The sequence below is a fragment of the Acidovorax sp. Root217 genome (assembly GCF_001428645.1).
Lineage (GTDB): Bacteria > Pseudomonadota > Gammaproteobacteria > Burkholderiales > Burkholderiaceae_C > Acidovorax.
This window is the reverse complement of the sequence record NZ_LMIH01000029.1, coordinates 48,906-99,999: the sequence shown is the minus strand read 5'-3', so window position 1 is coordinate 99,999 and position 51,094 is coordinate 48,906. Positions and strand designations below refer to the sequence as shown.

Annotated in this window: 41 protein-coding genes and 1 pseudogene; 16 read left to right on the top strand and 26 right to left on the bottom strand. The window is 67.6% G+C overall.

Annotation, left to right across the window (positions count from 1 at the left end; translation table 11 throughout):
- The first annotated feature begins 575 nt into the window (after nucleotides 1-575).
- On the top strand, nucleotides 576-1,166 hold the full coding sequence (locus ASE31_RS25100; protein WP_057204780.1) for a hypothetical protein: 591 nt from the start codon (nucleotides 576-578) through the stop codon (nucleotides 1,164-1,166).
- A gap of 342 nt (nucleotides 1,167-1,508) precedes the next feature.
- Here the strand turns inward: ASE31_RS25100 and ASE31_RS25095 are convergent, their stop codons facing one another.
- Nucleotides 1,509-3,878: a DNA polymerase II gene (locus ASE31_RS25095; protein WP_082604364.1), complete on the bottom strand. Its 2,370-nt coding sequence runs from the start codon at nucleotides 3,876-3,878 to the stop codon at nucleotides 1,509-1,511.
- A gap of 178 nt (nucleotides 3,879-4,056) precedes the next feature.
- On the opposite strand from ASE31_RS25095, the gene ASE31_RS25090 reads away from it, so the two are divergent.
- The gene (locus tag ASE31_RS25090; protein ID WP_057204778.1) at nucleotides 4,057-4,839 is read left to right on the top strand and encodes an FAD-dependent oxidoreductase; all 783 of its coding nucleotides are present in this window, start codon (nucleotides 4,057-4,059) and stop codon (nucleotides 4,837-4,839) included.
- A gap of 100 nt (nucleotides 4,840-4,939) precedes the next feature.
- On the opposite strand, the gene ASE31_RS25085 is transcribed toward ASE31_RS25090, so the two are convergent.
- On the bottom strand, nucleotides 4,940-6,019 hold the full coding sequence (locus ASE31_RS25085) for a hypothetical protein (protein WP_157412655.1): 1,080 nt from the start codon (nucleotides 6,017-6,019) through the stop codon (nucleotides 4,940-4,942).
- Between the two features lie 125 nt (nucleotides 6,020-6,144).
- On the opposite strand from ASE31_RS25085, the gene ASE31_RS25080 reads away from it, so the two are divergent.
- Together ASE31_RS25080 and ASE31_RS25075 are read left to right on the top strand one after the other, a co-directional pair.
- Nucleotides 6,145-6,816: a hypothetical protein gene (locus ASE31_RS25080; protein ID WP_057204774.1), complete on the top strand. Its 672-nt coding sequence runs from the start codon at nucleotides 6,145-6,147 to the stop codon at nucleotides 6,814-6,816.
- Nucleotides 6,817-6,838: 22 nt separating this feature from the next.
- Nucleotides 6,839-7,597 (top strand): CPBP family intramembrane glutamic endopeptidase, encoded by a 759-nt coding sequence (locus tag ASE31_RS25075; RefSeq protein WP_057204772.1) that lies wholly within the window; start codon nucleotides 6,839-6,841, stop codon nucleotides 7,595-7,597.
- A gap of 63 nt (nucleotides 7,598-7,660) precedes the next feature.
- Here the strand turns inward: ASE31_RS25075 and ASE31_RS25070 are convergent, their stop codons facing one another.
- From ASE31_RS25070 to ASE31_RS32820, 5 genes and pseudogenes are all read right to left on the bottom strand, one after another.
- Nucleotides 7,661-8,644: a tripartite tricarboxylate transporter substrate binding protein gene (locus tag ASE31_RS25070; RefSeq protein WP_057204770.1), complete on the bottom strand. Its 984-nt coding sequence runs from the start codon at nucleotides 8,642-8,644 to the stop codon at nucleotides 7,661-7,663.
- A 164-nt stretch (nucleotides 8,645-8,808) separates the two neighbouring features.
- Complete coding sequence (locus ASE31_RS25065; RefSeq protein WP_162261438.1) at nucleotides 8,809-12,255, bottom strand: PAS domain S-box protein; 3,447 nt, start codon at nucleotides 12,253-12,255, stop codon at nucleotides 8,809-8,811.
- Nucleotides 12,256-12,523: 268 nt separating this feature from the next.
- Nucleotides 12,524-13,327, bottom strand: a pseudogene (locus ASE31_RS32825) (CHASE domain-containing protein); the annotation flags it as partial.
- 4 nt (nucleotides 13,328-13,331) lie between these two features.
- Nucleotides 13,332-13,940, bottom strand: coding sequence for a GGDEF domain-containing protein (locus tag ASE31_RS25060; RefSeq protein ID WP_235514763.1), 609 nt, complete (start codon nucleotides 13,938-13,940; stop codon nucleotides 13,332-13,334).
- Nucleotides 13,937-14,257, bottom strand: a complete 321-nt coding sequence (locus tag ASE31_RS32820; RefSeq protein WP_235514762.1) for a response regulator — start codon at nucleotides 14,255-14,257, stop codon at nucleotides 13,937-13,939. The genes ASE31_RS25060 and ASE31_RS32820 overlap by 4 nt, the downstream gene beginning before the upstream one ends.
- Nucleotides 14,258-14,567: 310 nt before the next feature.
- On the opposite strand from ASE31_RS32820, the gene ASE31_RS25055 reads away from it, so the two are divergent.
- Nucleotides 14,568-16,937, top strand: a complete 2,370-nt coding sequence (locus tag ASE31_RS25055) for a bifunctional diguanylate cyclase/phosphodiesterase (RefSeq protein ID WP_057204766.1) — start codon at nucleotides 14,568-14,570, stop codon at nucleotides 16,935-16,937.
- An 82-nt stretch (nucleotides 16,938-17,019) separates the two neighbouring features.
- Here the strand turns inward: ASE31_RS25055 and ASE31_RS25050 are convergent, their stop codons facing one another.
- The 5 genes from ASE31_RS25050 to mfd form a co-directional block, all read right to left on the bottom strand.
- Nucleotides 17,020-17,526 (bottom strand): RidA family protein, encoded by a 507-nt coding sequence (locus ASE31_RS25050; protein WP_057204764.1) that lies wholly within the window; start codon nucleotides 17,524-17,526, stop codon nucleotides 17,020-17,022.
- On the bottom strand, nucleotides 17,523-18,437 hold the full coding sequence (locus tag ASE31_RS25045) for a PhzF family phenazine biosynthesis protein (protein ID WP_235514761.1): 915 nt from the start codon (nucleotides 18,435-18,437) through the stop codon (nucleotides 17,523-17,525). Before ASE31_RS25045 ends, ASE31_RS25050 begins: the two co-directional genes overlap by 4 nt.
- Nucleotides 18,430-19,419 carry a tripartite tricarboxylate transporter substrate binding protein gene (locus ASE31_RS25040; RefSeq protein WP_057204762.1) on the bottom strand — a complete coding sequence of 330 codons (990 nt, stop codon included), beginning with the start codon at nucleotides 19,417-19,419 and terminating at the stop codon, nucleotides 18,430-18,432. The genes ASE31_RS25045 and ASE31_RS25040 overlap by 8 nt, the downstream gene beginning before the upstream one ends.
- 107 nt (nucleotides 19,420-19,526) lie before the next feature.
- Nucleotides 19,527-20,306 (bottom strand): AraC family transcriptional regulator, encoded by a 780-nt coding sequence (locus tag ASE31_RS25035; RefSeq protein WP_057204760.1) that lies wholly within the window; start codon nucleotides 20,304-20,306, stop codon nucleotides 19,527-19,529.
- Between the two features lie 197 nt (nucleotides 20,307-20,503).
- Nucleotides 20,504-23,971, bottom strand: a complete 3,468-nt coding sequence (gene mfd, locus ASE31_RS25030) for a transcription-repair coupling factor (RefSeq protein ID WP_057204758.1) — start codon at nucleotides 23,969-23,971, stop codon at nucleotides 20,504-20,506.
- A 245-nt stretch (nucleotides 23,972-24,216) separates the two neighbouring features.
- On the opposite strand from mfd, the gene ASE31_RS25025 reads away from it, so the two are divergent.
- The 3 genes from ASE31_RS25025 (at nucleotide 24,217) to ispF (ending at nucleotide 27,758) form a co-directional block, all read left to right on the top strand.
- Nucleotides 24,217-26,145, top strand: coding sequence for a DUF4253 domain-containing protein (locus tag ASE31_RS25025; protein WP_157412652.1), 1,929 nt, complete (start codon nucleotides 24,217-24,219; stop codon nucleotides 26,143-26,145).
- 46 nt (nucleotides 26,146-26,191) lie between these two features.
- Nucleotides 26,192-27,106: a 2-C-methyl-D-erythritol 4-phosphate cytidylyltransferase gene (locus ASE31_RS25020; RefSeq protein ID WP_057204755.1), complete on the top strand. Its 915-nt coding sequence runs from the start codon at nucleotides 26,192-26,194 to the stop codon at nucleotides 27,104-27,106.
- A 172-nt stretch (nucleotides 27,107-27,278) separates the two neighbouring features.
- Complete coding sequence (ispF, locus tag ASE31_RS25015; protein ID WP_057204753.1) at nucleotides 27,279-27,758, top strand: 2-C-methyl-D-erythritol 2,4-cyclodiphosphate synthase; 480 nt, start codon at nucleotides 27,279-27,281, stop codon at nucleotides 27,756-27,758.
- On the opposite strand, the gene ASE31_RS25010 is transcribed toward ispF, so the two are convergent.
- The gene (locus ASE31_RS25010) at nucleotides 27,755-28,411 is read right to left on the bottom strand and encodes a pyridoxamine 5'-phosphate oxidase family protein (RefSeq protein ID WP_057204751.1); all 657 of its coding nucleotides are present in this window, start codon (nucleotides 28,409-28,411) and stop codon (nucleotides 27,755-27,757) included. The genes ispF and ASE31_RS25010 overlap by 4 nt on opposite strands.
- Before the next feature lie 115 nt (nucleotides 28,412-28,526).
- Here ASE31_RS25010 and ASE31_RS25005 point away from each other — a divergent pair, with 115 nt between their 5' ends.
- Nucleotides 28,527-29,990 (top strand): PLP-dependent aminotransferase family protein, encoded by a 1,464-nt coding sequence (locus ASE31_RS25005; protein WP_057204749.1) that lies wholly within the window; start codon nucleotides 28,527-28,529, stop codon nucleotides 29,988-29,990.
- Between the two features lie 22 nt (nucleotides 29,991-30,012).
- Here ASE31_RS25005 and ASE31_RS25000 read toward each other — a convergent pair whose 3' ends face one another.
- Complete coding sequence (locus ASE31_RS25000) at nucleotides 30,013-31,203, bottom strand: MFS transporter (protein WP_369819497.1); 1,191 nt, start codon at nucleotides 31,201-31,203, stop codon at nucleotides 30,013-30,015.
- A gap of 353 nt (nucleotides 31,204-31,556) precedes the next feature.
- Entirely contained in the window at nucleotides 31,557-31,970 is a 414-nt protein-coding gene (locus ASE31_RS24995; protein ID WP_057204745.1) for a helix-turn-helix domain-containing protein, read from the bottom strand.
- A 94-nt stretch (nucleotides 31,971-32,064) separates the two neighbouring features.
- Here ASE31_RS24995 and ASE31_RS24990 point away from each other — a divergent pair, with 94 nt between their 5' ends.
- Nucleotides 32,065-33,018, top strand: coding sequence for an aromatic alcohol reductase (locus tag ASE31_RS24990; protein WP_057204743.1), 954 nt, complete (start codon nucleotides 32,065-32,067; stop codon nucleotides 33,016-33,018).
- Nucleotides 33,019-33,182: 164 nt separating this feature from the next.
- Here ASE31_RS24990 and ASE31_RS24985 read toward each other — a convergent pair whose 3' ends face one another.
- The gene (locus tag ASE31_RS24985; RefSeq protein ID WP_255357706.1) at nucleotides 33,183-33,659 is read right to left on the bottom strand and encodes a tripartite tricarboxylate transporter substrate-binding protein; all 477 of its coding nucleotides are present in this window, start codon (nucleotides 33,657-33,659) and stop codon (nucleotides 33,183-33,185) included.
- Nucleotides 33,641-34,546, bottom strand: coding sequence for a LysR family transcriptional regulator (locus tag ASE31_RS24980; RefSeq protein ID WP_057204741.1), 906 nt, complete (start codon nucleotides 34,544-34,546; stop codon nucleotides 33,641-33,643). Before ASE31_RS24980 ends, ASE31_RS24985 begins: the two co-directional genes overlap by 19 nt.
- 73 nt (nucleotides 34,547-34,619) lie before the next feature.
- Between ASE31_RS24980 and ASE31_RS24975 the strand changes: the two genes are divergently transcribed.
- Entirely contained in the window at nucleotides 34,620-35,609 is a 990-nt protein-coding gene (locus ASE31_RS24975) for a sodium-dependent bicarbonate transport family permease (protein WP_057204739.1), read from the top strand.
- A 50-nt stretch (nucleotides 35,610-35,659) separates the two neighbouring features.
- Here ASE31_RS24975 and rraA read toward each other — a convergent pair whose 3' ends face one another.
- The 7 genes from rraA to ASE31_RS24940 form a co-directional block, all read right to left on the bottom strand.
- Nucleotides 35,660-36,160 carry a ribonuclease E activity regulator RraA gene (rraA, locus tag ASE31_RS24970; RefSeq protein ID WP_057204801.1) on the bottom strand — a complete coding sequence of 167 codons (501 nt, stop codon included), beginning with the start codon at nucleotides 36,158-36,160 and terminating at the stop codon, nucleotides 35,660-35,662.
- 5 nt (nucleotides 36,161-36,165) lie between these two features.
- Entirely contained in the window at nucleotides 36,166-37,155 is a 990-nt protein-coding gene (locus ASE31_RS24965; protein ID WP_057204737.1) for a tripartite tricarboxylate transporter substrate binding protein, read from the bottom strand.
- Nucleotides 37,156-37,179: 24 nt separating this feature from the next.
- Nucleotides 37,180-39,168, bottom strand: a complete 1,989-nt coding sequence (locus tag ASE31_RS24960) for an aconitase family protein (protein WP_057204735.1) — start codon at nucleotides 39,166-39,168, stop codon at nucleotides 37,180-37,182.
- Nucleotides 39,169-39,247: 79 nt separating this feature from the next.
- A complete protein-coding gene (locus ASE31_RS24955; RefSeq protein ID WP_057204799.1) occupies nucleotides 39,248-40,135 on the bottom strand; it encodes a LysR family transcriptional regulator in 888 nt (295 codons plus the stop codon).
- Between the two features lie 141 nt (nucleotides 40,136-40,276).
- Nucleotides 40,277-40,918 carry a VOC family protein gene (locus tag ASE31_RS24950; protein ID WP_057204733.1) on the bottom strand — a complete coding sequence of 214 codons (642 nt, stop codon included), beginning with the start codon at nucleotides 40,916-40,918 and terminating at the stop codon, nucleotides 40,277-40,279.
- A 20-nt stretch (nucleotides 40,919-40,938) separates the two neighbouring features.
- Nucleotides 40,939-41,502: a hypothetical protein gene (locus ASE31_RS24945; protein ID WP_057204731.1), complete on the bottom strand. Its 564-nt coding sequence runs from the start codon at nucleotides 41,500-41,502 to the stop codon at nucleotides 40,939-40,941.
- 31 nt (nucleotides 41,503-41,533) lie between these two features.
- A complete protein-coding gene (locus ASE31_RS24940) occupies nucleotides 41,534-42,313 on the bottom strand; it encodes an ImmA/IrrE family metallo-endopeptidase (RefSeq protein WP_057204729.1) in 780 nt (259 codons plus the stop codon).
- Between the two features lie 253 nt (nucleotides 42,314-42,566).
- Between ASE31_RS24940 and ASE31_RS24935 the strand changes: the two genes are divergently transcribed.
- The 3 genes from ASE31_RS24935 (at nucleotide 42,567) to ASE31_RS24925 (ending at nucleotide 46,335) form a co-directional block, all read left to right on the top strand.
- A complete protein-coding gene (locus ASE31_RS24935; protein ID WP_369819496.1) occupies nucleotides 42,567-43,772 on the top strand; it encodes a calcium:proton antiporter in 1,206 nt (401 codons plus the stop codon).
- A gap of 76 nt (nucleotides 43,773-43,848) precedes the next feature.
- Entirely contained in the window at nucleotides 43,849-44,622 is a 774-nt protein-coding gene (locus ASE31_RS24930) for a nitroreductase (protein WP_082604362.1), read from the top strand.
- A 24-nt stretch (nucleotides 44,623-44,646) separates the two neighbouring features.
- A complete protein-coding gene (locus tag ASE31_RS24925) occupies nucleotides 44,647-46,335 on the top strand; it encodes an acyl-CoA synthetase (protein WP_057204727.1) in 1,689 nt (562 codons plus the stop codon).
- 4 nt (nucleotides 46,336-46,339) lie between these two features.
- On the opposite strand, the gene ASE31_RS24920 is transcribed toward ASE31_RS24925, so the two are convergent.
- Nucleotides 46,340-47,026, bottom strand: coding sequence for a Crp/Fnr family transcriptional regulator (locus tag ASE31_RS24920; RefSeq protein WP_235514758.1), 687 nt, complete (start codon nucleotides 47,024-47,026; stop codon nucleotides 46,340-46,342).
- Nucleotides 47,027-47,190: 164 nt separating this feature from the next.
- Nucleotides 47,191-48,582: a chloride channel protein gene (locus ASE31_RS24915; protein ID WP_057204725.1), complete on the bottom strand. Its 1,392-nt coding sequence runs from the start codon at nucleotides 48,580-48,582 to the stop codon at nucleotides 47,191-47,193.
- Between the two features lie 264 nt (nucleotides 48,583-48,846).
- Between ASE31_RS24915 and ASE31_RS24910 the strand changes: the two genes are divergently transcribed.
- Together ASE31_RS24910 and kdgD are read left to right on the top strand one after the other, a co-directional pair.
- Entirely contained in the window at nucleotides 48,847-49,842 is a 996-nt protein-coding gene (locus ASE31_RS24910; RefSeq protein ID WP_057204723.1) for a hypothetical protein, read from the top strand.
- A gap of 343 nt (nucleotides 49,843-50,185) precedes the next feature.
- The coding region (gene kdgD, locus ASE31_RS31250; protein WP_082604366.1) for a 5-dehydro-4-deoxyglucarate dehydratase at nucleotides 50,186-51,094 on the top strand (909 nt) is incomplete at its 3' end.

The window sequence follows — 51,094 nt, the reverse complement described above, 5'->3', positions numbered from 1 at the left end:
TGCTGCGGGATGGGGCCGGCCCGTATGCTCGTCGGGTGTTTCCACACAGCCTCGGCCCAAAGCGGCCTTTGCGCAGCTGACCGGAGTGACCGCTTTGCAGCGATTGCTGACATCCAAACCGTGCCATCTGAGGCGTACTATCGGGCAAGAGCTGCCGCTGGCGGTTTGAGAAAGCACTCGCCGAATGTTTGCATTCACTGGCGGCAGCAGGCCCTGAGTTCGCATGACGAGTCAAGCGCCTTAGGCTTCGCTCCATTTGCCATACGGTTTACAGCGTCGCGTATCGCGTTTGGGCGACAGCGCGGCTCATCTATCCGCGAGCTTCAGGGTATCTGGTCACAACTATGCCGAGCACTCTGCGATTAGTCCTCTGAACCAAAAGCTGGGCGGGATGCGAGTCATTGCGTCGATGCCAAATCAGGTCGATACGATTTCAGGCAATGCGATCGAAGGCTGAAAAAACGCCAACCGGCGACCAGCCGGCGCCGGGCATGATCGTCCGCCGTTGTTAGGCTAGCCGCCTTGCGGCCACCGCTTCAGGACGAGCGCGTCTTGCCGATAACCAGAAGGTTACGATGAAAAGCCTCCTCGCTCTGCTGCTGGTCAGCGCCTGCTTCCAGGCGCAGTCCGCCAACCTGCCTCCCTGCGACAAGGCGGTGCGTTTCAGTGCGGCTTGGTTCGCCGACCCGGAAGTGGACAACGCCAAATCGGCAGCCGAACTGACGAAGATCGGCGCGGGCGCCAGCCGCAGCGGTACGCAACTCGGCCACGTCGTTGTCGAGACCAAGCTGGCGGTGATGCCGCAGACCGGTTGCCAGGGCGTCGTCGTGCGGCTGGATTACATCAAACCGGTGCTGCGCGTGGCCAGCGAGATCCCGCCGGGCAGCTGTGCCTATGCGCATGTGATGAAACACGAGCAGACGCATGTGCGCATTCACCGCGACATCGCGCGGCAGTTCCGCGAGCTGGACTATCCCTGGGCCTCGGGCGGCCACAGCGCGGGCATCCTGGTCTACGCGAAACAGGAACTCGACCGCCTGATGCAAGCCCAGGTGATGTTCGACAACCCCGAGGAATACGCCAGCAATTTCAGCGCGTGCGGTGGTGAGATCGCGCGGCTGGTGAAGCCCGCGGCGTCTACCAAGTCGGGGCAGACACCGGGTTGAGGCAACCGCCTTCCGCGAAGGCTGATTGGTCGCGCCTTGGGCTGGACCAGACTGATGCCGACGGTCAGGCTTGCTGCCGCCGAGACCGGAGTGAGCCACCGCGCCGACCTTCGACTGCGCCACTTGTTCGCGCCCATGCCCTGTATTACCCAAGAAGGCGACTCAGCGAAGCTGACCAAACAGATGCTCGTCGTCCGCGACCTGGGAATGTCCACGAGGGCCGATCTGCGTGTCCAGTTCACGCCGAAGAATCGAATTCGCACAGACTGTCCTGCAGTGACCGAAATGCGCAACTGGGGGAGGCGTTCGCAACTGGCGCCAGCGGCTGGCGGTTGAACACGTCTAGAAAAGGTCCTGCTGTGCCGATGTCAAGGTGGCAAAGCTCTCGCCCAGCGGCTGCAAAATGGCGTCTGCAATCGGCTGCAGTTGCTTGGTGAGGTAGTGCCCGTAGTCGATGGGCGAATGGCGCGCTTCCAGCGGTTCCGGCCCGTTGCGGGTCATGACGTAGCGGATCCAGCCGCCGCTCTGGTACTGCTGGGGGCGATTCATGCGGGTGTTGTACTCGTCGGCCATGCGCGCCGCGCGCACCTGCGGGGGCACGTTGGCCACGTAAGCATCCAGGCGGTGGCGCAGGCGCTTGCGGTAGACGAGCAGGTCGTCCTTGTCGCCGGCCAGCGTGGCCTGCGCGTAGTCGGCCACGAACTCGCGGTAGGGCGCGCCCTGGAACACGCGCGAGAGCAGCCCTTCCTGGAACTGCCGGGCCAGGGGCGTCCAGTCGCTGCGGGCCATCTCCAGGCCGCGGTAGACCATCTCCTCCTTGCCCTGGGTGTCCACGCTCAGGCCGGCGTAGCGCTTCTTGCTGCCCACGTCCGACCCGCGGATGGTGGGCATGAAGAACTTCTTGTAGTGCGTGTCGAATTCGATTTCGAGGTGGTTGTCGAGGTTCTGTTCGTCGCGCAGCCTGCTTGTCCACCAGGCGTTGATGTCCTTGACCAGCTCCGCTGCCACGGCGTGCGCCTCGGCGTTGGTGTGGGTGCGCCCGAGCCAGATGAAGATCGAGTCGGTATCGCCGTAGATCGCCTGGTACCCGCGCTTCTCGACGAACTCGCGGGTGAGCTTGACCATCTCATGGCCGCGCAGGGTGATCGCTGAAATCACCTGCGGGTTGAAGAAGCGGCATTCCGACGCCCCCAGCACCCCGGCAAAGGAGTTCATCACCAGCTTGAGCGCCTGGGACAGGGGCTCGTTTTTCGCGCGCTTGGCCTCGTCGCGCGCGCGCCAGAGGGTGGTGACGATCTCGGGCAGGCAGTGCCTGTCGCGCGAGAAGCGCGTGCCCAGCGGGCCCTGGATGAGCGGTGCCGCATCGCTGGCGTGCATGCCTTCCACGTACCCCACCGGGTCGACCAGGAAGGTGCGGATGATCGAGGGGTACAGGCTCTTGTAGTCGAGCACCACCACAGAGTCGTAGAAGCCGGGCTTCGAGTCCATCACGTAGCCGCCGGGCGACGATTGGCCCTCTATCTCGCCCACATTGGGCGCCACATAGCCCAGGCGGTGCATGCGCGGCAGGTAGTGGTGGCTGAACGCGGCGATGGAGCCGCCGAAGTGGTCCATCTGCAGGCCGGTGGTGTGGGCGCGCTCCATCGCAAACTGCAGCAGCCGCGTTTTCTCGAAGATGCGCAGCACCAACTCGCAATCGCGGATGTTGTAGGTGGCCAGCGCGGGCTTGTCGTGCTGGTAGCGCCGCTCGATCTCGGCCATCTTGTCGTACTCGTCGCCGATCTCCTTGCCTTCGCCAAGCAGTTGCTGCGAGACGTTCTCGAGGCTGAACGAAGAAAAGCTCCACACCGCGGCGCGCAGCGCCTCGATGCCGTCGATGACCACGCGGCCGGGCATGGGCGCGAAGAGGTAGCCCTGCTTGCCCGGGTGCGTGCGCCAGGCGATGGGCCGGCGCTCGCGGCCCATCAGCAGCGGCGTGGCGCATTCATCGGCGGTCTTTTGCAGCACGCGCAGGTCGAACTGGATCACGTTCCAGCCGATGAGCACGTCCGGGTCGTTGCGGGCCACCCAGTCGTTGAGGTGGTCGATCATGGCCTTGCGGGTGGGGCAGTAGACAAGCGCAAAGGCTGCGGGCTCCGCAGACTCGGAAGGATGCTCATTGGGCGGCTCGCCCAGCATGTACACCACGCGCTCGGCCATGCCGTCGAGCGCAATGGAGTACAGCGCCTGGTGCTGGCTGGTCTCGATGTCCAGCGACACGACCTTCAGCGCCGGCCGGTAGTCGGGCGCAGGCGCCAGCCTGCAGTCCACGCGGGCGCCGTTCTCGGTGCGCCCGCCCTCCACCAGCACGCCGGCGGTGATGAAGCGCTCCATCAGGTAGCGCTCGTGCGGGCGCACATCGGCTTCGAGAAGGGAGATGCCCAGCTGCTGCAGCGACCTTGCCAGGCGCCCCAGCTGGCGAAAGTGCTTGGCATAGACCCCGATCACGGGCTCGTGCTGAAAGCTCTTGAGGTCGAGCGCCCGCAGCTCGACATCCGGCAGGGCCATGAGCTGGGCGTCCACTGTGCCCTTGTGCCGCGCCTCGACAAAGGCCACCGAGGTTTGGCCGGTCAGCAGCACCTTCAGCGGCCCGGTGTCCGTCGCCAGCCAGTATTCGATTTCGGTGCCCGCAGGTGTGTCCCGCCAGTTGCGCGTGAGGATGAAACCCTTCATTTGGATGGATGGCGCACGGGGAGGCAGACAGGGGGGCAGAGGGGCGGGCAGACTTGGGTGCTGATTCTCGCCGAAGGAGGGGTGAGACGCACCGGCTGCGTCAGCTTGTTCTGGCCGTGGCCGCAGCGTTGCGCTTATCCTGCTGGCTTTGCGAGATCCATTTGCGGGGGAAAACACCATGCGGCTGCTTCAGCGGGGAATCACGGCGCTCATTCTTGGCCTGGCCGCCGTCGCGCCATCGGTTGCCGGTGAGGCCAAGGAAAGCCACAGCGCGCGCCCCGGTCTTTTCTTCGCATGGCTGTCGCCCGATGATGGATCGGTGGTGGTGCAGTTCGACGATCCCGCCTATGTCCGGGCGCTGGCGCGCCACTGCAATGCGGGCGGTGGTGTCTTTTCCACCCAGACCGGCGTGAAGTACCAGTGCAAGATGGAGGTGCCCAAGAACGCTTCGGGGCAGGAGCAATGGGATTCGGCAGAAGCCTCGGTGCAGGGCGAATCGCCCAAGTCGGATACGCGGCAGTTCGGGCTTTTTTCCATGGCGCCTTTGCGCGCCACCAGGTGGGCTACGCGCCGTATCTCTGCACCGGAAGTGGAGGCCATTGCGGCGCTGCTGCGCTCAGATACCAAGCGGTTTGGCGCGGTGCAGCGGCAATTGAAGCTCGCCACGGCATCGGTGGTGAGCCAGCCTGGCAGCCCAACCCTGGCCATCGTCGTTCCCGGGCGGGTGGTGGAGGATCGCGCCGCGTTCTACCATGCGCGCAGGCACCATGTGTTCACCAAGAACGGCAGCGGCGTTTCGTATCTTGGCGAGGTACCCGGCAAACCCGTCAGCTTTGCCGATATCGACCAAGCCACCGACCTGCCAGGGCTGGTGGTCAGCGAGGGCTGCGACGGCTGGTGCATCACCCTCTGGAGCCTGGCCGGCGGGCTGCGGCAGGTGGGGCGGTTCGGGGGGCATTGAAGCCCTCCTACGGATTTGCCTTCAACCGTCTAACTTCGTTGGTCCGCCTTGCCGTGCTACAGCACTGCCTTGTCGCCTTTGGTCCGTAGCCCTTGGCTTCTCAGCTGCTGTAGCGGATGCCGGTATAGAGTTCGGGAGAGACCACTTTCGCATCGTTCGACCAAGGGTCTTCGACCACTGCTTCGCCGTTCCTGACGACTGCCAGCAGTGCCTGGAACGATGGCGAGAATTCGCGTTGTTCGAGCATCGCCTTGATTCGCGCCACGAAGCGCGTGCGGGGGCTGTCTTCGCCTTCTGCTTGCTGGTCGAAATGAAAGATGCGGTACACCGCGATCAGCAGCAGTTCCCGCCATGCCGCTTTGCTAGAAACTTCCTCCCGTGCGCAGAAGTGGTACCAGACCTCCAGCGGCCGCTCGTACTGGAACAGCATGTCGCGGGCGCCGGGCGCCAGGGCTTTTGGCGACGCCAGCCATTTGCTCATGGTCCACAATTGGTCCAGATCGAGAGGTAGGGGCAGCAGAGGAAACTCCTCAAAATCCACCGGGTAGCGGGGCGCTTTGAAGGAATAGGTGTTGCGTGTCACGGGCAAGCGCACGTGGCGCTGGGTGACGTCCTCGGGCCACATCAGATTGAACAGGCGCTCGTTGCTGTCGTCCGTGTGCGCAACGATCACCTTGCAGTCCGCGTAAGGTTCCCGCGCCTGGGCAAGGTGCACCATCGATTGCGGTATCTCCCTTTCCAGTTCGGATTGCTGGAACATGTGGGTGCCGCCCGTAGCGGGCAGAACGAGGCCTATGCGCAAGCACAGTTCGGTGAAACCCATCAACCGGTCGGCTGGCAACGCATGGGGGTTGTCCATGAACATGTCGCGCAAGGGGCGCAGCACCGCATCGTCCTTGCTGGGGTGCAGGTACAGAAAGAGCATCAGGTCCAGATGCCGTGTCGTGGAACTCCGGTTCCAGTCGTGCAGCTTCTCCCATTCAGGCAGCGTGCCCTTGAGAAAGTACCTCTTGATGATGGCCCTGGCCTTCTTGTTCTTGTCCAGCAGGTACAGCAGCGGCTCTATCTCCAGCCATTGGAGAGTGCGTTCTGCCATCCATGCCTTGTCGGTGGTTTTCCAGTGGCTCGCATCAAAGCCGTCAAAATATCCCAAGTCGTTCTCCCTTGTTTTTTTGATCATGCAACATGGCTGGTGTGCTGCGGATCATAGGCAGGGTTCGCGCTGGATCGCTGGACAAACTGTCCAGTCGGATGCCCCCATGTGTTGATCCACGGCGCGCGCGTGGCGCGCTTTCGGAGGAGTTTATGGATCTGATGAAGTTGATGCGCAGCCTGGAGGAGTTTGTCTTCGAGGCGATCGCGCTGCTGTTCTTCTACCCCCGAACGCTGCTGCGGATTGTCTTCAAGCCCCTGCAGGCCATGGAGTACGCCGAGCAGGAAGAGGCCTCGGACAAGCCCCTGGCCTACGATGACGCGGTGAGCCCGCCCTTGCTGCTGTTGATCACACTGCTGCTTACCAACGGGGTGGCGATGGCTTTGCACGTTGCACAGGCGTCGGACGCTCCGCCTCTGGCCAAGGAACTCCTGGACTCGCCGCAGAACCTGCTTCTTTTTCGCAGCCTGCTTTTCAGCCTTGTCCCGCTGACGGCCGCGGTGCTGCTGTTGCGAAGGCGAAGGCAGGCAGCATCCCGCACGACGTTGCGGCCGCCCTTCTTCGCACAGTGTTACCTGACATCGCCGTTCGCGCTGGTCGTTTCGCTGGGCCTCATCGCGACGCAAATGCCTGGGCGGGGCTTTGGCATGGCGGGAGGGGTTGCGTGCGCGATGGCATTCGTATGGATGGTAGGCATTCAGGCCGCGTGGTTCAGGGCCAAGTTGGGCGTTGGACGCCTGGCCGCGCTGGGAATGGGTCTTGGGCTGTTGGTGTGGGCATGCGCCTGGGTGCTCGTCGCTGCAGTGTTGGTTGCGATTTTTTGACCGCCTGGCTGCAGGAGAGCGCATGCGCATTCAACCCCGTTGGTGGATCGGTCTGGGCGTGTACTTTGCCTATATGGGCTGGGTTTTCGCTGCATGGACTTACCTGGGCATCGACTATGCAGCGCTGGGTTCGCAGGCGAACCTGCTGCGGGGCGTCATCGTGCCACTGGGCATTGCGGCCATCGTGCTGTGCGCCTTCAATGGGCTGGCAGGGTGGTGGCCTCAGGCGACCCGCGAACCACCGCTGCGCCAGCCGGTATTCCTGGCCGCAGTGCTGGTGCCCATGCTCGGGTTCATCGGCATGAACCTGTACAGCACGGCCTGGGCGGCAATCGGCATGGAACACGTGCTGGTGCTGGCCGCCGCCATGCTGCTGGTGGGCTTCTGCGAAGAAATGGTCCACCGCGGCATTCTGCTGGTGGGCCTGCGCCACTCGCTGCGGTCCGAGGCGTGGGTGTGGTTCTGGTCGAGCGCGCTGTTTGGCCTGCTGCACGCCACCAACGCCTTCTTCGGCCTGGGCGCGGCGGCCCTGGTGCAGGTCGTTCTGGCCTTTTGCGCGGGCACGGGGCTGTACCTCGTGCGCCGGCTCACCGGCAGCCTGTGGGTGGCGATGGCTTTGCACGCCCTGTGGGATTTTTCGAGCATTGCCCAGGGTCTGGGGAAGGGCCCCCAGAGCCTTGGCGCGCTCGTCTTTCTGGGTGGCACCTATGTGGCTTCGATCGCCGTGGTGGTGCTTGTGCTTCGCCGTGGAGCGGGAGCTGAAGCCAGCGTGAAACCCTGATTCGGGATACCGGCAGGGGCCACCCTCAGGAAGCAGCAATGCCAGCCCTGGGCGGGGATGGCGCTACTGCGGCACCAGCCCCGCAGCCTTCACCAACTCTGCATGGACCTTGATCTCTTGCGTGATCGCGTCCTTGAGCTGCTGGCTGGTGCCGGGTGCCACTTCCATCCCGCTGGCGGCCAGCTTGGCCTTGATGTCGGCATCGGCCAGCGCGGCGTGCGCGGCGCGCTGCAGCCGGTCGATGATGGGCTGGGGCGTCTTGGCGGGGGCGAGCAGGCCGACCCAGGCCGAGAGGTTCATCTCGGGCGCGCCAGCTTCCGCCATGGTGGGGGTCTGCGGCAGGGTGGCCGTGCGCTGCGCAGCCATCAGGCCGAGGGCATGCAGCTTGCCGGACTGGATGTGCGGCAGGGCCTCGGGCAGCACGGCAAACAGCATGTCCACCGTGCCGGCCAGGGCGTCGTTAATGGCCGGGGCCCCGCCCTTGTAGGGCACGTGCAGCAGGTCGGTCTTGGTGCGGGTGGTGAACATCAGCCCCGCCAGGTGCTGCGGGCTGCCATCGCCTGAGGAGGCGTAGGTCAGCTTGCCCGGCGCGGCCTTGGCGGCGGCCAGCACGGCGGCCACGGTAGGAAACTTCTGCTTGTCCTTGACCACCAGCACCATGGGCTGGTTCACGAACTTGGTGATGGGCACGAAGTCGGCCTCGGGGTCGTAGGGCAGGGTCTTGAAGATGCTCTTGTTGGTGGTGAGGAACGAGGCGGGCGAGACCATCAGCGTGTAGCCATCGGGCGCGGCGCGCGATACCAGCGGCGTGCCGATCTGCCCCGACGCACCGGCCTTGTTGTCGACCACGAAGGGCTGGCCGAGCTCGGCCGCCATCTTCTGCGTGACCACGCGGGCAATCATGTCGGCGCTGCCGCCGGCGGGCAGGGCCACGATGACCTTGATGGGGCGGTCGGGGTAGACGGCGCCTTGGGCGAAGGCGGTGGTGGCGGCGGCTGGCGCGAGCAGGGCGCAGGCGAGGGTGGACATCAGGCTTCGGCGTTGCATGGTGCTGGGTTCCTCAGAAAATAGGGCGAATGAAATGGGCGTGTGCGATGCGCATCTTCATGCAAGTCCTGTACCAGCGCACCTTGTCTGGCTGGGGCGCGGCGCCCCGCCACTCGGGCTTGCAGGCCGCTCGGCGCCGTCCCGTCGATCGGGGGGCCGCCAGATCAGCCTGCCTGCGCTGGTGTTGCGGATGCCGGTACCAGGCGATCAAGTACGGCCCTGGCGCTGGCGAAATCGAGGTTCGCCATGTGGCGTTGCAGGGCGGCCAGGTGGTCGCCCCCCAATTGCGCGCTGAGCGCGAGTTCGAGCCTGTGGGCGCAATCGAGCGCATCGAGGTCGTGGGTGTCCAATAGGTGCTGGAGCTGCATGATTTGCTCCCAGGCGCCTGGTGCCAGCGGCACGGCATTTGCGCCGGGGGCTGCAGGGCCGGGCGCCGTGCAGCCATCGCGGTCCGAGTGCCACTGCCCCGCGATTTCCTGCATCTGCGCCGCCAGCAGAGTGATGCCTTCCGTGTGGCCGTTGCGTGCCGAGGCCTCCGCCTGCGAGGCCAGGGCGTGCATCTGTTCGGCCCCCACGGTGCCGGCCATGCCCTTGATGTCGTGCAGCAGTGCGGCCAGTTCCGGCGCGGCAGGTGGCCGTGCCTCTGTGCCGTGCGCCGGTGTCGCTGTATCCAGCAGCCTGCCCACCGCGCCCAGCGTTTCCGAAATCCGGCGCAGCATCTGCCACAGCAAGGGGGCTGAGCCCTGGAGCCGCGAGAACGACTGCTGGGCGGATACGCCCTCGACGCTCGGCCAGCCGACGGGCGCCTCGGCAGCCGGGGGTGGCGTGTGCGGGCCGGCCAGACCTTCATGGCCCGGCAGGTGGCGGCGAATGGTCCTGACCAGCATCGGCGGATCGAATGGCTTGCCGATGATCGCGTTCATCCCCGCGACCAGGGCCTCTTCTCGCTCTGCGGAGGAGACCCCCGCCGTCAGGCCGATGACGGGCAGCTGCGCCAGGCCCAGGGTGGTGCGTATCTGGCGGGTGGCATCCAGGCCGTCGAGCACCGGCATGTGCACATCCATCAGCACCGCGTGAAAGCGCTGCGGTTGCAGCGCCAGCAGGTCGAGCGCGGCCTGGCCATGCCGGGCCACGCTGACCTGCGCGCCCTCGCTGGTCAGGATGCGGGCCGCTACCTCCTGGTTCAGCTCGTTGTCGTCCACTACCAGCAGCGAGACCCCGCGCAGCCCCTGCCCCTCGGCAAGCGGTGCGTCGGGTTCGGTAGCTGGCTGGCTGCCTGTCGACCGATAAAGGGGCAGTGCCACCAGGAACTGGCTGCCCTGGCCGATTTCGCTGCGCAGCTCGATGTGTCCGTCCATCAGGTCCACCAACTGCTTGACGATGGACAGGCCCAGCCCGGTGCCCCCAAAGCGGCGGGTGGTGGACGTGTCCGCCTGCACGAAGGGCGCGAACAGCCGCTGCCGGGATTCCTCTGAGATCCCGATGCCGGTATCGCTGACCAGGAAGCGGACCTCCGTGCTGTCGCCAGCCCGTTCCTGAAAGCGCACTGTGAGCCGCACTTCCCCCCGGTCGGTGAACTTCACCGCATTGCTCAACAGGTTGATCAGCACCTGGCGCAGCCGCGTACTGTCACCTTCCAGCGCGAAGGCTGGCGGCGCCTGGACGTCCATCACATAGGCGATGCCCTTGGCCTGCGCCTGCAGCTCCACCAGCGCAGACACCTCGCGCACCATCTGGTCGATATCCAGGGGGAGCCTTTCCAGGGTCACCTCGCCGGCCTCGATCTTGGACAGGTCGAGCACGTCGTTGATGACGGCCAGCAAGGCCTTGCCCGCCACCTGCAGCTGCCGCAGCATGCCTTGCTGTTCGCCGTCGAGCGCGGTGCGCGCCAGCAGGTAGGACAGCCCGATCACCGCGTTCATCGGTGTGCGGATCTCGTGGCTCATGTTGGCCAGAAAGCGGCTTTTGGCGTCGCTGGCTTCTCGAGCTTGCTGCATCGCAATGCGCAGCGATTTTTCCTGTTCAAGGCGCGTGCTCACGTCATGGGCAATACCCAGGTAGCCGATGAACGAGCCGGCGGCATCGGCCATGCGCGTCACCGCCAGCGACACGGGCAACCGGGCCCCGTCGGCACGTGCCAGGCGCCATTGGCGCAAGGGGTCCTGGCTGGCGGTATGGATCAGGGCCATGCGCACCTCGGGGGGCAGGCCATCCATCGAGGTCTGTTCCTGCATCTGCGTCGGTACTGGCCGGCCGTCCAGCGCCTGGTCCCCGGCCTCGACGAAGTCCGAGGCATTCCTGCGCCCGATGACCTGCGCCGCCGGCACGCCCAGCAGCAGTTCGGCACCGCGGTTGAACACGGTCACCACACCCTCCTCGTCCGTGGCCACGATGGCGACCTGCGTGGACGCCTCCAGCACCGTGCGCAGCAGGGTCAGCGTGCTTTGCAGCTGCATTTCGGTGCGCTTGCGGTCCGTGATGTCGGTGCGGATGGACACGTATTTTTCCACCCGCCCCTGGGCATCGAGGAACGGCGCCACGACGCTGTCCACCCAGTACAGCGCGCCGCTTTTGGAGCGGTTGCACACCTCGGCCCGCCAACTGCTCCCGGTGCTGATGGTGCGCCACATGTCCACCCAGAACTGCGCGCCGTGCGTGCCCGAGTTGACGATGCGGTGGTTCTGCCCGATCAGTTCGTCCCGTTCGAACCCGGAGATGCGGCAAAACGCATCGTTGACATCGATGATGCGGCCGATGCGGTCGGCCACCGAGACGATGGTGTGCTTGTTCAGCGTTTCCAGCAGCGCTGCGTTGTCCCGCTGGGCTGCCGCCAGTTGCAGGCGGCTTTCGTTGAGCTCCGTCACGTCGTGCACGAAGGCGTAGAAGCCCTTGACCTGCCCATCGGCAATATCCGGCAGGTAGTGCACCAGGGAGTGGCGCTGCGGCGTGTCCCCCCTGCCATGGCCGGTCTGCTCGAACATGCGTGCCTCGCCCCGCAGCGCTGCCTGCACATGGGGGGCGGACACTTCGTACATGCCGTCGCCGATCAGGTCGCGCAGGTGCATGCCCGGCACTAAGGCGGGGTCCATGTGGAACCAATCGCCGTAGGCCCGATTGGCCACCCGGTTGCGCTGGTCCGTGCCCCAGTAGCCGATCTGCGAGGGCATGGCATCCAGCACGGTCTGCAGGGCGTGCCGTGCGGACTCCAGGTCGCTGGTGCGCTGGCGTACCTGGTCTTCCAGCGTGGTGTTCAGTTCAATGACCCGCAGCGCGGCGGCCCGCACTTCGCGCACGTCGCGCAGGGTCTTGGCCAGGCCGACGATGCGGCCATGGCTGTCCTCGATGGGGCTGGCAGAAACCGAGACATCGATCAGCGTGCCGTCGCGGTGGCGCCGCGATGTCTCGTACGCCTTGACCCGCTGGCCCTTGGCCACCATGGCCAGCATGGACTCGTCCTCTCCCTCGCGCCCCGCCGGCACCAGCAGCTCCTGCGCGGTGTGGCCCAGCACCGCGTCGGCCTCGTACCCGAACAGGCGCCTGGCCCCGTCGTTCCAGTCGGTGATGACCCCTTGCAGGGTCTGCACGATGATGGCGTCGTCCGAGCCCTGCACGATCGCCGCCCGCCGGGCCTGCTCCAAGCAGCTGGCTGCGTGAGCGGTGCACCAGGTGCAGCACGGCGATGGCCAGCGCCGCCGCCGCCAGGCCCAGCAGCACCGCCATGATCGCCTCGCGCCAAGCCGGCGCAAGGCCGAGCGATGCGATGAAGGCAGGGGTGGGCTGCAGGTCCACTTCCCACTCGCGGCCAAACAGGGGCAGGGTGGTGCGCCCGCCAGGTGCCGGCCCTGCCAGCGTGTCGGAAGGGCTGCCGTAGAGCCAGTGGTCCTGCGGTGCCTGCCGGTCGCGGATGCGCAGCACGAAGTGCCCCGACTCCACATCCAGGCCGCGCAGCACCTCGTCCATCTGCAGCGGGGCATACACCCAGCCGCGCAGCGCCTGTTCCCGGTTGGCGGGGGTATCGGTGGCACCGCCAAAGCGGTAGACCGGCAGCATCAGCAGCAGGCCGCTGGAGGGGGTGCCTGCATCCTGGATCAAGGTGATCGGTCCGCTCAGGGTGGCCTGCCCGGTGCGCATGGCCGTCAATGCCGTGGCCCGGCGCGAAGGCTCCGATGCGATGTCCAGGCCCACGACCCGGTTGTTGCGGTCCAGGGGCTCGATGTACTGGATGATGTAGCGTTCGCCGCCATGCGGCTCGAACTGGCGCACCCTGAAGTCGATCCAGTCTTCCGCGAGCACCTTGCGCACGAAGGCCGCTTCCTCGTGCGCCGCAACCCTGTGGATGTAGCCAAAGCCCCGGGCACCCGGGAACTCCAGCGCGAAGTCACGGGTCAGGCTGTAGCGGGCGAAGGCGTTGTGGTCCAGATCGTCTCCCGCCGCTGCCACCGCCCCCCGGGTGCCGCGCAAGCCGTATTCGTACTGGCGCAAGCGCACGGCGATCTCCTCCAGCACCCGGCTCTTGAGCCGGTCGAAGCGCTGCTCCGTGGTCGCCTGGTTTTGCCGCAACTGGCGGTCATAGGCCACCACGGCTGCGACCAGGGTCAGGCACACCACCAGGAGTGCCAGCAGCACCGACTGTTGCGCCACGCTGGTGGCGTTCTGGCCGGTGCGCTGCGGGCCCGATGCCATGCGGTCAGCCCTGGGGGCCCAAGGCGCGCCAGCAGTCCCGCCCAGCGTTCTTGGCCGCGTAAAGGGCCTTGTCGGCGCGGCTGACCAGCCCCCACAGATCCCCGTCAGCGATGGGCACTGGCTGAGCCTGCGCCGCGTGCGTGGCCACCCCAACGCTCACCGTCACATGGTCTGCGTGCAGCGATCCGGAGTGCGGCAGGCCCAGCACGCGCACGGCCTGCAGCGTGCGCTCGGCCACCTCCTGGGCGCCTGCCGCATCGGTGTTCGGCAGCAGGATGGCGAACTCTTCGCCGCCCAGGCGCCCCACGCGGTCTGCGGGGCGCTGGGCCACGGACACCAGGGCCAGCGCCAGGGCCTTCAGGCAGCTGTCGCCGGCGGGGTGGCCATAGTGGTCGTTGTAGCGCTTGAAATGGTCGACGTCGACCATCAGCAGGGACAGGGGCGCAGCCGTGCGCGCGCAACGCTGCCATTCGCGCTGCAGCAGGTCATCGAAATGGCGGCGGTTGCTGACCCCGGTCAATCCGTCGGTCGTGGCCAGGTTGCGCAGTTCGTCCGTCAGGGTCTTGATGCGCAACTGGGTGCGCACGCGCGCGAGCAGCAATGCCGCGTTCACGGGCTTGGTGATGAAATCGACCGCCCCGGCCTCCAGGCCCCTGACCTCGGCTTGCGTCTCGCCGTGGCCGGTGACGAAAAAATCACGGGGACATCGGCGAGCCGTGCGTCCGCCTTCATCGCGGCGCACACCTCGTAGCCGCTCATGCCGGGCATCTCGGCATCCAGCAGCACCAAGTCCGGCGCGCTGCCTGCCATCTGATCGAGCGCTTCGCGGCCCCGCATGGCAAACCGCAGTTGGGCTGCTCCCTTGAGCATGCCTGCCATGACCTGGATCATGGCGGGGTTGTCATCAACAATCAGGATGCTGGGATTCATGCACTGCTTATTCTGGATTTCGTTGGCGGTGGCGGCAAGTGCAATTTGCGCAATGCCTGCCCCTGCACTGTGGGGGGGCGGCGCGCAGGCAAAAAAGACCGCGCATGGTAGTGAAAGGCTCTGACGTGGCCCTGACGTGGCGCTGGCTCCGTTCAGGGGCCTTTGCGTGATCGACCCAGAGAGTGTGCGGGCGGCTACCGCTCGGTTGCTTGACCTGCGTCAAGCCTTGCCGCGTAAATTTCTCGCCATGTAACAAATCGCTTACCAATCCAGCCATTGCGCCGCAGAATGGGGCTCAGGAGGGGGCTGCATGATCAACAGGTTGCTGAACCGGGTTTCACCGTTTCGCAGTGTCCGGGCGCGCTTCTCTGCCGTCATGGGCGGCTCGGGCATCGTGCTGGGTCTGGCTCTGACGATGTTCATGGAGTGGCATCTGGAAGAAGGCCTGCGCGGCTCGGCGCGCGATACCTTGAATGCCGTGGCCGACGAGATCGCCCACGAGCTCAACGAGGACATCAACAACCGCCAGCGCGAGGTGGAGCTGATGGCGGACATGATCGCCGGCCGCAACGCCATCGATCTGCAGTCGATCCGCAAGTCCATGGACGAGCTTCAGGGCCGGGAGTCGACCTACGCCTGGATCGGATTGGCCGATGCGCGGGGGCAGGTGATTGCTGCATCCGGTGGGCAGCTGCAAGGCGTGGATGTGTCATTGCGGCCCTGGTTTGCGGCCGGGTTGCGCGGCGGCTTCGTTGGCGATCCGCACGATGCCGTGCTCTTGGCTCGGTACCTCGCGCCGCGGCCGGACGGCGAGCCGCTGCGCTTTCTCGATGTGGCGGCACCGCTGCTGGACAAGCGGGGCATCGCCCAGGGCGTGCTTGCCGGTCACCTGCACTGGGACTGGGTGCGCCAAGTTGTCTCGGACACCGTCGCCAAGCGCCGCAAGAAGAACACGGTCGAAGTGCTGATCGCCAACCGCAAGGGGGAATGGCTCCTGAGCTTCAATCGCCACACAAAGCTGCCAGGCGCTTCCCTGCAAGCGGTGCAGTCCGACGCAGCCTACCTGGTGGCGACGCAGAAGGTGGTCGCTGCCGTACCTGCCGATGGGCTGGGCTGGACGGTGGTGGTGCGCGAAAGCATCGACAGTGCCCATGCGCCCATCTACCATATGCGAAAGCTCATGCTGGCAGCCACCACTGTGCTGGCCGCGCTTTTTGCGCTGCTGTCCTGGCTGGTGGCGGGGCGCGTGGTGCGGCCCATCGTGGAACTGGCCGACGCGGCCAGAAGCCACGCGCGCGATGCGGCCCAAAGCCCTGAGCAGCCGCGCAAGAGGGCTGTGGACGAGACGCTGGTGCTGGGCGCGGCCATGGACCAACTGGCCCATCATGACCGGCTCACGGGCCTGTTCAACCGCAGCGAGCTGCTGGCAAGATTGCAGCAAGCCATTGAGCAGGCACGCCCACGCCGTTCCTTCGGCGCGTTGCTGCTGGCCAACCTTGACAATTTCACCGTACTCAACAACACCCGTGGGCACGAGGCGGGTGACCAGTTGCTTGTTGCCGTGGCAGCCCGCCTGCGGCAGCTGGAGGATGAGGGCGCCGTTCTGGCGCGCATCGGAGGGGACGAGTTCCTGGTACTTCTGCAGGACCTGGGCCGCAGTCCGGGTCTAGCACAGGAGCGCGCCGCCGCCATGGCGGCCACCGTGCTGGAGCTGTTGGCCACGCCATTCGCGCTGGAGGACGGTGCCTGCACGGGGCACTCCTCCATCGGAGTGGCCGTGGTTGGCGACGATGCCACCACCGCGAATGAGGTGCTGCAGGGTGCCGAGCTGGCCATGCTGGAGGCCAAGAAACGCGGCAAGGGCCAGGTGGCGATGTTTGACCAGAGCATGCGCGATGCCCTGCACGAGCGGGTGCAGTTTGAGCAGGATCTCAAGAATGCAATCCCGGGCCAGCTCGTTGCCTTCTACCAGCCGCAGGTTCACCTGTCCTCGAATCTGCAGGGCGCCGAGCTGCTGGTGCGTTGGAAGCATCCGGTGCATGGCATGGTTTCACCGGCCCGCTTCATACCACTGGCTGAGGAGACGGGCCTCATCCTGCCCTTGGGCCGATGGGTGCTGGAGACGGCCTGCCGCACGTTGTGCGAATGGGCTGCGCACCCTGTGCGCAGCCACCTCGTGCTGGCCGTGAATGTGAGCGCCCGCGAGTTCAGCGACCCCGGTTACCTGCAGGGAGTGCGCAGCGTGCTGAATGCCACCGGGGCCAATCCGCAGCGCCTGAAGCTGGAGCTGACCGAGAGCGTGCTGGCCAAGGATGTGGACGAAATGGTGGACAAGATGCAGGCGCTCAAAGCCCTGGGCATCAGCTTCTCTCTGGACGACTTTGGCACCGGATTTTCGTCGCTGGGCTACCTCAAGCGCATGCCGCTGGACCAGCTCAAGATCGACCAGTCTTTCGTGTGCGAGCTCGCCACGAATGCCAACGATGCCTCCATCGTGCGTGCCGTCGTTGCGCTGGGCCAGGGGCTAGGCCTGCAGGTGATCGCCGAAGGCGTGGAAACACTGGAGCAGCGCAACCTGCTGGCGCGCTACGGCTGCACCTGTTACCAGGGCTACCTGTATGGTCGACCCGCCCCGATCCAGGAGTTCGAGGCCACCATCGAGCGTGCCTGGGAGCGTTGATCGAAGGCACCCCCCTTGCTGAGCAGCCGGCTTGACGCCTGTGCTGCAGCAGATCGACAGTGCATTGGACGGGAAGGCCCTTTCAGCCTTGTGGCGGTGGTGTAAACAGTGCATCGATCTCCAACTCCACCCACACCCCGTCGGGCAGGCTGGCCGCGCCCAGTGCGCTGCGCGCAGGCAGCGCATGCTGCGGGAAGGCCATGGCCAGCACGTCCGATGCGGCGTCGAGCACCCGAGGGTGTGCGCCAAAGCCGGGTGCCGAGCGCACGAAGCCGCGCAGGCGCACCACGTGCTGCACGCGGGCCAGCTCGCCGCCGCAGGCGGTGCGCAATGCGGCCAGGGCGTTGAGCATCGCCACGGTGGCTGCATGGCGCGCGGGCTGCAGGTCGGCATCCGATTCGCAAATGCCGGCCAGGGCCTGGCCGGCGATGCGGCTGGTCTGGCCGCTCACCGCCACCCAGCACTGGCCCGCCACCTCGTGCACATGGCAGGGCGCGTAGCTGCCGCGCGGCTGGGGGGCGGGTGGCAGCACCAGGCCGGCGGCGGCCAGGCGTTCTTCGGGCGTGGTGTGCATGGTGTCGTCGTTCATGCCGCGCCCTCCATCACCTCGCCGCTGAGCCAGCAGCCGGCGACTGCACCCTGCGAATCAAACCGCGGCCGCACCGCGATGGCCGAGGGGCTGCCCATGGCGTCGCCCTGGCGCACGGTGCACACCACGGGCGAAGCCGCGCTGCCCACCGCGATGGTGCCGGCTGCTGCCAGGTGCCCCCAGAGCGCTGCCGCCGCAATGCCGGTGGCTGCATCTTCCGGGTAGCCGGATTTGCGCGGGAACTGGCGGGCGAACACGGTGGGTTCTGCCGCCTGCCCGTTGGTGGCCAGCGCATAGGGGTACAGGCCAGTGGAGGCGATGGCGTCGCAGGTGGATTCCATAGCCGCGAAGTCCGGCGTGAGACCATCGAGCGTGGCCGCATCGGGCAGGGGCACCAGGGTCTTTACGCGGCTGGTGGCCGCGTTGGTCATGGGCGCGGTGCAGGCAGGCAGGCGCAGGGTGCGTGCCACGAGCGCTGCGGCGCTGCTCTCCAGCGCCTGTTCGCGCACGGCGGGCTGCGAGATCCACACGCGCTGGCGTGCCGCGTCCCACTCCACGTCCACCAGGCCGCTCATCGTCTGCACGCGGGCCGTGGGCGTGGTCCACACGCCCCAGCGGCGCAGCGCCCACAGGCTGCCCACGGTGGCGTGGCCGCACATCTCCATCTCGTGGTGCGGCACGAAAAAGCGCAGGCGCCAATCGGCACCGGGTACGTCCGCCGGCAGTACGAAGGCCGACTCGTGCCCGTGGGTGCGCGCGATGTCCTGCATCTGCTCGGCATCCATGCCGCGCGCATCGGCCACCAGCGGCACGGGGTTGCCGCCGGCCGGGCCGTTGACGAAGACGCGGATCAGAACGACCTGGCCGGGTGCCGGCAGCGAGGCGGGAAAGGGGCGGTCTTGCTCAATCAACGCGGGCTCCTACTGCCTTGGCGATGCGGCCCCAGTAGGCCGTGTCGCGCACCACCGCGGCCTGCAGTGCATCGGGCGTGCCGGGGGCGGCGTTCACGCCCAGCGCGGCCAGCTCGGCGGCCACGGCGCGGTCGGACAACACGCTGTTGAGTGCCTGGTTGAAGCGTTCCACCACCGCCTTGGGTGTCTGCGCGGGGAAGACGATGCCGTACCACAGCGACTGGTCGAACCCGGCCATGCCCTGCTGCTGGAAGGTGGGCACGCCAGCCAGCAGCGCATTGGGCGCCGTGGTGGCCACGGCGTGGATGCGGCCCGCGCGGATGTAGGGCACCAGCCCGGCCGGGTTGTCGAACATCAGCTGCACCTGGCCCGAGATCAGGTCGGTGTAGGCCGGCGCGGCGCCGCGGTAGGGGATGTGCACCAGCGGCACCTTGGCCACGCCCTTGAACTGCTCGCCCAGCAGGTGCGAGACCGTGCCTGCGCCCACCGATGCGAAGCTGAAGCCCTCGGGTTTGGCCTTGAGCGCGGCCAGCAAGGCCTTGGTGTCGGGCTTGCCCAGAGCGCCTGTGGTGGCCAGCACGTAGGGCGATGTGCCGATGAAGCCGGCATACGCGAAGTCCTTGGCCGGGTCGAACGGCAGCTTGGGGTACACGCTCACGCTGACCGCATGGGTGCTGGTGGTGGCCACGCCCGCGGTGTAGCCGTCTGGCGTGGAGCGGGCCACCAGGGCCGAACCCAGGGTGCCGCCGGCGCCTGCGCGGTTGTCGATGACGAGGGGCTGGCCCAGCTCCTTTTGCAGCCGGGGCTGCAGCGCGCGCACCACCAGGTCGGTGCCGCCGCCGGCCGGGAAGGGCACGACCAGGGTGATGGGCTTGGTGGGCCATGCAGTCGTCTGCGCGAGCAAGGGTGCGCAGATGCCGGCAAGGGCCAGGGCCAGCAGGGCGTGTCTGCGGGGATGGGAAACGGGGGGCAAGGCGGGCATAGGGAACTCCATTACGAAGGAGATCCCATGCTAGGAACCGCGCCCCGATCCGGAAAACCAGAATGCGACAGGCCGTGATCCCAATTGCGACAGGTGCTGCAGCAGGGTCAGTGTGCCACCGACTTCAGCAGCCGCGTCAAGTGCCCGCTGGTCGCAAACCCCAGTTGCACGCTCACCTGCGCCAGCGGCAGGCCGGTGGCCAGCAGCCGGCGCGCGTGGGCGGCCAGCATCTGCCTGCGCAGGGCCACGGGGCTCTGGCCGAATTCGTCTTGGCAGGCGCGCTGCAGCTGGCGGGTGGAGGTGCCCAGCTCGCAGGCGATGGCGTCGATGCCCTGCAGGGGCTCGTTCCAGTCCAGCGCCTGGGCAAAGCGCGCCAGCATCTGCCGTGCGGGTGAGCGCGGCCGGGCCACGTCGAGCGGGCGCGCCCGGGCGATCTGGCGCACCACGGCCAGCACCAGGGGCTCGGCCGCGCGCGGGTCCAGCGCCGGGGCCAGCAGGGCGTCGAGCATGGACAGGGCCGCCGCGTCGAGCCGGATGGCGCCCCGCCCGGTGCCGCAGGCGCGCGCGATCTCGGGCGCCAGGTACAGCTCGCCATGCTCCTGCTGCTGCGTGGCGGACTGGGTGCGGTGGGCGGTGGCCACGGGCAGCAGGATGGCCTGGCTGCGTGCCAGGCGCATCTGCGCGAAACCGGCATGGCCAGGGGCGCCTTCACTCTGCCAAGCGCTTTGCAGCGCCCCCTTGCGCGGCCATAGCAGCATGGCGCAATCGTGCACATGCCAGTCGAACTCGTAGTGCGCCTGGCGGCTGTGGCGCAGCGCAAAGCCCTGGGCCGCCAGCTGGGGGAGCTTGGGCGACAGGGTGGGTTGCAGTGCGGGGGCGGTGGTCATGTCACTGAAAGTGCATGCACGCACCATGCCAGATGCCAGGGAAGATGTCGAGCGCAGCCCCATGCGTATCCGGGCCTTCCGACAGGAGCGGCGCACACAGCTCAGCGAAGCGGTTCTGGCTAGGCGCTGCGTCGCAGGCAGTACGGTCAGTACGACAAGACGCAGCAACAACGCCAGAAGAGCTGTGTTCGTCGCTCTCAGGCAGCGACAGGTTGCGGCTGCCCCAGCGATCGCAGTATGTCCCGCACCATCTGCGCGCGGTCCTTGGGGTCCTTGAGCTCGCGCTCGATGCGCAGCTTCTCGTTGCCCGCCAGCTTGATGTGCTTGTTCTTCTGGATCAGCTCGATGATGCGCATCGGGTCGATGGGCGGCTGGGGCTTGAAGGTGATGTGGATGACGCCCGGGGCGGCATCGACCTTCACCACGCCGTAGGGCTGGCTCAGCACGCGCAGGCGGTGCACATCGATGAGGGTCTGGGCCTGCGGCGGCAGCTTGCCGAAGCGGTCCACGATCTCTTCGAGCAGGCCGTCGATCTGGTCGGGGTTCTTGGCGGTGGCCAGCTTCTTATAGAACGACAGGCGCAGGTGCACGTCGCCGCAGTAGTCGTCGGGCAGCAGGGCGGGGGCGTGCAGGTTGATGTCGGTCGTGACCGACAGGGGGCTGAGCAGGTCCGGCTCCTTGCCGGCCTTGAGCGCCTTGACGGCCTCGTTGAGCATCTCGTTGTACAGCTGAAAGCCCACCTCCAGCATGTTGCCGCTCTGGTTCTCGCCCAGCACCTCGCCGGCGCCGCGGATCTCCAGGTCGTGCATGGCCAGGTAGAAGCCGCTGCCCAGCTCTTCCATCTGCTGAATGGCATCCAGGCGCTGGGCGGCGTTCTTGGTCAGGCCCTCGGTGTCGGGCACCATGAGGTAGGCATACGCTTGGTGGTGGCTGCGGCCCACGCGGCCGCGCAGCTGGTGCAGCTGCGCCAGGCCGAACTTGTCGGCGCGGCTCATGATGATGGTGTTGGCCGTGGGCACGTCGATGCCGGTCTCGATGATGGTCGAGCACAAGAGGATGTTGTAGCGCTGGGCCACGAAGTCGCGCATCACGCGCTCGAGCTCGCGCTCGGGCATCTGGCCGTGGGCCACGGCGATGCGGGCCTCGGGCAAGATTTCTTCGAGCTTCTGGCGGCGGTTCTCGATGGTCTCCACCTCGTTGTGCAGAAAGTACACCTGCCCGCCGCGCTTCAATTCGCGCAGCACCGCCTCGCGTATCACGCCCGTGCCCTCGTTGCGCACAAAGGTCTTGATCGCCAGGCGCCGCTGCGGTGCTGTGGCGATGACCGACAGGTCGCGCAGGCCTTCGAGCGCCATGCCCAGCGTGCGCGGGATGGGCGTGGCCGTGAGGGTGAGCACGTCCACCTCGGCGCGCAGGGCCTTCATCTGCTCCTTGTGGCGCACGCCAAAGCGGTGCTCCTCGTCGATGATGAGCAGGCCCAGGTTGTGGAACTTGGTCGATTCGCTGAGCAGCTTGTGCGTGCCGACCACGATGTCCACCGTGCCGTCGCCAATGCCCTTGATGGCGGCGGTGATCTCCTTGCCCGAGCGAAAGCGCGAGACCTCGGCCACCTTCACCGGCCACTTGCCGAAGCGGTCCATCAGCGTCTGGTAGTGCTGCTCGGCCAGCAGCGTGGTGGGCGCGAGAAAGGCCACCTGCTTGCCGCCCGTGACGGCCACGAAGGCGGCGCGCAGGGCCACCTCGGTCTTGCCGAAGCCCACGTCGCCGCAGACCAGGCGGTCCATGGGGCGCGGGCTGATCATGTCCTGGATCACCGCGTGGATGGCGGCGTTCTGGTCGGCGGTTTCTTCAAAGCCGAAGTCGTTGGCAAAGGTCTCGTAATCCTGCGGGCTGTAGCGGAAGGCATGGCCCTCGCGCGCAGCACGGCGGGCGTAGATGTTGAGCAGCTCGGCCGCGCTGTCGCGCACCTGCTCGGCGGCCTTGCGCTTGGCCTTTTCCCACTGGCCGCTGCCCAGCTTGTGCAGCGGCGCCTCGTCGGCGCTCACGCCGGTGTAGCGGCTGATCAGCTGCAGCTGGCTCACGGGCACGTAGAGCACGGCCTTGTCGGCGTACTCCAGGTGCAAGAACTCCTGCATGGCGGGCGTGCCGTCGGCGTTCTTGTTGCCCACGTCCATGTTGACCAGGCCGCGGTAGCGGCCGATGCCGTGGGCGCTGTGCACCACAGGGTCGCCCACGTTGAGTTCGGCCAGGTCCTTGATCAGCGCCTCGACATCGCTCACCTGCTCCTGCTTCTTGCGCCGGCGCGTGGTGGGGCCGGCGGCAAACAGCTCCGTCTCGGTCACGAAGTCGATGCCGTCCTCGATCCAGCTGAAGCCCACGGTGAGGCCAGCGGTGGCAATGCCCACCTTTTCGTCGGGCGTGCCCTGGAACTCGGCCAGCGAGTCAAAGGCCGGCGGGCTGACCCCGCTGGCGCGCAAAAAGTCGAGCAGGCTCTCGCGCCGGCCCGCGCTCTCGGCCAGCAGCAGCACGCGGTGCTGCGTGTTGCGGATGTGGGCGTGCAGGCGGGCCAGCGGGTCCTCGGCCCCGCGCACCACCGACAGGTCGCCGAGCTTCTGGAAGTGCGGGTTGTCGGCAATGTCCTCCACCCCGGGGCGGATGGACAGCTGCGCATGCAGGTTGGCGCGGGTGTAGAACTGGTCTACCGAGAGGAACAGCGATTCGGGCGGCAGCGCCGGGCGCTCCGGGTCGCCCTGCACCAGGCGAAAGCGGTCTTTCGTGTCTTGCCAGAAGCGCTGGAAGGCCGGCTCCAGGTCGCCATGCAGCACCACGGTCGCCTCGCTGCCCAGGTAGTCGAACACGGTGGCCGTGTCGTCGAAGAACAGCGGCAGGTAGTACTCGATGCCGGCGGTGGCCACGCCGTTGCCCATGTCCTTGTAGATGCGGCTCTTGGTCGGGTCGCCCTCGATCATCTCGCGCCAGCGGCTGCGGAACTTGGCGCGCGCATCGTCGTCCATCGGGAACTCGCGGCCGGGCAGCAGGCGCACCTCGGGCACGGGGTACAGGCTGCGCTGGCTGTCGGGATCGAAGGTGCGGATGCTGTCGATCTCGTTGTCGAACAGGTCCACCCGGTAAGGCACCAGCGAGCCCATGGGGAACAGGTCGATCAGCCCGCCGCGCACCGCGTATTCACCCGGGCTCACCACCTGGGATACGTGGCTGTAGCCGGCCAGCGTGAGCTGGGCCTTGAACTTGGCCTCGTCGAGCTTTTGCTTGACCTGGAAGTGGAAGGTATACCCCGCCAGGAAGGACGGCGGCGCCAGCCGGTACAGTGCCGTGGTGGCTGGGACCAGCACCACGTCGGCCTCACCCTGGCTGATGCGCCACAGCGTGGCCAGCCGCTCGCTGATCAAATCCTGGTGCGGCGAAAAGGTGTCGTAGGGCAGCGTCTCCCAGTCCGGGAACAGCGCGCAGCGCAGCGTGGGCGCGAAGAACGCCATCTCTTCGATGAGGCGCTGCGCATCGGTGGCGTCGGCCGTGACGATGGCGGTGGTGCGGCCTGCGGCCTTGTCACGTTCGGCCAGGCGGGCCAGCAGCAGGGAATCGGCGCTGCCCACGGGGCGGGGCAGGGTGAAACGTTTACCGGGGGAGAGTTTGGGCAGTTCCATGCGGACGGTAGGGGTCGTCTGGGCCACCGCATCCCCAGGGGCGCGAGACGCGCACGGGCTGGATGGGGGGCAACAGACCATTTTAGGTGGTGGAACGCATCTTTGCTGGGGCGTACAGGCTGTGACAAGTGCCCAGGCGCCGCGTGGCCCGCGCTGACCGTCGTCCATTTCCGTCCATTCGTCGGTCCATGCCCACGCCCGCAGCCCTGTGTCCCTACACTCGCGCGCCAAAAGGAGAAATCGCCTTGATCCCGCTGACCCCCCGACATTTGAACGACCAGCGGCTTGACAGCGCCCTGGACGAACTGCTCGCCAACGCCCGGCTGGCCGCCGTGGCCGGCCACGCGAGCGAGGCCCTGGCCGCACTGGGCCTGCTACTGCAGCGAGAGGGGGCATGGCGCCTGCCGGCGCACGGTGCGCTGGTCGCGCAGTTGAAGCGGCTGTTGCCCGCCGTGGCGCTGCTGGCCGGGCAGGGCTGCCCTGCCGTGGGGGAGCAGGAGGCGATGGATTGCGACCCACTGGCCGACTGGGCCGGGCAGCAGTCCGGGCAGCTGCTGCAGTCCCTGGCCCTGCCGGGCCGCCTGCAGCTGGCACCTGCGGGCCAGGATTGGTCGGCCGACTTCCTCGCCACCCTGGTGCAGCGCCAGGGCGCGGCCGGCGACCCGCGGCCGCACCTGGCCTTTGGTGCCTTCTGCATGGATGCGGAGCTGGTGCTCAAGGTCCGCATTGCGCAGCATTTCGGCGCGTCGAACGCCTTGCTCGCCGATGTGCCCACGGCCGATGACTTGACCGCGCTGGGCCTGCCCGAAGACGAGGTGGCCGCCATGCTGGCGCAGCTGCAGTCGGCCGGCCATATCGACGTCGCGCCTACGGCCGAGGCCACGGACACCCTGGCGATTGCGCGTGCCATGGCCGGCTACCTGCGCGCCACGGGCTTTGCCGGCGGCTACCTGGTACACAGCATCTGGCAGGCCAGCTGGCTGCTGCTGGCGGGGCAGGGCCGCGACGGCGATGCCACCGAGGTCGCCGCCGCCTGGCTGGCCCACGATGCGCCGGCCGCTGCCACAGGGTTGCTCGACCTGGCCGTGGTGCCTGTCGCCGCGAACCTGCTGCGCGCGGGGCACCTGGAGCAGGCGGTGGGCGTGGATGCACAGGCCGTGTCCACATGGCGGGCGGCTCTGGCCAAGCGGGCGGCATCTGCGCCTGCGCCTGAGCAGCCAGCGGCGGTGCCGCCAGCTACTCCCACGGAGCCGCGCGAAGCCTGGCTCGCCCGGCTGCAGGGCACGCCCTTGGCGGCGCTGGACTGGCTGGCACTGCCGGTGCCCGGCCATGCGGGCGCGGCCAGTGGCGAAGTCGCCTGGGCGGCCCAGGTGCAGGTGCCTGAACGCGAGGCCCTGTGGCAGGCGGCGCGGGCGCTGGTGGAGCAGGGCAGTGGCCGCTGGCCCGTAGTGACAACGCTGTGGTCGGGCAGTACCGAGGCACCAGAACCCGAGGCGCTGGCCGATGACCTGTTCATGCGCTTCCCCTATGAGCAAGGTGCAGCGCGCGACGATATTTCGCCCCGGTCCTTCATCGCCACTGCGCGCGGCATCGGCGCTGACGAGGTGCTGGCCGAGCTGGCAGAAAGCTTCTACCCCCTGGATGAAGAGGACCAACTGGACGTCTGGCGCGGTGAACTCGCTGCGGCCGGTGTGGCCGAGGAGGCCTGCGCCGGCTTCGACACCTCCTGGGCCGCATGCGCCGGTGACCGGCTGCGCTTTGAGCGCTGGCTGGCTGCCCTCGAAGAGGCCCAGGGTGCTGCTGACCCCGAGCGCGGCCGCCAGGAGCGCTTCGATCCCGACAACGCCTGGCTGGTGCTGCTGCCCACACCCCACAGCGAAGAAGCGCTGGCCTACCTGCACTGGTATGGCATGGAGCGTGGCCGTGCCGATGGCTTCATCGCACTGCTGCGCCGCTGGCGCGAGCGCTACGGTGCCGAGCTGTGGGCGCACTACGGCACCATGCTCGAATTCAGGGTGCGCCAGCCACCGCAGGACTTCGACAGCGCCCTGGCGCTGGCGCGCGAGCATGACCTGGCGGCGCCCTGCACCCTGGCCCTGCCCGGCATCTCCTTGCGCCACCATGCGCTTGGGCTTGTGGGGCATGGCACCTGGTTCCTGCACGAGAGACCTTGACACATTGGCGGGCGGGAGGCGCCAAGCCTCCTAAAATGGCCCTCTCATGACCATCGACCCGCTGCTGCAACCCTCGCTCACCGCTTCGCACGCACCCACGTCTGTGCAGGGGCGTTTCTGGGCGCTGGTGCCGTGCGCGGGCACGGGCTCGCGCGCGGTGGCGGCGCCCCCGGCCGCACCGGCGGGCTCCACCATCTCGGCGTTCGGCGCGCTGGCCGGGGCTGCAGGCGAGCCCCTGGCACCCGCGCCGCCACAGTTGCCCAAGCAGTACCACCTGGTGGCGGGCCACCCCATGGTCATGCACACCCTGGCCGCATTCGCGGGGGTGGGGCGCCTGGCGGGCACGCTGGTGGCCGTGGCGCCGGGCGACCGCTACCTGGACGCGCACGACCACCCTTCGTACTTCGTGGTGGAATGCGGCGGCCCCACACGCGCGGCCACGGTGCAGGGCGGGATCAGGGCCTTGCAGGAGCGCGGAGCCCAGCGCGATGACTGGGTGCTGGTGCACGATGCGGCGCGCTGCCTGGTCACCGCCGAGCAGATCGACCGCCTCATCGATGTGTGCGCGCAGGACAGCGTGGGCGGCCTGCTGGCCCACCAGCTGGCCGACACGCTCAAGACCTCCATCGACGGCCCGGGCGGCGTGCGCGTGGCGTCCACCGTGGACCGCAGCAACAAATGGCTGGCGCAGACGCCGCAGATGTTCCGCATCGGCCCGCTGCTGGACGCGCTGGCCAGGGTGGGCACCAACGTGACCGACGAGGCCAGCGCCATGGAGGCCATGGGCCTGCACCCGCGCCTGGTGCCCGGCGGCGCGCAGAACTTCAAGGTGACCTACCCCGACGACTTCGCCCTCGCCGAGGCCGTGCTGGCCCAGCGCGGCTACGGCACCACGCTGGCCCGCTTTGGCGGCGATCGTGGGCAAGGCGCCACCGAGACCGGACGCAAGACGATTTTTTAAGAGCGGCTAACAAAACTCTTCTGGCGTCGTTGCTGCGTCTTGTCGTACTACCCGTACTGCCTGCGACGCAGCGCCTAGCCAGAACCGCTTCGCTGAGTTTTGCTATCCGCTCTAAGACCGCGCAAGCGGATGTATGACTTCGCGTCCCGTGTGGGCGCGTGGAAAGGAACGCATGAATTTCAGAATTGGGGAAGGTTGGGACACGCACGCACTGGTGCCGGGCCGTGCCTTGGTGATCGGCGGTGTCACGATTCCCCACACCATGGGACTGCTCGGGCATTCCGATGCCGACGTGCTGCTGCACGCCATCACCGACGCCATCCTCGGCGCGGCGGGCCTGGGCGATATCGGCCGGCATTTCCCGGACACCGATGCCCAGTTCCGCGGTGCCGACTCGGCCGTGCTGCTGGCCGAAGCCGCGCGCCGCGTGCGGGCTGCGGGCTACACCATCGGCAACGTGGACAGCACCGTGGTGGCCCAGGCCCCACGCCTGGCGGCCCACATCCCCGGCATGTGCGAGTGCATTGCCAAAGCCCTTGGGGTGGAGCCCGATCAGGTCAACGTGAAGGCCAAGACGGCCGAGCGCCTGGGGCCCGTGGGGCAGGGGCTGGCGATGGAGGCGCGGGCGGCTGCGCTGATCTACAAGGCCTAAGTTTCCGCAGCCCAGGCTGCCACATAGCCTGGCGTAGCAGCCGTGTTCAGTCGGTCTGCCACGGGCGTGCCGCGCACCTGCACCAGCGGCAGCACACCCGTCCACACCGGGTGCTGCATGTCCTCGGCATCGTCCACCGGCGGCCCGCTGCGCACCTTGCACGCGGCCTCGTCGAGCGCGATGCGCATCACGGTGGTGGCCGCAAACTCCTTGTCGTTGCCGGCGCGCACCTCGGCCTGGCGGCCCACGGCCAGGTGGTCCATCAGGGCCGCCAGCGATGCATGCTTGTCGGCCACGGCCTCGAAGCGGCCATACACCATGGCCGAGCGGTAGTTCATCGAATGGTTGAAGGCCGAGCGCGCCAGCACCAGGCCGTCGAGGTGGGTGATGGTCACGCAGGCCTGAATTCCCTTGCCCAGCCACTTGATCAGGCGCCCGCCGTTGGAGCCATGGATGTACAGGTGCTCGCCCTCGCGCCAGCAGGCCGTGGGGATGCAGTGCGTGCCCTTGTCGTCGGCAAACGCCACGTGGCACAGGTAGGCGGCGTCGATGATGGCGTGCAGCGTGGCGCGGTCGTAGGCGGCGTTCTCGGCCACGCGGCGCACGCGGGTGCGGTCGGTGGGGGGCAGGGCGGCAGGGGCGTTGTCGTTCACGGGTGATTTTTCCGAAAGGGGGAGTGAAGAAAGGAGCGCACTGTAGCCTTGCTGTGGTGCCAGAATAAGACCCAAGCCCGTGCTATTTTTTAGGGCCACAGAAATCTGCCACTCCATGGACTACCAGCTCCTGTTCTCCGACTTCCAGGCCAGGCCGCCGCATGCTGCCTGGTCGCAGCAGCGCCAGTTGCACGAGTGCCTGCGCCACGGCATACGCAGCGGCCTGCTGCCCAGCGGCACGCGCCTGCCCGCCAGCCGCACGCTGGCGGCCGATCTGGGGCTGGCGCGCAACAGCGTGCTCTATGCCTATGAGCAGTTGGCCACCGAGGGCTTTTTGCTCGCCAGCCGGCGCGGCAGCGTGGTGGCGCCGCTGGCAGGGCTGCTGGCACCCCCAGCGGCCCTGCGCACTGTGCCCGGCGTGCAGCGTGCCAGCCTGTCGCGGCGCGCGCAGAACATGCCGCTGCTGCCGGGCTCGGAGGCTTCGGTAGCGTTTGCCCCTGGCGTGCCCTCGCTCCGGGATTTTCCGCTCCTGCGCTGGCGGCGCATGCTCGACCGGGCCTGGGCCTCGATCCGGCCCGCGCAGCTCAACTACGCCGACCCGGCGGGCGAGCCCGCGCTGCGCGAGGCCATTGCCGGCCACCTGCGCGTGGCGCGCGGTGCCCTGGTGGAGGCTGGGCAGGTGTTCATCACCGATGGCACGCAAAGCAGCCTGGACCTGTGCGCCCGCGCGTTGGCCGATGCGGGCGACAAGGTGTGGGTGGAAAACCCCGGCTACCAGGGCGCGGTGGCGGCGTTTCGCGCAGCGCAGCTCAAGACCATCGGCATCGTGGTGGATGCCGAGGGCATGGCCCCCACGGCGGGCGACTGGCTGCGCCAGCGGCCCCGGCTGATCTACACCACGCCCTCGCACCAGTACCCGGTGGGCAGTGTGCTCAGCCTGGCGCGGCGGCTGGCGCTGATCGACGGGGCGCGCAAGGCCGGGGCCCTCGTCGTCGAGGACGACTACGACAGCGAGTTCCGCCACGACGGCCCGCCGCTGGCCTGCATGCAGGGCCTGGCGGTGGATGCGCCCGTGGTCTACCTGGGCACCTTCAGCAAGACGCTGTTCCCCGCGCTGCGCATGGGCTTCATGGTGGTGCCCACGGCGCTGGCGCCGGCCCTGTCCGAGATGCTGGACCGGGCCGCACCGCGCGGGCGCACGGCCGAGCAACTGGCGCTGGCCGAGTTCATCACCAGCGGCCAGTTCAGCCTGCACCTGCGGCGCATGCGCCGCCTGTACCGCCAGCGCCGTGATGCGCTGGTGGCCGCGCTCGGTGAGCAACTGGGCGACATGGCCACCGTGCACGGCGGCTCGGCCGGCATGCACCTGGCGCTGCGCCTGCACGACGGCGCGGCCGACGACGTGGCGCTGAGCGCGCGGCTGCTGGCGCAGCACGGCATCATGGCACCGGCGCTCAGCCTGCATGCGGTGGGCCTGCGCGCCCAGCCCTGGCGCGGCTTTCTGCTGGGCTATGCGCAGGTGCCGGTGGAGGCCATGGAGCCGCTGGTGAAAAAACTGGCGGGTGTGATGCGGGGCTGAACCGACGCCATCTTGGAGGGGTTCATGGGCGCTGGATCAGAGGAGACATCGGCAGCAGCCGGAACGCCAGCGAGGCCAGCGCCAACCAGGCAGCGATGGCCAGGAACACCATCTGGTAGGGCTCGGTGCCCCGCGCCCCGGCCCAGCCGGCCACCACGCCGGTCAGCGATTGCATCAGGGCCACGCCCAGGAACATGGACATGGTGTACAGCGACAGCGCGCGCCCGGTCATCTCGGGCGGATAGGAGGCGCGTGCGTCGCTGTACTGCAGCACGCCATAGCCGGACAACAGCCCCATGAGAAAAATGAGCGCCACGGTGGCGGCGCCGTGGTGCACGAAGGCAAGCACCGCAAACAGGCTGGCCATCAGCAGCGAGGCGTTGCCAATCCAGGCGCGGCGCCGGAGTATGCCCGGGTCCAGGCGCCCAAACGCGGCCGGGGTGAAGACCGCAATCAACGAAAGCACCAGCGCCACATTGCCGCTGTCCAGCAGCGAGAAGCCAAAACGTTCGGTCAGCAAGGGCCCCAGCCACAGGCCGCGCAGCGTCAGGAACGCGGCGTAGCACGACATGCCCAGCACCACGATGCCCCAGGTGTGGGGCACGGTGAGCAGCTCGGCAAAGCGCGCCAGCGACTGCCCCCAGCTTTCCTGGGGGGTGGGCGGTGCGTCAGGGACCACGGGCTCGCGCACCAGCGCAAAAATCAGCATCCACGACAGCGCGCTGAGTAGGGCCAGCAGACCGAACCCTGTGCGCCATCCCCAGTGCTGCACCACCCAGGCCAGCGGGGTGCCGGTGAATATCAGGCCCAGGCTGCCGACACCCATGCTCACGCCCGAGTAAAAGGCAAACCGCTCGACCGAGAAATACCGTGCAATGAACAGGGTGCAGGCCACGAACGCCGGTGAGTAGCCGACCCCGATCAGCACCTGCCCGGCCATCAGCCAGCCATAGCTGGGTGCCAGCGCCGACAAGGCGGCGCCAACGATCCCCAACGGCGCAGCCGCGAGCACCGTGCGGCGCAGGCCGTAGCGGTCCAGTGCAATCCCCATGAGCAACTGCGCCACGCCGAACGACAGGCCGAACAGCCCGGCAAACGCACCCAGCGACGAGGCCCCCAGGCCAAAGTCCGCCTGCAGCCCCTGGGCCACGATGGAGGCGGTGGTGCGGTAGGCCTGGCTGAGCGCGAAGCCCGATAGCAGGACCAGCAGCATCAGCCAGAGGGGTTGTGTACGTGATGGTGGGTGGGTTGGGGGAGAGGAAGGCTGCGGTGGCATGCAGGGATTGTGCAGTGCGCGGGCTTGGGGCGCAGGGAACTGGTTGGTGATCCCCTGGGCGGCTTCGCTGATTCATTCTGCGCCTCCCGCTCTGGCAAGTGGCACTACCATGAGGCAAATGAAAGTCAAAGGCCGTTTTAGGCTGGATGCCGACGTTCAGTGGAAATGCGTGGATAGCGGCTTCGCTTTTCAACACCGACCGTATTGTGCATGCCGCACCCGTTTGGTTGACGGACGCGACATCCGCTAGCGCCGTCGAATGCACCTTCCAGGTGGTTGCGGTTTGGTGACTAAGAGTTGGCTTCGCGGTGTTGGCTGTCGAAGTTCTGCCGAGCTTCCCGGAAGCGGTCCGCATTTTCGACGATCCATGTCCAAAGCGGAACCATCCGAACCAGCAACTCCATGCCGGTTTCTGAAAGTTCATACTCGACCTTGGGAGGCACCTCTTCGAAGTCGTGACGGAGCACCAGCCCATCGCGCTCCAACTGCCGCAAGGTCAGCGTCAACATGCGCTGGGTCACCCCGTGCATACGTCTGCCAATCTCAGCGTGGCGGAGCCTGCCATACACGCCAAGGGTGTGGACGATACCGAGCGACCAACGGCTCCCGGCATGCGCGAGCACCTCCCGCCGCACCCCGTCGTCATCGTCCCGCAAGCCGTCACACACGGTCTGCGCGTACTGAAGAATTTCGTCTCGATTCACTGTGGTTTTGCTCCCGGTATCACGCGTGTGCCTTCTTACACTGCCGACGATGCGTGGCTAGACTGGCCCAACTTTCTCTCAAATGGGCTAACAGATGAACCTATCAGATCCTAACGCTACGTCGCAAAATATTCTCGTTCTCGGTGCTGGCGAACTTGGTCTTCCAGTGCTGAGCAACTTGGCACGCCGCGCGAAGGACGTCACTGGGGCGAAGATCAGTGTGCTGCTGCGCGCCAGCGCCGTCGAATCCACCGAACCAGGCAAGCAGCGAGATGTTGCAGAGATTCGCAACCTCGGTATCGAGATCGTCGTGGGCGATCTGGTGAAAAGCTCCATTGACGAGCTTGCCGTAGTGTTCGCACGCTATGACACGGTGATCGGCTGCGCGGGTTATGCCGCCGGGATCAATACGCCGATGAAGCTTGCGCGAGCCGCATTGCAAGCACGCATTCCAAGGTACTTCCCTTGGCAGTTCGGGGTGGATTTCGACGTGATTGGTCGCGGCAGCCCGCAGGACATTTTCGACGCACAACTGGACGTGCGTGAGTTGCTGCGCAGTCAGCACCAAACGGAGTGGGTGATCATCTCCACCGGCATGTTCATGAGCTACTTGTTCGAGTCGGAATTCGGCGTCGTGGATCTGAAAAACAGTGCAGTACACGCCCTGGGTAGCCGCGACACCGCGGTGACGCTGACGACGCCGGAAGATATCGGAGCGCTGACGGCCGCTGTCGTGTTCGCCCAACCGCGCATCCGCAACGACATCGTTTTTCTGGCTGGCGACACCGTGACATACAGCGAGGTAGCGGACAAGCTGCAAGCAGCCCTGGGCCGTCCCTTCAGCAAGTCGGAATGGACCGAGCAATATCTGCTGGACGAACTGGCGCGCGACCCGCAGAACATGATGCGGAAATACCGCGCGGCATTTTCCCAAGGACGCGGTGTGGCATGGGACAAGACCGGCACATTCAATCAACTCAACGCCATTCCGGTGACCGACGTGTCGTCGTGGATCCGTGCGAATCTGGCACCTGGCCAACGCGACTAGTCGGGTTGTTGCACCTACCAGATGCTCTACAGAAATGACCGCTTTTCCTCAAGCGGCGTCTTTGATTGGGCGGCAGCTTTTGGCCTATATTACGCGCTCGACGACGAAGGGGGGATGACCGCAACCGCTGCAAAGCGGTCCCCAGCCGCGCCGCTCCGCGGTCGTCACTCCATCGTGATCTTCGAGCTGGTCACGATGTCGCGGTACAGCGCAGCATGAGGCTTGATGAAGGCCTTGAACTCGGGGCCGTGCATCGGTGCCACGGAGATGCCCGCGTCCTGCAGCTTCTGGCGCAGCTCGGGCTTCGCCAGCGACTCCTGCAAAGCCTTGTCGACCGCAGTCACCCTGGCGGCAGGCGGACCGGCCTTCATGAAGAGTCTCTGCCAAAGGGGCATGGCCATGCCGATGCGCTTGATGTGCGGCAACTGCGGAACGCGCACGGTGTCCGAGATCCACAGCGCCCGGATCTTGCCGTCCATGAGAAAAGGCATGGCGGTGGAGAGCACCAGCATGGCACTGTCCCCCTGGCCGCCCACCAGGTAGTTGGCGATGTGCGTGCCACCAACCGCCCTCAGCCTGTGCCGAGTGATGCCGGGTATCGCCTCGCACGGGGCAGGGCCCTTCAGGAATGCACCTCCCACTGGGTTGCCAGCTCCTGCAGGTGTTCCAGAAATGCGCTGGCCACCGGCGACAGGCGTTTGCCTTGGAGCCAGAGCACCGACCAGGAAGAGGGCACCGGGAAGCGGTTCGCCTTCAGCACGGCAAGCCCTTCCGCCGAAGGCTGGCCGGCCAGGGCGTGCCGGGACACCAGGCCCAGCCCCATGCCTGCCGCCACCGCTTGCTTGACGGCTTCGTTGCTGCCGAGCTCCAGCCGCACGCGAGGGTGCAGCCCCAGGCGCGCGAAATGCGCATCGCCCGCCAGTCGCGTGCCTGACCCCCGCTCGCGCAGGATGAAGGGCTCTTGCTGCAGCCGCGCGGCACGCACGCGGGAGGCGCCTGCCAAGGGATGGCCCAGCGCGGCGATCGGGACCAGCGGGTTGTCCAGCAATGCCAGCCGCTCATGCGGAAGGTCGTCTGGAGGCAGGGACAGGATGTAGAGATCGTCCTGGTTGGCGCGCATGCGCTGCACCACGCCATCGCGGTTCAGGACCTGCAGCTCGATGTCCACCTCAGGGTGCCTGGCGCAAAAGGGGCCCAGCATGCGCGGAATGAAGTACTTGGCCGTGCTGGCCAGCGCAACCCGCAAACGCCCCTGCCGCAGACCTTTGAGGCCTGCGATGCGCTGCTCCAGCGCCTCCCACTCCGCCACCATGGCGCGCGCGCTTTCCGCGACAGCCTCGCCGGCAGGTGTCAGGTACAGGGCGCGGCCAATCTGCTCATGCAATGGCATGCCCACGGCATCGGCCAGCTCCTTGATCTGCATGGACACGGTGGGCTGGGTCACATGGCATGCGCGGGCCGCGCCGGTGATGGACCCGGTGTCGGCCAAGGCCATCAGAAGGCGCAGTTGTCGAAAGGTGGCATGCATAGGGTTTTGTCTATGGTCTGTATCGATACTATTGATTTTCCTCGATTGGAGCTTGTCCCTACCATTCGCAGCCATGAACATTCTTCTGGACCCCGCCATCCTGTTTTTCGTGCTCGGCGTTGCCGCCGGGCTGCTGCGCTCCAACCTGGAAGTGCCGCCACCCCTGTCCCGATTTCTATCGCTGTACCTGTTGATGGCCCTGGGCCTGAAGGGCGGCTTCGCGCTGGGCCAGACCGGTGTGACATCGGCTGTCGTGGCGGCCCTTGGGTGCGCTGTGCTGCTGGCCATCCTCATCCCTTTGCTGGACTGGCAGTTTCTCAAGCGCGCACTGCCTCCACTGGACGCCATCAGCGTGGCGGCAACCTACGGCAGCGTGAGCGCGGTGACCTTTGTGACCGCCGCGCACATCCTGGAGTCCCAGGGAAACCCCGGCGGTGGGTACATGGCTGCCGCCATGGCCTTGATGGAGTCGCCGGCCATCGTGCTGGCATTGGTGGGTGCGCAGTGGGCCCGCACCCAGGGCATGGCGGCTGGGGGCTCAGGCGCTGCGGCAATGGCCATCGGCAATGCACCGCCGCGCATGGCGGGCGTGCTGCGCGAAGCCCTCACGGACGGCGGCACGGTGCTGCTGGTGGGCGCCCTGCTCGTGGGCCTGGTATCGGGCCCCGCGGGGGCGAAGGCGATGCAGCCTTTCACCGGCGACCTGTTCAAAGGCTTGCTGGCCTTTTTTCTGCTGGACATGGGCCTGCTGACTGCGCGCCAGATGGCGGGCTTGCGCTCGCTGGCGCCCTCTCTGTTTGCCTACGCGGTGCTGGGCCCGGTGGTGCATGCGGCTCTGGCGCTGGCATTTGCACGGATGGCAGGGGTGGGTGTCGAGGACGCCACCCTGCTCGCAGTGCTGGCGGCCAGCGCTTCCTACATCGCCGTGCCCGCCGTGCTTAGGCATGCGGTCCCGGAGGCCCGCCCAGCCGTCTACATCGGGCTGTCGCTGGGCGTCACGTTCCCCTTCAATCTGCTGGTGGGAATTCCGCTGTACCAATGGATGGCCGGTCTCGTGCTTTAGGCGTGCCTGCAGATGGCAGGCCACCCCAGGCATCGGTCAGCGCAGTGCCTTCAACCCGCTGGGTGCCTGGTGGTGGATATCCCCGCTGTCACCACCACCCCATCGTGGTCCATGGCGATGAAATCACCCGGCCGGATCGAGGCGCTCCCGATGGTCAGGTCGACCCCGACTTCGCCGGTCCCAGCCTTCCCTCCACGCGCTGGAACGCTGCCGAGGGCAAACACGCCGAAGTCGAGGCCCTGCAGGATGGCGACGTCACGGATGGCTCCGTAGACGAGCACGCCCGCCCACCCGTTGTCCATCCCGATGCGCGCCATGCGATCACCGAGCACGGCGGCCTTGAGCGAGCCGCCCGCGTCGATGACCAGCACGCGAGCCTTGCCCGGTGTGCCCAAGGTGTGGCGGATCAGGGCGGCGTCCTCGAAGGTGCGCAGGGTCTGCACGTGGCCTGACACTGCGTGGCGGCCGCCATGGCTGCGCCATGGCGCCAGGCATACCCGCGCAGCCGGGCCCAGTTCATCGCACAGGTCGGCCGTGTGGATGGTCGCCATGGGCATCAGTCCAGCGTGGCTCCGGATTGTTTGACCAGCTTCTGGTGCTTGGCCAGCTCCGACTGGAAGAAGGCAGGCGCTTCGCCCGGGCCCTTGTCCATGACCATCAGGCCCTGGCCCAGGATGGCGGCCTGTGCTTCGGGCGATGCAATTGCGGCCTTGATGGCGCTGGCGTAGCTGTCCACCACCGCCTTGCCCAGCCCGGCGGGCCCAACCAGGGCGATCCAGGCGTCAAAGCTGTACTTCGGCACACCCGCTTCCGCCATGGTGGGCACCTCCGGCAGGGCCGATGACCGCAGGGGTGTGGACACGGCCAATGCGCGCAGCGTGCCTGCCTTGATCTGGGGCGCGACCTGCGAGACCGAGACGAAGCCCAGCTGCACCTGGCCGCCCACCAGGTCGGTGATGAGCGGGGCCGTGCCGCGGTAAGGCACGTGCTTCATGTCGATGCCGGTCTCGGCGATCATCAGCTCGCCGGCCAGGTGCAGGGTGCTGCCGTTGCCGGCAGAGCCGTAGTTCAATGTGCCGGGGTGGGCCTTGGCATAGGCCAGCAGCTCCTGGACGTTCTTCACCGGCAGCCTGGCATTGACCGCCAGCACCAGGGGCACCGTGACGAGGACGGCGATGGATGTGATGTCCTTGAGGCTGTCGTACGGGATGGTCTTGTAGATGCCGGGGTTGATGACGTGGTTGGACGAGATCATGCCCAGCGTCAGCCCGTCCTTGGGCGCCTTGACGATTTGCGAGGTACCCGGGATACCGCCGGCGCCCACGATGTTTTCAACGACCACCGGATGCCCGGTGCTGCGCCCGAAGCTGGGCCCGAGCGCGCGCGCAACCGCGTCGACCGTAGAGCCGGCGGCCAGCGGCACGACCATGCGGATCGGCTTGTCGCCTATGGCCGGCTGGGCCATGGTCCACGGTGATGCCGAGGCCAGCGCCAGGCAAAGGCCGAGCCGCGATAAGGCGCTGCGCCTGGTGGGTGGGGATTTCATGGTGGTGTCTCCTTCATTTTCTTTTCAAGTGGGAAATCGTTGTTGCAGTTCGTCGAATGACATCAGCTCTCCGGCAATCGCGCTGGCGGCCACGGTCGGCGGGCTGGCGAGCCACACGTTGCCCGGGCCGCCACGGCCCGGAAAGTTGCGGTTGATGGCGCTCACCGTGACCTGGTCCGCCCGGCTCGATCCTCCAGGCCCGCAGTTGCCGCAGGCGCCGCACGAGGGCTGCAGGATGCGCGCGCCGACCCGCTCGAAGGCGTCGAGGTAGCCTGCCGCGATGCAGTGGTCTCGCACGGCGGTGGTTCCGAACTGCAGGAACAGCTCGACACCGGGTGCCACCCTGAGGTTGCGGTCTGCGGCCCAGCGCAGCACCTTGTGGTAGTGGTCGAAGTCTTCGCGCTTTCCTGCGGTGCACGAGCCGCCGTAGGCGATATCGATGCGTACTTGGTGGGCCAGGGCGGACAGGGGCAGGCCGTTGCCAGGGTCGCCCGGGGAGGCGACCATCGCCGGCACACTCGCGCAATCGATGCGGATGGTGTCGGCATAGGTGGCGTCGGGGTCGCTGCACATCCAGTCTTCGACCACAAAATCCACGCCCCGGCGCTCGCGCAGAAAGCGCACCGTCTCCTCGTCGGGCGCCACGATGCCGGTGAATCCACCCAGCTCCGCCGCCATGTTGGTGAGGGTTGCGCGCTCATCGGTGCCCAGGCCTGCGATGGCCGGCCCGGTGAACTCGAACACCTTGCCCACGCCAGCGCCGCCGCGGATGCCGGGCTGCGCCAGCAGGTGCAGCACCACGTCCTTGGCCGTCACGCCCGGGGGCAGTGCGCCGTCCAGAACGATGCGCAGGGTCTCGGGCAGCGTCAGCCGCACCGCGCCGGTGGCGAAGGCATTGGCCATGTCGGTGGTGCCGACCCCGAAGGCCACGCAGCCCAGCGCACCGCTGTGCGGGGTGTGCGAGTCGGTGCCGACCACCAGTTGCCCGGGCAGGGCATAGTGCTCGGCCATCATCGCGTGCGAAATGCCGGCCACGTTGCCGCCGTCGTCGTCGCGGGCTTCCTGCTCGGTCAGGGTGCGGTGGGTGCGCAGTGCGTAAGCCTGCGCAAACTCGCGCTGTGCCTGCACCATGCGATGGACGTTGGGGACCAGGCCGCCGCGCACGTGCGCAGGGCTCTCCTGCACATAGGAGGTGTGGTCCTCGAACACGATGACCGAACCGGGGTCCTTGAGCACCAATGGCCTGCCGAAGGTGGCATGCAGCATGTGGGCCGCCATGCCGGTGTAGTACTCGTGGATGAAGCGCCAGTCTGCACGCACGAAGGCGCCATCGCCCCGGCCCGGGTTGGCCGGCGTGACCCCGGTGGCCAGTGCGTGCCGCGCGACGATCTTCTCGAACAGGGTACGCCCCCCAGCCTGGGGCTGCCTCGGCGGCAGCGGCTCGGACATCTGGCCCAGGTGCGCCTGGCCAAAGCGCAGCAGGCCGCCGCCCGCGAGCACGGCGGCATCCAGGGCATCGCGGCCGGCCAGCAGTTCGCGCCAGGTGATTTCCTCGCCGGCCTCGATCCGCGCAATCAGCCCGAAGTCGGTGGAGGTGATGAGGCCGATGTTGTCGGCATTCTGCCGGTAGATGCGCTCGAAGCTCTCGGCGATGACCAGGCGCACGCCGGCGAGCTTTTCGGCCGCCGGGCTGTGCTCGCGCGAGGAGCCTTTGCCGTAGCGCTTGCCCGCCACCACCACCTGTATGCCGCTGGTGCGCAGGGCGTCCACCCCGATGGGCGCCTGGCCACCGGCCTTGAAGCCGGTGTAGGGGTAGCGCCCCAGTTGCTCATCGAAGTGGGTGAGGATCGCGATCGGTGTGATTTCGTCGGTGGAGATGTCATCGCGCAGCGGCAGGGCTTCGGGCAGCGCGACACGTTGGCCTGCCAAGGCCCTGGTCAACACCTCAGGTGATTGGCTCAGGTACAGGATGCGTGGGGCAAAGCGCAGGGCGGGGAGCGACTGGATGGACATGCCCGATCATCGGAATCCACGCGCCCTCTGGGTAGTGCCAAGACGGCACGGGGGACAGCGCGGAACTCGACGTCCGGGATTACCCGCGCAGGCCTTCGATGAGCGCCTGGACCGCGCGCAGCTGGGGTGTGCGCCGCAGGGCATAAAGCCGCAGCTCCCGGTCTGCCCACAAATCCGCCAGCGGCAACCGGGTGAAGTGCGCATTGCCCGCATAGGCCGAAGCAGCGCTCTGCGGGATCACGGCAATCCCCATGCCTGCCTCGACCATACGGCCCACGGCGTCGAAGCTGCTGACCGACACCTCGGGCGCAAACCGCATCTGCACCGCCTGCGCGCGCTCATGCAGGGTCTGGTCCAGGGCGCCGCCCTGGTGCACTCCGATCAGCGGAAACTCCAGCACCTTGGCAAACTCGACCGACTTCAGGTCACCCAACTCGTGTCCCGTGGGAACCACCACCTGCAAGGGGTCATTCGCAAAATGCCATGAATCCAGCCCTGGGGCCGCCGTGCCGGCAACGCCCATGCCGACATCAGCCCTGTCGTCCAGGCACGCGCGGATGACGTCCCGCGTGTCCGCTTCGTGCAGCGAAATGTCCAGGCCCGGGTACTTCGCCTTCAGGCGCTTGAGCCGCTCGGGCAAGAAGCCGACCACGGCCGACATGTTGGCGTACAGGCGCACCGTGCCCCGCACTTCATCGCTGTGCAACTGCACCTCGCGCAGCAGCCCCTGCAGTTCGTCGTCGAGACGGACACCCCGCTCGAAAACAATGTGCCCGGCATCGGTCAGCGCCACGCCGCGCGGCGAGCGCACCACCAGCGCCGTCCCGAAGGCATGCTCCAGGTCGGCCAGCCGGCGGCTCAGCGCGGACGGCGCGATGTGCTCCTGCTCGGCCGCCCGTGCAATGGAGCCGGTGCGGGCCACGGCGATAAAAAGCCGCAGGCTGTAGGAATCCAGGCGTCGTGTCAGAAGAGCAGCTCCGTTGTACCCGGCGCAGGGACCAGGGGAGGTGATGGAAGGGCCTTGCGGGGTGGGCAACCTGCCCGCCCCGGCGTGGCATCGTAGCGCACCGCCACCGCAAGGCGGCGTGAGCAGCACCCAGGGCAGGGGTCAGTACAGCGCCTTGATGCCTGTGGGCGTGCGTATCTCGGCGCGGTAGCGCAAGCGGTCGCCTTTTTCCACATGGGGTGCATTCTCGATACCCAGTCTGGCATACAGGGCCAGCACCATGTCAGGCTCGGGGTGCTCGATGGTGAAGCGGGCGAGCCGCGCCCCCAGGTCCGGCATCGACGCTATCGGCGGTGGGCGCTGACCCCGGTCAATGACCGAAGGCGCCACGCCTGCGAGCGGCAGCGCGCCGCCCGCAGGGATCGCAAATAAGTAGGGCGGTGCGGCACCGGCGGAGAGCTGTGTCTTGCGGCCCAGCAGGTGCCCGTGCTGCGCCAGCACCGCATCCATGTGCTGCGTGCGCGCAACCCAGCCGCGCAGGCGCAGGCCGGCATCCCAGGCGGTCTGCACGGCATCCCTGTCGTCCAGCCCGAACCAGCGGGCATGCGCCGGGGGCAGGGCAGCGGGATCGATGGCGATGACCTCCAGGTACACATCGTCGCCCAGCCGCAGCAGGTGGTTGTGGGTGCCCATGTCGGGGTGCTTGCGGCCAAAGGGCATGTCGATGCCCAGGCATTCGCGCACGTGGCCCACGCCCTCGTCGAGCGAGGGCGCGATGATCGACAGGTGGTCGAGCCAGAGCATGGTCTGTCGGTATGCAGGGGTCAGCGGCGCTTCCAGTCGATGCCCGGAATGCAGATGCGCTGTTTGAAGCTGCCATTCCAGCGTACCTCAAGCCCGGCGCGCTGCAGTTCGCTGGCGATGAGGGCGCCGATGCGCGGGCCCTCGGTCTCCTCGGTGTCGGCATCCATGGGGCCGAAAGCGAGGAACAGGCCGCCGCCATGCACCGCGCGTGCCAGGTCCTGGCCATGGTAGAAACAGTAGCCCACGATATCGGCCCGGTCGGGCGCGTTGTGGTACGCCTCGGTCACATCCCCGTAGCCATCGCTTTGCGTGTAGCCCGCGTTCTGCAGCGCGACCAGGCCCTGGCGGGCCAGCGCGTCGAAGGCGGCATCCAGCCGATCGCAGTCGGTCGTGGCCGGCCAGCCCTTCTTCGCCTGGTCGTGCGCCCGCACGGCATCGTCGACGGCGCGCTCGACTTCGGCGGCATCGAGCTCGCCAGGCTCGTACATCTCCTCGGTCAGGATCTCGATGGTGCGCTCGCGGTCTTCGAACCCGCCGCGCACGAATGCGTCGATCTCGGTCAGTATGTCGGGGGGCAGGGGCATGCGTTCTCCGTTGAAAAAAGGGGCCGTGGTATCAAGGGGCTGCGAACCACGGGTCGTTCAGGCCATGGGCCTGGCGCATGGCGGGGTCCGGTTCGGGGGCGAACGGAGCTGCGCCCGCCTGACGCATCGCGGCGAACCTTTCTGCCGCATAGCGGTGCGCATAGTCTTCCTTCTCCAGGGATGGGCGGCTGTACCATTCATCCGCGTACAAGCGCTGGCGGTCCACATGGTGGCCCAGTTCGTGCAGCAGCGTGCGGTACAGCACCGTGTGGCGAAGTGACGCAGGCGTGGGCAGTATCTCGATGCTGCGCCGGGTCCTGCGGATCTGGTGGCCATCGGCCTGCAGCCGGTCGAGCTCGCGCTGGTCTCCGGGCGTCAGCGCATTGCGCCAGACGGTGGGTGCAAGGGGTTGCGCTTCGAGCACGATGGCGCTGCTGGCACGGGGTGGCCGCTCGAACTGGAACACCGCGCGCCCCCACGCAGGCTGCAGGATGCGTTGCTTGCGCGTGGGCTGGCGCATCACGATGGAGTCGAGATGCGCGAGGTCCTTGGCGGGGCAGTGCGAAAGAACCAGCAGGGCATCCTCGACGGAACATGGATGGAGCCAACCGGTACGGGTGGGTTCCACGAAGAACCTCACATGGTGGCCGTTGACGCGCTGCGTGAAGGAGATGCAGGCGCCCAGGCACTCGTGGAAGAAACTCCGGTCGTGCCGGGATTCGGGAATCGTCAGCCGGTTGTCCTCCCCATGGCCCTGGGCCGGGGTGCCGATGTTCCGGTTTCTGCGAACGGGGTTCCAGCCAGGGCGCATGGGGTCTCCGGTGTGCGGGTGATTCGCGGGCCCCCGGTGGTAGCGGGACGCCGGCGGGAGCGGGCGCCTGCACAGACCGCGCCTCTCCCCATTATCGTGGCTGCCGCAGGTTCATCGTGCGTGCAGGGCGTCCGGGCTGCGGCACGGTGCTACCATTGCCTGGCTTGCGCGCCTTGCGCCAGCCAGGCCGTGGACGACTTCGGCCGTGGACTTTCACCAGGGGACGGCCCTTGTTTTCCTACCCAGGGACGACATGCCCAAGCCGAACCTCCGCACCACCCCCCGCAGCGCCGCAGCGCATCCCGCTCACCTTGGCCAGCCGCGCCTGGTGGCGCCCACCACCTGGGCCCTGCTGGCTGGCGCGTGGCTGGTGGCCGGGCTCTTCATCGCCTTTGGCAGCACCTGGCTGGCGGCCCCGCTGGGCCCGGGTGTCGCGGCCGGCGCGTTCGGGCTGCTGTTCGCCACCATCCTCGCGGCATCCTTCGGGGTGGTGCATGAGGCGGACCACCTTGCGCAGCAGCTCGGGGAGCCCTATGGCACGCTGGTGCTCACGCTGTCCATCGTTTCCATCGAGGTGATCCTGATCGCGTCGGTGCTGCTCGGGCCGGGCGATTCGTCGGCCATCGGCCGCGACTCCATCTTCGCGGTGATGATGATCATCATGAACCTGGTGATCGGCATCTGCCTGGTGGCCGGGTCGGCCCGCCACGGCGACCAGGAGTACAACGCCCAGGGGGCGACGGCCTACCTGGGCATGATCGTGCTGCTCACCGGCACGGCGCTGGTGCTGCCCAACCACCTGGGCGGGGCGGGGGCGTTTTCCATACCTCAGGCGCTGGGCATGGCGGCCCTCACGGCCTGCCTGTACGCGGCGTTTCTGTGGCTGCAGATGCGCAGCCACCGGCGCTACTTCATTCAGCCAGCGGCCGGCAGCATGGCGGTGCCGGCATCGGCGCAGCCGCTCGGGAGCCGCAAGACCCAGGCAGCGACTGGACCTGCAGGCCGGCGGGCCATGGTTGTGCGCTCGATGGTGCTGCTGGCGCTGGTCCTGCCCATCGTGCTGCTGGCGCACTACCTGGCCATCGTGACGGACTACGGCATCGCCGCCGCCGGGGCGCCTGCCGCCGTGGGCGGGGTGCTCATCGCCATCATCGTCTTCACGCCCGAATCCATCACCGCCGTGCGCGCCGCCATGGGCAACGAGATGCAGCGCGCCATCAACCTGTGCCTGGGCGCCTTTGTCTCCACCGTGGGCCTCACGGTGCCGGCCGTGCTGCTCATCGGCGTGGCCACGGGCCAGCGCATGGCCATGGGCCTGTCGGGCACGGAGGTGGTGCTGCTGGTGCTGACGGTCGCGCTCGCTATGCTCAGCTTCAACGGGCAGCGCACCTCGCCGATCCAGGGGCTGATGCACCTCACGCTGTTTGCCGTGTTCGGGCTGGTGCTTTTTCTTCCCTGAGACAGCAGGGGCCGGGATTTCCCGGAATGTCATCGCATCGACAGTCATGCACGGCCGCCATGCCTAGCATGCCGGCATGACCTGTTCATCCCTGCCCACGGCCACTCTCGACCCTTCCATCGCGCACCCTGATCGGTCGCCCCACGCGGCTTCCGTCGCGGCCCAGCCGCTGCGCCAGGCGGTGGACTGGGCCATCGTCTCGCGGCGCAGCATTCGCGCCTTTTTGCCCACGCCGGTGGGGCAGGGCGAGGTGCATGCCATCCTCGACGTGGCGCGCCATGCGGCCTCGGGCATGAACACCCAGCCCTGGCGCGTGCACGTGCTCATGGGCGGCACCAAGGAGCGGCTGAGCGCCGCCATCACCGCCGTGGACAACGATGGCGAGGCCTCGGCCGCCCTCACCGAGCCCTACCACTACTACCCGCTCGAATGGGTCTCGCCCTATGTGGACCGGCGCCGCAAGGTGGGCTGGGACCTGTATGGGCTGCTCGGCATCACCAAGGGCGACAAGGCGCGCATGCACGCGCAGCACGGCCGCAACTACCGCTTCTTCGATGCACCCGTGGGGCTCATCTTCACGGTGAACCGGCTGATGCAGGCCGGCAGCCTGATGGACTACGGCATGTTCTTGCAGAGCGTGATGGTGGCGGCCCGCGCGCGCGGGCTCGACACCTGCCCGCAGGTGGCGTTCACGAAGTTCCACCGGGTCATTGCCGCCGAGCTCGGCATCCCCGATACCGAGATGGTGGTCTGCGGCATGAGCCTGGGCTACGCCGATCCGGCGGGCATCGAAAACACGCTGGTGACGCAGCGCGAGAGCGTCGAGTCGTTCACCACCTTTCACCCGTAAGCGCACCACCAAGGAGACACCACAGTGAACCACGCCTCTCCCCGCAGCCCTTACCAGACGGGTCTTGAGCGCACCCCCGCCAACCACCTGCCGCTCACGCCGCTGGGTTTTCTGGACCGCAGCACACAGGTGCACCCCGACGGCATTGCCGTGGTGCATGCAGGCAGCACGCAGACCTGGGCACAGACGCGCGAGCGCGCCTACCGCCTGGCCAGTGCCCTGGCCCGTCGCGGCGTGCAGCGCGGCGACACGGTGGCCATCCTCGCGCCCAACACGCCGGCGATGCTGGAGGCGCACCTGGGCATCCCCCTGTGCGGCGCAGTCATCAATGCCATCAACTGCCGGCTCGATGCCGAGGGCATCGCCTTCATCCTGCAGCACGGCGAGGCGCGCGTGCTGCTGGTGGACAGCGAGTTCGCGGCGCTGGCCGCCAAGGCCGTCGCGGGTCTGGCCCACCCGCCGCCGGTGGTCGCCATCCACGATGCGGGCCTGCCCGCGCAGCCGGCCTTCGGTGCAATCGACTACGAAGCCCTGCTGGCCGAGGGCGACCCGGCCTTCGAAGGCCTGTGGCCTGAGGACGAGTGGGACCCCATTGCGCTGAACTACACCTCGGGCACCACGGGCGACCCCAAGGGCGTGGTGCCCAGCCACCGGGGCGCCTACCTCATGAGCATGCTGCAGCTGACGGACTGGGCCATGCCGCGCAAGCCTGTGTACCTGTGGACGCTGCCCATGTTCCACGCCAACGGCTGGTGCTTCACCTGGGCCATCACGGCGGCGGCGGGCACGCATGTCTGCCTGCGCAAGGTCACGGCCAAAGCGATATTCGAAGCCATTGCCGAGCATGGCGTGGACCATTTCTGCGCCGCACCCACGGTGCTGGCCATGCTGGCGAATGCGCCGGCGCACGAGCGCATCGCGCTGCCGCGCCCGGTGCGTGTGCTCACGGCGGGCTCGCCGCCGCCCGCCGCCATCCTGCAGGCGATTGCCGCCATGGGCTTCGACGTGGACCATGTGTACGGCATCACCGAAGTCTCGGGCACGCCCGTGAGCTGCGTGCGCCAGCCGGGCTGGGCCGCCTTGCCTGAAGTCGGCCGTGCCCAGCTGCAGGCGCGCCAGGGCGTGCGCGCCGCCGCGCTGGAGCATCTGCGCGTGCTCGACCCCGACACGCTGCAGCCGGTGCCGGCCGATGGCGTGACCGCCGGCGAGATCATGCTGCGCGGCAACACGGTGATGAAGGGCTACCTCAAGAACCCCGGCGCCACGGCCAAGGCCTTTGCCAGCGGCTGGTTCCACACCGGTGACATCGCGGTGCTGCACCCCGATGGCTATGTGCAGATCACCGACCGGTCGAAGGACGTGATCATCTCGGGCGGCGAGAACATCTCGTCGGTGGAGGTGGAAGACGTGCTGCACCGCCACCCCGCCGTGCTGCTGGCCGCCGTGGTGGCCCAGCCCGACGAGCGCTGGGGCGAGGTACCCTGCGCCTTCGTGGAGCTCAAGCCCGATGCCGTGGGCAGCGTGAGCGCCGAGGAACTGATAGCCTTCTGCCGCAGCCATCTGGCGCGCTTCAAGTGCCCGCGCCAGGTCGTGTTCGAGGCCTTGCCCAAGACGGCCACCGGCAAGATCCAGAAGTTCCGCCTGCGCGAGATCGCGGGTAGCCGCGAGGCGATCACGCGGCTGGCGCAGGTTCAGACCGAGCCCGCAGGCTGAGGGCTCAGCCTTCGCGGGCAATCGCCTGGATTACCTTCAGGTCGATCACCTCGATGGACCCATAGCCCAGGCGGATCGCGCCCCGGTCCTGCAGCTCCTGCAGTGCCCGGTTGGCCACCTGGCGCGACACGCCCGACAGACGCCCCAGCTCCTCTTGCGACAGCGTGATGCGCCGCGCGGTGTTGGGGAACAGCGCATCGTTGAACAGCCCCGACAGGCTGTAGGCCACCTGCGCCGTGGTGTCGCCCAACCGGTCGGTCTGCACTTGCGCCACGTAGTGGGCAAGGCGGGCATTGAGCTGGCCGATCAGCCACAGCGCGAAGGGATGGCTCTCGTGCAGCAGCCGCAGGAACTCGCTGCGCGGCAGCAGCGCCACCACGCTGTCGGTCAGCGCCGTCACCGCATAGGGCCGGGGCTCGTCCTTGAGCACCGAGCCCTCGCCGAACCACGCGCCCGAGGGCACGCCCGCAAAGGTGCTGACGTGGCCTTCGGCGGTGATGTTGTCCAGCTTGAGCATGCCCTGCATCACCCCGGCCCAATGCGCCGTGGGCGTGCCGCGCGCAAACACCGCGCCGCCCGCAGGATAGCTGCGCACCGTGATCGCCTTGCGCACGCGCGCGGCCTCCTCGGCGGTGAGGGCGGACACCCAGGGCGATTGGACGAGGAAGAGGTCGAGGGGGTCTGCGGTCATGGCGTCCATGGCATCGAAGGAGAGCGCCTGGATTGTGGCGGCGATCCTGCTCGGCTCCAATAGGGCAAAGCCTGTGTGCGACATCTGCCATGGTCGCGGCCATGCGCGCATGCATGCTGTTGCGCAGCGTGGAGACTCTTCTCAGGGGCCGCTGCGGGCCGAGGTCACGGCGGCGGTGCGGGAGGTGAGACGGCCCTGGGCGCAGGCGCAGGCACGGGCGAAGGGGGCGGCGATGGCGCAGGCGGTGGCGCCATGGACTGCAGCATGGCCAGGGACAGCGTTTCGTACAGCGGCCGCGCCAGCATGCGGGAAACCAGGCTGGCGAGCATGGCCGCCGCCATCAGGCTGAGCACCATGGCGTGGCCGTCGACCATCTCCATGACGATGATGAAGGCCGTGAGCGGCGCCTGTGTGACGGCTGCGAGGAAGGCCGCCATGCCCATGGCGATGAGGGCGGGCGCTATGTCGCCGCCCAGCAGCAGCGACACGTTGTGGCCCACGCCCGCGCCGATGGACAGCGAGGGCGCGAAGATGCCGCCAGGCACGCCCAGCCAGGCCGACAGCCAGGTGGCGACGAACTTGAGCGTGACGTAGAACGCCGGCATGTCGGCCTCGCCGGCCAGCATGTGCTTGACCGCTTCGGAGCCCGCGCCGAAGGTCGCGCCGCCGGTGGCCAGGCCGATCACCGCCACCACCAGCGCGCCGATCGCCGCGAAGCGGATCGGAAAGCGCGCGCGCAGCCGGCACATGCGCTCGGAGGTGCCGGTGAGCGAGGCGGCCAGCAGCTTGGCGAACAGGCCGCCCAGCACGCCGCAGGCCAGCGCCACGCACAGGCCGGGCAGCAGGGCGTCCCAGTCCAGGCGGGGCACCTGGATGCGGCCGAAGTAGCTCAGGTTGCCGAACGCCGATACCCCCATCAGCCCGGCCAGCACGATGGCCGTGATGATCACGCCGCTGCTGCGCGACTCCATCTTGCGCGACAGCTCTTCGATGGCGAACACCACGCCGGCCAGCGGTGCGTTGAACGCCGCCGCAATGCCCGCTGCGCCGCCCGCCACCAGCAGCGCATGCGCGGTGATGCCCGAGCGCGGGTCGAACCAGCGGCGCGCGTGGTGCATGACGCCGGCCGCCACCTGCACCGAGGGGCCTTCGCGCCCGATGGACAGTCCCGCGAGGAAGCCCGCGCTGGCCAGCAAGATCTTGGCGAACGAAAGCCACAGCGAGACGAAGCGCCCGCGCTTGCCTGTCTCCAGCGCCGGATCCAGTGCGGTGATGACCTGCGGTATGCCCGATCCTGCAGCCCCTGGCGCCCAGCGCCGCGTGGCCCACACCACCACCGCCGTGACGGCCGGCATCCACAGCAGCACGGCCCAGCCACCCTGCCATTGGTAGATGTGCTGGAACAGCTCGAACGCCGCGTCGGCCAGCAGCGTGAAGGCCACCACGCACAGGCCTGCGGCACAGGCGTAGGCGAGCACGATGGAGCGGTCCAGCCAGCGCCGGCCGTCCTTCAGCTCCTCGCGCAGGTTGTCGAAGAAATTGGGCTCATGGTTCATGCGGGGCAGGCAGTGTGCGAAGCGGCAGGGCTCTGGGGCGTTGGCAAAACGGGGGCGGCGTGCAGGCCGGGCGGCAAGGTGTTGCATTGCGACTGCATCGCGCTGGGTGCAGTTCCCCGCTCGGGGCCACAACCCTGTCTGCATGCAAGAAGTCTACCAACCCGGTGGGTACCGTATTGCGTAAACAGGTGCTACTGGCACCTTCTGCTGCGCAGGCGGTGCCAGAATGGGCTTATCACCAGAATATATGAACGGGAGCCCCTCATGCCCAGCCTGCGCATCCAGCCGACGACCCTGAAGGCCGCGCTCTGCGCTGCGGTGCTGTGGCTGGTCCAGGGTTGCGCCACCCAGGCCGGCCACCCGCCCCGCGTGCAGGTCGTGTGCGCCGTGGATGCGGTGGCCGCCGAGTCGGTCGTGGACCTGCGCCTGCAGGGCGTGGTGCAGCAGCAGGTGAGCTTCAGGGACGACACCGGCCCGCAGGCGCGCAGCTATACCGGCGCGGCGCTGTGGCCGCTGCTGCAGGCCTGCGCGCTGCAGTCGGATGCGGCCATGGACCTCCATGGGCAGCGCGCTGCGGCGCTGGGCCGCTATGTGCTGGCCAGCGGGGCCGAGGCCTACAGTGCCGTGTTCTCGGTGGGCGAGCTGCACCCGGACTTCGGCAACAAAGGCAGCATCGTGGCCTATGCCGAGGCGGGGGCAGGCGATGCCGATGCTGCGGGGACAGCACCATCGCTGCGCATCACCGCCCCGGGCGATGTGCAGGGCAGCCGCTATGTGGCCGGCCTCACGCGGCTGGAGGTGCGCTCGTCCGGCTCGGTCGGCGCGGGCAGCGGTGCGGCGCAGTCGCAGGCCGTGCAGGTGTTGGGCGCGGTGAAGAACACCCTGCGCCTGGATGAAGCGGCCCTGCGCGCGCTGCCGGCGGTCACGCAGGTGGTGGGCGGGCGCCGCTACACGGGCGTGGACCTGTGGGCGCTGCTGAGCGCCGTGGCCAGTATCGAGGCCGACAGCGCCAGCGGTGCCAACGTGCAGGGCATGTACCTGGTGGCCACCGGGGCCGATGGCTACCAGGCCCTGGTATCGCTGGCCGAGATGAGCCCCGAGCTGGGCAACCAGCGCGTGCTGATCGCCTACCGCCTGGACGACCAGCCCATGGCGCGCGGCATGGCACGGCTGGTGGTGGCGGGCGATGGCAAGGCCGGCCGCTCGGTGTCGGCGCTGGAGGCCATCGAGGTGTTTGCGGCTGCGCCTGCGGTGCCGTAGGCGGGCACGGCAGGGGGGCACCCGCGCGGGCGGCGCTTCGCTGCGGCTGGCCTTTGGGTTCCTTGGCGGGCAGGCAAGCATCGCTTGGATGCCAATCCACAAAAAATAGAGAGGTTATCGCATAACAAAGGGTTTTCCCTATAGTTTGCGCAAATGTTAACGTTAACATTCATACGTTGCAGCCTTTTGGCGTGATTTGAAGCGAGATTCTGCTCGGCTTCCACTCTGCCCAAGCCGGTCTGCAAGCTCGCTTGGCCTTGCCTGAATCCCGTGAAACAGGGCGCTGCGAGCCACTTGTACGACCTGTTGAAACGCCCTGACACCCACCAGCCCCGCTACCACCATGAACCCGCAAGACCTCAAATCCATCATGGGCTCCGGCCTGCTCTCGTTCCCCGTCACGGACTTCGATGCCCAGGGCGACTTCAACCCCAGGGGCTATGCCGCGCGCCTCGAATGGCTGGCCCCCTATGGCGCCACCGCCCTGTTCGCCGCCGGCGGCACAGGTGAGTATTTCTCGCTGTCGGGTGCCGAATACGGTCAGGTCGTCAAGACCGCTGTGGACACCTGCCGCGGCAAGGTGCCCATCATTGCCGGTGCCGGCGGCCCCACCCGCACCGCCATCGCCCACGCCCAGGAGGCCGAGCGCCTGGGTGCCCACGGCATTCTGCTGTTGCCCCACTACCTGACCGAAGCCGGCCAGGAGGGTTTGATCGAGCATGTGGCTGCGGTCTGCAACAGTGTGAAGTTCGGCGTCATCGTCTACAACCGCGACCGCACCAAGCTGACGGCCAACTCGCTGGCGATCCTGGCCGAGCGCTGCCCCAACCTGATCGGCTTCAAGGACGGCGTGGGCAACATCGAGACCATGTCCTCGATCTTCATGAAGATGGGTGACCGCTTCTCCTACCTGGGCGGCCTGCCCACGGCCGAGGTGTATGCAGCAGCGTACAAGGCGCTGGGCACGCCGGTGTACTCGTCGGCGGTGTTCAACTTCATCCCCAAGACGGCGATGGATTTCTACAAGGCCGTGGCGGCAGACGACATGGTCACGCAGCACAGGCTGCTCAAGGATTTCTTCATGCCCTACCTGGACATTCGCAACAAGGTGGAAGGCTATGGCGTGAGCATCATCAAGGCCGGCGCCAAGCTGGTGGGCCACGATGCAGGGCCGGTGCGTGCGCCGCTGACGGACCTGAAGCCTGCCGAAATGGAGCAACTGAAAGCGCTGATCGACAAGCTCGGCCCGCAG

Coding starts and splice junctions, on each gene's coding strand:
- ASE31_RS24910 (WP_057204723.1), top strand. CDS start 48,847: ATGCCCAGCCTGCGCATCCAGCCGACGACCCTGAAGGCCGCGCTCTGC.
- ASE31_RS24965 (WP_057204737.1), bottom strand. CDS start 37,155: ATGAAATCCCCACCCACCAGGCGCAGCGCCTTATCGCGGCTCGGCCTT.
- ASE31_RS24945 (WP_057204731.1), bottom strand. CDS start 41,502: ATGCCCCTGCCCCCCGACATACTGACCGAGATCGACGCATTCGTGCGC.
- ASE31_RS25035 (WP_057204760.1), bottom strand. CDS start 20,306: ATGACCACCGCCCCCGCACTGCAACCCACCCTGTCGCCCAAGCTCCCC.
- ASE31_RS24950 (WP_057204733.1), bottom strand. CDS start 40,918: ATGCTCTGGCTCGACCACCTGTCGATCATCGCGCCCTCGCTCGACGAG.
- ASE31_RS25095 (WP_082604364.1), bottom strand. CDS start 3,878: ATGAAGGGTTTCATCCTCACGCGCAACTGGCGGGACACACCTGCGGGC.
- ASE31_RS25100 (WP_057204780.1), top strand. CDS start 576: ATGAAAAGCCTCCTCGCTCTGCTGCTGGTCAGCGCCTGCTTCCAGGCG.
- ASE31_RS25070 (WP_057204770.1), bottom strand. CDS start 8,644: ATGCAACGCCGAAGCCTGATGTCCACCCTCGCCTGCGCCCTGCTCGCG.
- ASE31_RS24920 (WP_235514758.1), bottom strand. CDS start 47,026: ATGACCGCAGACCCCCTCGACCTCTTCCTCGTCCAATCGCCCTGGGTG.
- ASE31_RS24940 (WP_057204729.1), bottom strand. CDS start 42,313: ATGCGCCCTGGCTGGAACCCCGTTCGCAGAAACCGGAACATCGGCACC.
- ASE31_RS24975 (WP_057204739.1), top strand. CDS start 34,620: ATGAACATTCTTCTGGACCCCGCCATCCTGTTTTTCGTGCTCGGCGTT.
- ASE31_RS24990 (WP_057204743.1), top strand. CDS start 32,065: ATGAACCTATCAGATCCTAACGCTACGTCGCAAAATATTCTCGTTCTC.
- ASE31_RS25055 (WP_057204766.1), top strand. CDS start 14,568: ATGATCAACAGGTTGCTGAACCGGGTTTCACCGTTTCGCAGTGTCCGG.
- ASE31_RS25005 (WP_057204749.1), top strand. CDS start 28,527: ATGGACTACCAGCTCCTGTTCTCCGACTTCCAGGCCAGGCCGCCGCAT.
- ispF (WP_057204753.1), top strand. CDS start 27,279: ATGAATTTCAGAATTGGGGAAGGTTGGGACACGCACGCACTGGTGCCG.
- ASE31_RS25000 (WP_369819497.1), bottom strand. CDS start 31,203: ATGCTGCTGGTCCTGCTATCGGGCTTCGCGCTCAGCCAGGCCTACCGC.
- ASE31_RS25050 (WP_057204764.1), bottom strand. CDS start 17,526: ATGAACGACGACACCATGCACACCACGCCCGAAGAACGCCTGGCCGCC.
- ASE31_RS24980 (WP_057204741.1), bottom strand. CDS start 34,546: ATGCATGCCACCTTTCGACAACTGCGCCTTCTGATGGCCTTGGCCGAC.
- ASE31_RS25040 (WP_057204762.1), bottom strand. CDS start 19,419: ATGCCCGCCTTGCCCCCCGTTTCCCATCCCCGCAGACACGCCCTGCTG.
- rraA (WP_057204801.1), bottom strand. CDS start 36,160: ATGGCGACCATCCACACGGCCGACCTGTGCGATGAACTGGGCCCGGCT.
- ASE31_RS32820 (WP_235514762.1), bottom strand. CDS start 14,257: ATGAATCCCAGCATCCTGATTGTTGATGACAACCCCGCCATGATCCAG.
- ASE31_RS24960 (WP_057204735.1), bottom strand. CDS start 39,168: ATGTCCATCCAGTCGCTCCCCGCCCTGCGCTTTGCCCCACGCATCCTG.
- mfd (WP_057204758.1), bottom strand. CDS start 23,971: ATGGAACTGCCCAAACTCTCCCCCGGTAAACGTTTCACCCTGCCCCGC.
- ASE31_RS25085 (WP_157412655.1), bottom strand. CDS start 6,019: ATGATCAAAAAAACAAGGGAGAACGACTTGGGATATTTTGACGGCTTT.
- ASE31_RS25090 (WP_057204778.1), top strand. CDS start 4,057: ATGCGGCTGCTTCAGCGGGGAATCACGGCGCTCATTCTTGGCCTGGCC.
- ASE31_RS24915 (WP_057204725.1), bottom strand. CDS start 48,582: ATGAACCATGAGCCCAATTTCTTCGACAACCTGCGCGAGGAGCTGAAG.
- ASE31_RS25080 (WP_057204774.1), top strand. CDS start 6,145: ATGGATCTGATGAAGTTGATGCGCAGCCTGGAGGAGTTTGTCTTCGAG.
- ASE31_RS25075 (WP_057204772.1), top strand. CDS start 6,839: ATGCGCATTCAACCCCGTTGGTGGATCGGTCTGGGCGTGTACTTTGCC.
- ASE31_RS25020 (WP_057204755.1), top strand. CDS start 26,192: ATGACCATCGACCCGCTGCTGCAACCCTCGCTCACCGCTTCGCACGCA.
- ASE31_RS24930 (WP_082604362.1), top strand. CDS start 43,849: ATGACCTGTTCATCCCTGCCCACGGCCACTCTCGACCCTTCCATCGCG.
- ASE31_RS24935 (WP_369819496.1), top strand. CDS start 42,567: ATGCCCAAGCCGAACCTCCGCACCACCCCCCGCAGCGCCGCAGCGCAT.